The organism is Solitalea canadensis DSM 3403, from assembly GCF_000242635.2.
GTDB lineage: Bacteria > Bacteroidota > Bacteroidia > Sphingobacteriales > Sphingobacteriaceae > Solitalea > Solitalea canadensis.
Window position 1 is genome coordinate 3,806,317 of sequence record NC_017770.1, and the last position, 57,671, is coordinate 3,863,987.

Here is a 57,671-nt window from a genome sequence, read left to right on the forward strand (position 1 = left end):
CCATCGATATCAATAAGTGAAGTTTTATATTCGGTTTTCTTTACCAGAAAATCGGTTAACACACCCATGCCCGGACCAACCTCTAACACTTCTGAAAAGGCGTTTTCGGGTCGAAGACTCTCCACAATTTTTTGCGCAATATTTTTATCGGTCAAAAAATGCTGACCTAAATGTTTCTTAGCTCTAACCAGACTCATGTATTTTGGATTAAATGTACCCTGTTACCGCATATAATTTTTTATCTTGCCGAGAGTTTTATTCGGCCTATATGCTGATAACTGATAACTTTGCACTTTAAAAATCAAAAATCGTAATAAATGTCGAACGTATCGCAGAAAAAAATAAAAGTCGGCATCTCTATCGGTGATATCAATGGTATTGGCATCGAAGTGATTCTGAAAACCTTAATGGATAACCGTATACTTGAGCACTGTACGCCAATTGTTTACGGTTCAGTAAAAATCACTTCTTTTCACCGCAAAGCCTTAAATATTCAAGATTTCAGCTTTAATATAATTCAAAATACTGAACAAGCCAATCCTAAACGAGCAAACCTGATCAATTGCTGGGATGAGGAGGTAAAAATTGATCTTGGTCAGCAAACTGAAAATGGTGGAAAATATGCTTTTAAATCTTTAGAAGCTGCTACCAATGATTTATTAGAAGGTAAGATTGATGCTCTTTTAACAGCCCCAATTAATAAGCATAACATTCAGCAGCCAGGTTTTGATTTCCCTGGTCATACTGAATATTTACAACAACGCGCCGGAAGCGCGGAATCATTAATGTTTTTAGTTAGTGACGACCTACGTGTAGGTGTTGTAACCGGCCATATTCCATTAAAAGATGTAGCTACTTCAATTACTCCTGAAAAAATATTAGCTAAACTTCGCTTAATGAATAAAAGTCTGAAGCAAGATTTTTGGATCGAAAAACCGAAAATTGCTGTTTTAGGATTAAACCCTCATGCAGGCGATAATGGATTAATTGGTGAAGAAGATCAAACAATCATTCTACCTACGCTAGAAGAAGCAAGAAAAGAAAAGATCTTAGCGTTTGGACCATATGCAGCTGACGGGTTCTTTGGAAATGGCTCTTATAAACAATTTGACGCCGTTTTAGCCATGTATCACGATCAGGGTTTAGTTCCTTTCAAAACATTGGCATTCGGCGCCGGAGTTAACTTTACTGCTGGATTAGATGTTGTACGCACTTCTCCTGATCATGGAACAGGCTATGACATTGCAGGTAAAAACCAAGCCAATGAGTCTTCTTTCCGCGAAGCACTTTACATGGCGTTGGATGTAGTGAGAAACAGAAGAGAACAAGATGAATTACTAGAAAATCCTTTAAAAGTTGGTCAACTAAAAATGAAAGTTACCAACGAAGACAGCGAGGAATAAGAAAACAAATTTGTAAATCATTAAAGTATTATGGACTTCCGTCGGGCAATGGCGGAAGTTTTTTATTTTTAGGTTATGGATGAATTGCAAAATGAATTTATGAAAGAAGCCATCCGCTTATCGATGGAAGGACCGGTAAAAGGTGAAGGTGGCCCTTTCGGGTGTGTTATTGTAAAGGATGGAAAAATTGTAGGTCGGGGAAATAATCAGGTTACTGCCAATATTGATCCAACAGCACATGCGGAGATTGTTGCAATAAGAGATGCATGTAGAAATTTAGGAACTTTTCAATTAGACGGATGCGAAATTTACACTTCATGTGAGCCATGCCCTATGTGTCTTGGAGCAATTTATTGGGCCCGTCCAGACAGGGTGTATTATGCTAATACTCGGGAAGATGCTGCTAATATTGGATTCGATGATGATTTTATTTATCGGGAAATCCCCTTGAGTTTAAATGAACGCCAGATTCCGATGTTGCCTTTAGGTCGCGAAGCAGCACTTTTGGTATTTAAGTATTGGGAAGAAAAAGGAGATAAAAATCTTTATTAAAAAATATTTCCAAACCTGATAAATATCATATTATCTACCTGATAGCTATACTACATTTGTATCGCAACAGAACAGAAACTAACACACGTTAGCTTCATCAATTATTATTTAAGTATCGACAACAAAGGCGCTGATCTGGGATCAGCGCTTTTTGTATTTAGTGTTTTTGATAACTTCCGAACAACTTAAGGAACAGGAACAAAAGTTGTGGAGTTTAGGCTAAAAGCTGATTTTTGTGGATCAAAAAAAGAATAATGCACGATTCCTTTCAAGCCCTTCTTCACTTGGTTATTCCCGAAGGTGTTTCAGATTATTTCAAAGTGGTTGACCATAAAACGCAGGCCAACTCCATTCATATTTACCTGGAAGAACTCAATAGTATTCCCCTGGAGTACCAGTCCAACCGGCTGCAATCCAAAGGTTTTTTCGATGAAGTGATTTTACAGGATTTTCCCCTCCGTGGCCGGGAGGTGTTCTTGCACGTGAAGCGTCGCCGATGGCTGAATTTAGATAGCAATAAAGTGGTTTTCCGTAACTGGGAGGTAGTGGCCAAGGGAACGCGAATCACCCAGGATTTTGCCGCTTTTTTAAAAGCTATCAGCCGATACCAAGGCACATAGCCTGCAAACGATCGGTTCATTTTACGGCATTAGGGTAAAAAACTGCAACGCTATTATCGGGATAAACTCAGTGACTACTCCCTTTGGGAACACAAAGAGAATGCTCGCAAGGGACTTGTCTTTGAACAGAATATGGGACCTTTTCTATCGATTGATGAAACCTCGCTCTCTCACGGAGAGCTCTATACGGTGGTGACTAACAAACAGGCAAAAGGGAAGGCAGGAACTTTAGTGGCCATTATGGAAGGCACTAAATCGGAAACGATCATCCCTTTGTTGCAAAAGCTATCGCCGAAACAACGCAATAAGGTACAGGAAATAACCCTGGACCTGGCGGGCAACATGAGCCTGATTGTCAAGAAGTGTTTTCCCAATGCCACCCGGGTGATCGATCGGTTTCATGTGCAGCAGTTGGCCACAGAAGCCTTGCAGGAGATGAGAATTAAATACCGCTGGCAAGCAATCGATGCAGAAAATCAAGCAATAGAAGATGCTAAAACAGCCCAAGTAACCTACTGCCCTCCGGTTCTCTCCAATGGAGATACGCTCAAGCAACTGTTGGCCAGAAGCAGGTACCTCTTGTATAAAAAAGAGGATAACTGGACTGCCGAACAGGCCCAGAGGGCCAGCCTGTTATTTGAAAAATACCCCGATCTAAGAAAAGCCTATGAACTCACTCAAAAATTATCCTGGATCTTTAGTACTACCACAGATAAATTATATGCTTTTGTAAGATTGGCCAAATGGAACGAACTGGTGGAACAATCGGGATTCAAGTCGTTCAATACCCTCTCCAGAACAATTATTAATCACCACCAACACATACTCAACTACTTCGACAACAAAAGTACCAATGCTTCGGCCGAATCGTTCAATGCCAAGATCAAAGCGTTCAGAGCTCAATACAGAGGGGTGGGAAATGTGAATTTTTTCCTTTTCAGGCTGGCTAAATTATATGCTTAGTCCACAGATTTTGGACCTGATCCCAACTTAATTGCTCTGTCGGGATAATCTGTGATAATTCCATCCACACCCATTTTTGAAATACGTTCCATATCTTCTACTTGGTTGATTGTCCATGGAATTAATTCCATTTTCTTTGCATGAACTGCTGTTACTAATGACTCATCTATCAGTTCAAAGTCAGGACTATAAATATCGGGGTTAAATCCTAATCGGCTGATATTACTCTCAAAGCTATCCTTGTTTTCGACAAGTAAGGCCGTTTTAAACTCAGGATATTTTTTATGAATAATTTGCAAGGTTCTAACATCAAACGACTGAATAATTACCCTCTTTTCAATCCCTTTAGACTTAATAACCTTTATCAAAAGTTCAACAAATTCATCAGGTTCAGGGTGAAAAACATTATCACCTTCAGGCATAAACTTGGTTTCGATATTATAAAAAAGAGGTTTTAATTTCTTCGTTCTAACATAGTTCTCAACGCTATCTATTAAAGTAGAAAGTAAAGGTTTTTCAATAGTAAATTTACGTTGCTGAGGAAACCTTGGATGAGCTTTAATTCCTACATCATATTTCCGGATGTTATCGTAATCCATTTGATACAGATTAAACGATTGCTCATTTGCTTCGGTAATCTGTTCTCCATTTGGTTGTAGAACAAACTCATGCGACATATAATTATCATGCGACACAACTGCCTTTTTATCCTTAGAGATCACACAATCCATTTCCAGGGTTCTGACGCCTAAGTCAATGGCCATTATCATCGCTGGTATGGTGTTCTCTGGCATTAACCCCCGACAACCTCTATGTCCTTGAACGTCAATCATTGTTTTCTTCTGGGCAGATAATAACAAGGGTAAATTTAATAAAACGAAAAGTGCTGTTTTCTTCATGCAGACAAAGTAAGAAACTAAGATTAAGAGAATATTAAGATATAACCGCAATTCGCCAAGGCACAAAGAAACAAGGCTTGAGGTTTTGCTTATCTGTTATTTAGCTCCTCCGAATTTATAGGTAAAACCAGCACCGAATATTTCCTTAAATTGTAATTGAGGCCGATAAGCTGTTTCTCCTGCATTGTTTGTGTAAGGGAATGTAGTATCGTCGTCATAAATCAACTGAATCCCAAAGTTTGCTGATATATAGCTATTTACTTTCATAAAAAGATTCAATGTATAATTAATATCGACATTCTGCGGATTATCAAGATAGTTGGAATATAACATCAAGATATGCTCTAAATTAATATTCTTCATGATTTCATCTTTACGATAAGCATTTAAGTTGAAACCGAACTCATAACGACTTTTCTTTCCGGGATCAACTCCAAATGCGCCAATAGAAGATAAATAGTCATCATTAACCAACGTAATTCTTGATGCAAGCGGCGAAATATTAATTTTCCAGTTATCCGATTTTTTATAGGTTATGCCAGGACCAAATCCAACATAAGCAGGTGCAAATGGCCCCGAAATCAATGTTTCCGTTCCATCAGAATTATATTCAAATCCATTCGCAAACTGACTTTGCAAACTGGCAAAGAATGATGCATACCAATAACCTTTCAATTTGTACCCCAAATTAGAATAAAGCAGGTAGCGGTCGTCGGTCTTACGAAGTCCTACATCTTTTTGTTTGCTAAATCCATACCCTACCAAAACATGATTATCCCAATTCCACCTTTCCTTAGTATAATTAAAATTATAATCCAGCAATAAAGTTCCTGCAACAGAATTTATTCCCCCAGAAGCCCAATTAGAAAAAGAACTTTGATTTAGCAGAAGAGAATTAACTCCTGATATTGCCCACTTTTTTACTGTATCTGGTCTATTAGGATCTTCCGGGGCTTTTGAAACATTTACTTGAGCAGATGATGCGCCGGCAAGTAACCATAAAGAGAGAATGAGAGTAGTAAACTTATTCATAAGAGGTAAATTATGAATAACAAGATAATTAATTTCTTACAGATTTATAAAAAGAAAGAATCCCTGTACTTAGCAGTACAGGGATTCTTATCAATTGATTATTGTTTTTTGAACTAAAAACTCAATAACCGTTGAATACTTTCATCCATTCTTGATTTTGCAAGAAAGTTATCTTCCAGAGCCCTACTCATCGGAATTGCAGTATCTAAACTTGCACAACGTACAACCGGACCATCTAAATGGTTAAACAAATTCTCAGCAATATAAGCTGCAATTTCAGCCCCAACCCCACAAGTCAATGTGTCTTCGTGTAAAATTAACACCTTTCCATTTTTCTTGACCGTGGTTTCTACCGCTTCAATGTCCCAAGGCAACAATGTTCTTAAATCAAGCACATCAGCTGATACTTCAGGGTGTTTTTCAAGATATTCTAAAGCCCAGTGCACCCCTAAACCATAGGTAAGGATCGATAACTGTTCACCTTCCTTAACCAACTTAGCTTTACCAATAGGTGTGGTATAATAATCATCCGGAATGTGTTCTGAAATGCCTCTGTAAAGATATTTATGTTCAAAGAATATCACCGGATTTGGATCTTCAATGGATGCAGCCAACAATCCTTTTGCATCCGAAGGAAATGCAGGATAAACCACCTTAAGGCCAGGTGTTTTTACAAACCAAGCTTCATTACTTTGAGAGTGAAACGGTCCGGCACCCGTTCCTGCTCCAGTTGGCATTCGCACAACTACATCTGCATTTTGCCCCCAACGATAATAACTTTTCGCTAAGTTATTAACGATTTGATTAAAACCACAGGTTGCAAAATCGGCAAACTGCATTTCCATAATAGCTTTATAACCATTTATTGAAAGTCCGAATGCAGTACCAACAATTGCCGACTCACAAATCGGCGTATTTCTCACTCTTCCTTTTCCAAACTCTTCTACAAATCCTTGTGTAATTTTAAACGCTCCTCCATATTCAGCAACATCCTGCCCCATAATGACAAGGTTCTGATGTCGCTGCATTGCCTGACGCATTGCATCAGTTATTGCATCTAAATAACGCTTCTCCGTTTTATTGGCTTGTTCGTCTACTTCAATGTTTATATCTCCAACAGGAGCATACATCTCCTCCAGTTCCACTGCTAAATCAGCAATAACATCGGGCTCAGAGAAAGCTAAATCTACTGCACTATCTATTTCAATTTTGAGTCTTAATTTCAACTCGTCAATATAATCCTGATTGATCACGCCCTCCTGAATGAGGTAATTCTCAAAGTTTTGAACCGGATCTTTAGGGGCCCATTCATCAAATAGCTCTTTTGGAACATACTTAGTTCCCGAAGCTTCCTCATGGCCACGCATCCTAAAAGTCATACACTCTATTAATACAGGCTGTGGATTATGCCTCATTTCATCTGCAATTTTTCGGATCGTATCGTAGACTGTTAAAATATTATTTCCATCAATCTGATACCCTTTCATTCCATACCCATTTGCTCTATCTACCAAATTCTTACACTTATATTGCTCATTGGTTGGAGTTGAAAGCCCATAACCATTATTTTCAATGATAAAGATTACTGGCAGGTTCCAGACAGCCGCTACGTTTAATGCCTCATGAAAATCGCCTTCACTTGTAGCGCCTTCCCCTGTAAATACTAAAGTTGCTTTATTCTTATTTTCCAATAGATCTGCCAAAGCGATACCATCTGCCAAGGCCATTTGTGGGCCCAGGTGAGAAATCATGCCGACAATCTTGTATTCCTGTGTTCCGAAATGGAAAGATCTGTCGCGGCCTTTGGTAAATCCACTCATTTTACCCTGCCATTGTGCAATAAGTTTGCTTAAAGGAATATTCCGGCTGGTAAATACCCCCAAATTCCTGTGCATAGGTAAAATGTATTCATCGCTGTTCATCGCCATTGTTGCTCCTACGGCAATGGCTTCCTGTCCTATTCCTGAGAACCATTTTCCCACTTTACCCTGACGGAGAAGAATTAACATTTTTTCTTCGATCATGCGTGGGCGGACAAGATTCTTATAAAGGTCGATTAAGGTTTCATTTGAATAATGTTTACGGTCAAAGTTCATATAAACATTATTGGATAAGGTTTCGATTGGTTGTTCCATAGCGGAACTAAGATGAATAATATTTTTTGATTTTTCATAAGATATACACAGGGTGCTAAAGTTTTTTTTCGGCTTTTAATATGATGATTACGAGTTAATTCGTTTATTTATAATATTAAAATGAAAAAGCCCCTTATCGTCCGTACATGAAACTTAAACATCTGTTCTTATCAGTCTGCTTATTGAGTGGTTTATACGCTTTTGCAGACGATCCCATTGTTGAGCTATTAAAAAAGAAACTTCTCACCCCCTACACCAATTACTTTGAGAAAAAAAGAGAAAGAGTATATGTTCATTTAAGCAGATCAGAATACATTGCCGGAGATAACATTTGGTTTAAGGTGTATGTTTATGATCCGGCCGAAAGACTATTAACGCCTGAAGCAAATAAATTATATGCTGAGCTATTTGACCAAAACGGAAAACTGGTTGAACGCAAAGTATTATTTCTTGAAAACGGTGTTGCCAGTAGCTTTTTTAAGTTAAAAAATGAAGCGCGGGCCGGTAATTACACATTAAGGGCCTACACCAACTGGATGCGTAATTTTCAAGATCAGCCGTTTAGTAGCTCCATTATACAGGTAACAGCGTTAGGCGAACAAAAAACAACACCATTTCCATCAGATTCAACAAAAGCAACTATTGACTTACAGGTTTTCCCTGAAGGTGGATTATTTGTTGAAGGCGTGGATAATCATTTTGGCGTAAAAACAACATTGCCAAGTGGGCATGGAACTATTGCATATGGTTATGTTCTTTCACCAACTAATGATACCATTCAACTATTTAAAACCAATAAAGTCGGAATTTCATCATTCACTCTTTTTGATGCAAAGGCTGTAAACTATAAAGTTGGAGTTATCTATAATAACAATCAAAAGAAAGAAATTGAAATGGCAAGTCCTGTTCAGAAAGGTATTGCTGTTTTTGTCAACAATCTTTTACCTAATAAGCTATTAATTTCGCTGAAAACCAACCAACAAACATTTACAGAAATCAGAGACAAACCAATTCATGTGCTTATACATAACAACGGGACAGTTCATCAATCGTTGTACGTAAAATTCACTGAGTTGGAAAAAATGTTTTCGGTAAATCGTTCACTGTTGGGACCCGGAGTAAACTATATCACCATTTTCAATGAGCAGTTTAAGCCCTTGGCAGAACGCGTCATCTTTAATAATTCAAAAATTCCGAAAGGGGCGTTAACAGTAAGTCAACATTTACAAAGCGACTCATTAACGCTAGAAGTTAGTACGCTTGATACTGCTTCTAACACAATCGCTGCAAACCTGAGCTTCTCTGTTCTACCAGGAAACACTACAGGAAATAATTTTAGTAGCTCATTATTTGCAGATGTAATACTTAATGCTTCAGTAAAAGGAAGTGTGGAGGATCCTAATTATTACTTTGAAAAAAGTGATTATCAGCACCAACTTGATCTTGATAATTTGTTATTAACACAGGCATGGCGCAAATATCAATGGCCGGATATTTTAGTGGAGAAAGTTCCGGGAATTAAGTATCCGTATGAAAATGGTTTTACCGTCAATGCCACGGCAGAAAACCGTTTCAAGGGTGGAAAACCGGAGAAAAACTCAATGTTTTCATTATTTTCTCCAGATAATAACCTTATGCTAAGTGCACAGGCGGATGAAAACGGTAGCATCTCATTTAAAAACCTCTATTTAAATGATTCTACTAAAGTAATTGTTTCTGCTGCTGGATTAAAAGGTGGAGGTTGGAACAGGAATATAAAAGCTAACATTGTTTATCACCGGTTAGACACTGCTATTTCCGTAAATAAGTTTAATGACGAATATACGCCAGCACCTATAGCAACCAACTTTGTAAAGCCACTGACCGAAAAATTATACGAGTTAAAAGAAGTGGTTGTTCGTGCTGAAAAAAAGAAAAATCCATTTGAAGGCAATCTTTATAGTAATATGGGAGATAGAGTTTTTGAGATCAATAAAGATAACTATGCTCGTTACACCACTATTGAGGATTTATTAAGAAATGAGTTTTTCTTAAGAGTAAGCAGAACCGCTATGGGCGACTTATATATTGATATGGGTAGAGGACCTACCAGTATGATGGGTAGCAATCAACCTTCATTAATTATTGATGGGATGGTAATGAGTGATCTTAGTTATTTATCTATCATCTCTGTTCAGGACATTCAGGCTGTTGCTGTTAACAAATCGGCAAATGCCATGTTGGGAATGCGAGGAGGAAATGGTTCTATTAACATTGTTACCAGAAGGACAGGGATCGATTGGGGGCCAGACGGCATTAGCAATACCCGAACATTAGCTGTAAAAGGCTATGCAAAACCGGTAGCATTCTTTACTCCAAAATACGTACTGAAACCAGAAACCGAAACATTTCAGAAATATGCCACCATCTTCTGGAAGCCTGATATTCAAACTGATTCGACCGGCAAAACCAAGTTCAAGTTCTTCGTTCCTAAAGATATTGATGATTTAATCATTCGTGCTGAAGGTATCTCTGAAAACGGTTCAATCTATTATTACAATGAAAAGTTAGTATTGAGCAAGGGATTATAAATCTGAAGATATTCATCAAACAAAAGACTAATCAATTACAGGTTAGTCTTTTTTGATTTTTGATTACTATCTTCATGATAATCAATCCGATTCAACACGATGAAAAACTCTATCCGTTTACTTTGGGCAACCTGTGTTACTTTTGCCATTATTAATCCGGCAAAAGCCCAAACAAGTCAGTCAACATTGATGAATACCAATTTACCCCCGGCACCTTCTGCCAAAAAAGAAGAACATAAATTAGAAAAGCATGGCGATATCCGCATCGACAACTATTATTGGATGAAGCTTACAGATGATCAGAAAAATGCTAAAACACCCGACGCCCAAACAAAGGCTGTTCTGGATTATTTAAATGCAGAAAATGCCTATACCAAATCGGCAATGGCTGCTACCGAAGAACTTCAAAAAAAGCTTTTTGAAGAAATGAAAGGTCGAATAAAGCAGGACGATCAGAGTGTGCCATTTAAAGACAAGGGGTTTTGGTATTATACCCGCTTTGAAAAGGGAAAAGATTATGCTTATTACTGCCGGAACATAGAAACCGGAATGAACCCCACCTCCGAAGAAATTCTTGTAAACGGTCCAGAATTAGCAACAGGGCACGATTATTGGGCTCTTGGAGGATATTCTGTAAGTGACGACAATAAATTATTAGCCTTCGGAATTGACACGGTAAGCCGTCGTATCTATACCGTTTATTTTAAAGACATTGCCTCCGGTGCTATTTTGCAAGATAAACTAGAGGGTACTAGTGGTGGAGTAACCTGGGCAAACGATAATAAGACTGTTTTTTATACCAAAAAAGATCCGGTAACACTTCGCGATAATACTGTTTGGAAACATAAGCTTGGTACGCCTCAAAGTGCAGATGTGATGGTCTTTGACGAAAAAGATGACACCTTTTCTACAGGGGTTTTCAAAACAAAATCTGACAAATACCTTATGATCGGTAGCTGGCAAACGCTAAGTACTGAGTATCGTGTGCTTGATGCAAACAATCCGGATGGAGAATGGAGAGTTATACAACCTCGTGAGCGCAATCATGAGTATAATGTGGAGCATTATGGTGATAAATTCTACATCATTACCAATCTTGATGCTAAGAACTTTCGCTTAATGGAGTGTCCGGTTGATAAAACAACCAAGGAAAACTGGAAAGAGGTAATTCCTCACCGCTCAGACGTTTTATTGGAAAACATCGACATCTTTAAGAACTACTATGTGGTAAGTGAACGTAAGAATGGGTTAACTCAACTCCGTATCATCAAATGGGCTGATAAAAGTGAGTACTATTTACCATTTCAAGACCAAGCTTATTTAGCCTACACCAGCGTAAACCGAGAATTTGATACAGATGTTCTGCGCTATGGTTACACTTCCTTAACCACTCCCAATAGCATCTATGATTATAATATGGCTACAAAAGAGCGTATCCTGTTAAAACAGCAGGAAGTTGTTGGAGGATATAATCCGGATGATTATGTAAGTGAACGTTTATACGCTACCGCAAAAGATGGCACAAAGATTCCGATCTCATTAGTTTATAAAAAAGGTTGGAAGAAGGATGGCAAAGCACCATTACTTTTATATGCTTATGGTTCTTACGGTAACAGCATGGATCCAGGGTTTAGTTCGAACCGATTATCATTGCTTGATCGTGGTTTTGCTTATGCGCTCGCACATATTCGTGGTGGACAAGAGCTTGGTCGCGATTGGTATGAGAATGGTAAACTGTTAAAAAAGAAGAATACGTTCACCGATTTTATTGATTGCGGAGATTTTTTAGTCGCTCAGAAGTATACTTCAAAAGAAAAACTATTTGCAATGGGCGGTAGCGCAGGAGGACTATTAATGGGAGCAGTTACCAATATGCGCCCGGATCTTTGGAAAGGTGTTGTTGCTGCAGTTCCTTTTGTTGATGTGGTTACTACTATGTTGGATGAAAGTATTCCGCTAACTACAGGAGAATTTGATGAATGGGGAAACCCTAATGATAAAGTGTATTACGATTACATGAAGAGTTATTCTCCCTATGATAATGTTGAAAAGAAAAATTATCCAAATATGATAGTGACAACCGGCTATTGGGATAGCCAGGTACAGTATTGGGAACCAGCAAAATGGGTGGCCAAACTGCGCGAACTCAAAACAGATAAAAACCTTTTATTGCTACACACAAATATGGAAGCAGGACATGGAGGTAAATCTGGTCGGTTTGAAGCACTGAAAGAAATAGCATTGGAATATGCATTTATGCTAAATTTGGCAGGAATTACAAACTAGATTTGAGATCTGAGATATTAGATTTGAGATTGATTATTTTAGCTCACTTCTCAAATCTAATATTTCAAACTTAACCGGATGCCTGTTTACGAACTCAGTACCGAAATCATTTTCCCACATCCTCTATTGGCTGATGATAGTGGCCTGCTAGCTTATGGCGGCGATCTTTCACCTGAAAGATTGTTAGTTGCTTACAGACACGGCATTTTCCCCTGGTACTCTGAAGAAGACCCTATTTTGTGGCATGCTCCCAATCCACGTTTCGTGTTATTTCCTGAAAAAATAAAAGTTTCAAAAAGCATGAAACAAGTGCTGAGATCTGGGAAATTCTCAATTACAGTTAATAAAGATTTTAAAAGCGTAATATCCAATTGCCAGCAGATCTGCCGGGAGGGAGAACCCGGAACATGGATAACCAATGAAATGTTGGATGCCTATGTACACATGCATAAGCTCGGTTTTGCCCATTCAATTGAAGTTTGGGAAGATGGAGGTCTTGTCGGTGGGCTGTATGGCATCAATCTAGGAACTGTTTTTTATGGCGAATCCATGTTTCATAAAGTAAGCAATGCTTCAAAAGTTGCATTTATTTACCTGGCTCAAACATTTCCTTTCTCGATTATTGACTGCCAAATGGAAACACCTCACCTGGAGAGTTTAGGTGCAGAATGTATTCCTATTGAAGAGTTTCTTGAAATCCTTGACAAGGAAGCTGATAAAGAAAATGTGATTCCAGCTATAAGATGACATACACTATTGTGATGTATGGTCACTAGTGTGTATTCTTATAAGGAGAAAATCTTTTCTACCAAATTTTACCCCACTTGGAGTTAACCTTCCAAATACATTCATCACTGCTCAAATCAGTCGAACATTCCTTTAGTCTTATTACTAATATACCTTGAAGATTATTTGCTTAACTAATTCCAAATACATATCATTGTAATATCAAAATGATATCAAATATTTACCACAATGAACGAAAAAATTATTAAACCTATTCCGGGTTTTGCCATGCTAGGTTTTGCAGTACTATGTTTAATTGGATCTGCTTTTTCATTTTATTCAGCATACGTCTTCATTGGCGTTGTCCTGATAATTGTTGCCCTTATTTCTTTTATGGGTATCATCATCATCAACCCAAATGAATCAAGAGTATTAACCTTTTTCGGGATTTACTCGGGCACTGTTAAAGCTAATGGGCTGTTCTTTGTTAACCCCTTGTATAAAAAACAATCCATTTCACTTCGTGCCAGAAACCTAAATGGACAGTCGCTGAAGGTAAACGACAAAATGGGTAATCCAATTGAGATTGCCGCAGTAATCGTTTGGCAGGTAGAAGACACAGCTAAGGCTGCGTTTGCAGTAGACAATTACACCTTATATGTAAATATTCAAAGTGAGGCTGCCGTAAGACATTTGGCGGGGAGTTGTCCATACGATAATTTAGAGGATGAAAATGCAACAATTACACTTCGCGACGGTGCTGACAAAGTGAACGACATGTTAGAACATGAATTAAATGAACGTTTACGACCGGCCGGCATCACTGTACTGGAGGCTCGCATCAGCCACTTAGCATATGCACCTGAAATTGCAGGAGCCATGCTACAACGTCAACAAGCAACAGCTGTAGTTGCTGCTCGCAAGCAGATTGTTGAAGGTGCTGTTGGCATGGTTGAAATGGCTTTAGCTCGCTTATCAGAAAGAGAAATTGTACATTTAGATGAAGAGCGTAAGGCTGCTATGGTAAGTAACCTATTGGTTGTCCTTTGTGCTGAAAAAGCAGTTAGTCCGATCGTAAACACCGGTACTCTTTACAATTAAGACTATGTTTTTTGAAGAAAAGCAGCGATTCAATCAATGGTGGATTTGGTTACTCACTTTAAGTGCCACGATTGTGCCATTTGTGCTCTTTCTAAATGAATGGATAACGAATGAAAGGATTGAGAAAGTCTTATTATTCATTATTGTAGCTGAAATATTGTTCGTTTTGCTTTTTAAGTTTGCATTAGTTCTTAAAACTCGCGTAGATTCTTCAGGCGTTCATTTTCAGTTTTTTCCTTTCCATTTAAAGTTCAGAACAATACTTTGGACTGCAATCAGCTCTGCTTATATTAGGAAATACGACCCAATCTCAGAATTTGGCGGCTGGGGAATTAAAGGCACCTGGCCATTTAAAAATGGAAGGGCCTATAATGTATCCGGTGACGAAGGATTGCAACTGGAATTAACAACAGGAAAGAAGGTATTAATCGGGACGAATAAAACTGCTGAATTAACAGAAGCACTGAATGCCCTGAAAGTTTATAACAAGATAAATGCGATTAGCATTTGAAAGATACATATAGAGTATGTCGGCAAAAAAAGCATTTGTATTGCGATTAGATCCGGAAATGTTAAAAGAACTGGAACGTTGGGCTGCTTCAGAGTTTCGAAGTATCAATGGCCAAGTTGAATATATCCTATTTGAAGCGCTTAAGAAACGAGATAAAAATTTTAAGCTGAAAAGCGGAGAAGGGGAAAAAGACGAATAAAGGAAGGGTTGCTAGCAAGCAACCCTTTCTTTATTTACTATGTTTAAGCATTATCATTCTTATGTAATTCTCGCCATTGTTCATTAAATGACTTTGGAGCCATAGCAGGAAGTTCTCTGCGTTTCCCCCACGTTTTAGCAGCAAATTTTTTCAAGAAGAAAGCTTTCCATTTACCACCCAACATATTCATGAAATTTCGTTTAAGCATTCCTTTCTTCCAGAAATACCAAGTCCACATTTCAGCCTTTGTCGCCAGATTCTCATTCACCGCATCTCTTCTGTTCAATAATAGCATTTTATGAATATCAATATGAACAGGACACACCTCTGAGCATTTACCACACAAGCTCGATGCATAACTTAAATGTTTAAATTCCTGCATTCCACTTAAGTGCGGAGTAATTATCGAACCTATTGGGCCACTATAAGTAGTTTCATAAGTATGACCACCGATATTTTTATAAACCGGACAGCCATTTAAACATGCCCCGCAACGAATACAGTATAAACCTTGTCTCTGTTCTTTCTGTGCCAATAAATTTGTCCGGCCATTATCAAGCAATACCACATACATTTCTTCCGGACCATCCATTTCTTCGGCTTGCTTAGGACCGCTAATTATTGAATTATAAACTGTTAAATTTTGTCCAGTTCCATGGGTTGCCAAGAGCGGCCAGAAAAGATCAAGATCATAAATACTTGGAATTATCTTTTCAATACCAACAATGGCAATATGAACTTTAGGAAAGGTTGTTGACAAACGAGCATTTCCTTCATTCTCTGTTAAGCAAATACTTCCGGTATCGGCCAAAAGGAAATTCCCTCCTGTTATCCCAATATCAGCAGTTACATATTTATTTCTAAGCAGCTCACGGGCCTTTTGAGTCAATTGCTCAGGAGTTGAATCTATCGGAGTACCAAATTTTTCATGAAACAGCTTTGCAATATCTTCCTTTGATAAGTGCATTGCAGGTGTAACAATATGATAAGGTTTTTGACCTAACAATTGAACAATATATTCACCCAAATCAGTTTCAAGCGCTTCAATTCCATGATGTTCCAGAAATTCATTTAATTCAATTTCCTCTGTAGTCATTGATTTTGACTTCACCATGGTTTTGGCATTATACTTTTCGAAAATGCCCAGCACTTCTTTCCTGGCTTCTTCCGCATCGTTAGCCCAAATTACTTTCCCCCCTCTACGGGTAAAGTTAGCTTCAAATTCAACCAGGTATTTTTCGAGATTTTCTATTGTGCGCCATTTGGCGATATTGGCTTTCTTACGGGAATTCTCAAGATCAAAAAAGCGAGATACACCACGCGAAACGGCGGCATCATATTTTCCAATGTTAAAATTGATCTTACGTCGGTGTTCAAGATCAAAAGCCTTGATTTCGGCTTCAGAGAGGAACTGATCAGAATATTGACTCATGCAATCAAAAATAAATAAAATGCTTAATACTTGTTGGATATAAAACAAGCATTTTATGAACAAAAGTTAGTTTCTCTAAGCTTTCATCCTTAAACAAAGTTGTCTACCATTTGATATTATATAGGTAGTAAATAGAAGACCGGGTATAGCATCGTAATAACAAAGGCTGCATTATTGCAGCCTTCTAATTTTTATCTATTTGCAGGAAAATCATTTTTAACGTCAACCACTGGACGCTTATCTCTATTTGCCAAATCCCAGGCTGTGTTAAATACCAATTGTGCACGTTTTGCCATTAGCTCAAAATGGATTTTCTCCACTTTATCACCCGGTTGGTGGTAGTCTGCATGTACACCATTAAAGTAGAAAACAACCGGAATACCGTGCTTGGCAAAGTTGTAATGATCGGAACGATAATAAAAACGGTTCGGGTCTTTCGGATCATTGTATTTATAATCCAGTTTTAAATTAACACTATTTTTATTGGCTTCTTCACTGATTTTATGCAAATCTGTACTTAATTTATCAGAGCCTATTAAGTAAACATAGTTTGTGTCTGTTAAATGGGCGTCGTCAATACGACCCACCATATCGATATTTAAATCGGCGATCGTGTTATTAAATGCAAAAACAGGATGGTCTGAATACCATTGCGACCCTAATAACCCCTTTTCTTCACCTGTAAAAGTCATAAATAAAATACTGCGCCGAGGCCCTTTTCCGGCTTTCTGAGCGGTGGTGAATGCCTGAGCCATCGCAAGCACTGAAGTTGTACCAGAACCATCATCATCCGCACCATTATTAATTTTACCATTAATAATACCGATATGATCGTAATGAGAAGATATCACTAATACTTCCTCTTTAAGATCTGTTCCGGGCAAAAAGCCCAGTACATTCATCGCTTTAACAGGGGCCTCTTTAGTTTGAAATTTTACGGCAAATGGCTGCTTTACAACTGCAGATTGTGGTTTCGCAGTATTCTGCATTTTCGCCACCAACTGAGCTATGTTTTTTCCTGTAGGTTTTAGTAATTCTGTGGCCAATTCTTCCGAAATATATACCACAGGTGCTGTTGGATTTTCTTCTTGTTTTTCAGGAAACTCAATGCTTTTTGCTCTCAACTGTGTCGCATAGCCGGCCATTGAAGTTCTTAGGTTTGGATAAACGGCAAGAATAAGTTTGGGATGTTTAAGCTGTAACTCCCGAAATTTCTTACGAGTATCTAACGTGTAATCAGAGTAGTTTTCCTGCCCAGTGATCATACTCTTTCCGCTTTTATCAAAAGGCTCACCACTAATGATCATTACTGCTTTGCCTTTCACCTCAATGTTGGCAAAATCATTCCAGTTTCCGGCTCCTATTCCATAACCAGCAAACACCCATTGACTTTCCTTTGCGTCAATAGATGCAGGTAAATTCCTTCCTACTAATAAAAAGTCTTCAGCAAATTTAAAATCAGTACTGTTAACTGTAATTGTTGCATCACCAATTGAACGTTCAATTAGAGGCACAGTTTGAAAATAAGAACCATTTACAGGAGCCTGCAGTCCAAGTTGTTTAAAATGAGCCTGAATATAGTCAGCCGCTAGTAAAGATCCCTTTTGTCCTGTTTCCCTACCTTCAAACGCATCAGAAGCTAAAACAGATAGATGTTTTTTCAGATACGATGCGTTAATTTCTCCAGCAAATGTCTCAGCACTTTGCGCTAAGCTGCTTTCTGTCATTGCCAGTACTAACAGAAAAGGAACAATTACATTCTTCATTGGATTAAATTGAGAGCTAAATGTAGCAAAATGTTGGTTGAAGCAGCAGCGTTATACGTGACAATTTTGTAGCAATAAAAAAAGGATTATGTATATGTACATAATCCTTTTTCTGTTTACTCGAACTATTATCGTTATACGCAATCAATTTTATTTACGCGATTGGCATGACGACCACCTTCAAAAGGAGCGGTAATAAATCGTTGGGTAATTTCTTTTGCATCTTCCAATGAAACAAAACGAGCAGGAATACATACAATATTTGCATTGTTATGACCTCTTGCTAACTCTGCTAACTCCGGCAACCAACAAATCGCCGCACGAATACCAGCATGTTTGTTTGCCGTAATTGCAACACCATTAGCGCTTCCACAAATCAACACACCTAAGTCATATTCATTGGCTAATACTGATTCAGCCACAGGGTGCACATAATCAGGATAATCAACTGAGTCGGTTGAATACGGACCAAAATCCTTTGTTTCAATACCTTGAGCCTCTAAAACTTCAATTAAAGCTTTTTTGTACTCAAAACCGGCGTGATCGCCTCCTAATGCTATTTTCATTTTATTATTATTTACACGTTCAACACAAGTCAGCAAACTATTTTTGCTCCGACTTACGAATTATAAAATTCGGCTTCTTTCTTAGCTTTATTACGTGCTACCGCTGCCGACACAAAAATACTGATTTCAAACAAAAGAAACAGTGGTATTGCAACGATGGTTTGCGTCATCATATCTGGACTAGGCGTGATAAATGCCGAAACCAATAATATTAATACAATCGCAAATCTACGGTTACTACGCAACAGCTTAGGTGTAACAATACCCATCTTTGAAAGGAAATAGATAATGATTGGCAATTCAAAGGTAAGTCCACAGCCTAATGATAATGTTCCAACGGTAGATAAATAGGAATCCAGAGAAACCTGATTCAGGATCTCTGCACTTACTGTATATGAACCCAGAAAGTTAATTGTAAGTGGGACAATTATGAAATACCCGAATAACACACCAATTCCAAACAACACAGATGTAAAGAAGATCAAACCGTTTGCATACTGACGCTCCTTAATTTCCAGGGCTGGTTTAATAAACCTCCAAAGCTCCCAAATAAAATATGGAAAGGCTAGTGCAATACCCACCAGAAAAGAGGATGTTAAGTGAATCATGAACTGACCGGCTAATTCGGTATTCATAATCACAAAATTGATCTTATCCACACAAAAATCTGCAATATTATATTTTGCAGCTATCTGGCACATCATACGATAGGTCCAAAAGTCTGGATTTTTAGGCCCTAAAATAATCTGATCAAAGATGATTTCTTTATAGCTAAAAGCAAGACCAGTAAAAATTGCAATGGCAATAACGGAACGAATCAAATGCCATCTTAGCTCTTCCAGATGATCGAAGAATGACATCTCTGATTCAATGGTATGCTTATCTTTTAATACGTATTTGGTTATTAGATTACTTCTACGGCTATTATTATCAGACATGTGCGTTAAATGAGTTGCAAAAATACTTAAATGAATGAATATTGAATGAAGTTATTTAACTCAAGTTGTCCGTTCAATAAGATCCCCTATCTGGACAATAGATCGGTAACAATATCTTGTTTACATTATGCCTATAATCCTGTTAAGGCCTTAACAATTTGCTAAGGTTTTGCACTTGACTGCACAAAGCTACTTTTATAATCTCTGCACACTTTTACTCCATGGAGTATTCATTCAAAAACAAAAAACGCATGATTTATGACGATCATGCGTTTTTGTGTATTACAGAAACATTACTGTTTCTATTTTTCCATATCAAAAGTCTCCATAAACTTAGTGGTAAAGTTACCAGCTCTGAAGTTAGGGTCTTTCATTAATTTCAAATGGAAAGGAATTGTCGTTTTAATACCTTCAATTACAAATTCACTTAATGCACGCTCCATTGTACAAATAGCTTCCTCGCGGGTTTGTGCTACAGTAATCAGTTTAGCGATCATTGAATCATAATTAGGAGGGATCACATAACCTGCATATACGTGTGTATCTACACGAACACCATGACCACCCGGAGAGTGGAAATTAGTGATCCTACCTGGTGAAGGACGGAAGCCATTCATTGGATCTTCAGCATTGATACGGCATTCGATTGCGCACATATCAGGGAAATATGAACGACCAGAGATCGGAACACCTCCGGCAACTTTGATTTGTTCTTTGATCAAATCGTAGTTAATAACTTCTTCCGTAACTGGATGCTCTACCTGGATACGAGTGTTCATTTCCATGAAGTAGAAGTTGCGGTGTTTATCAACTAAGAATTCAATTGTTCCTGCACCTTCATAATTAACAGCAGAAGCTCCGGCAATTGCTGCCTCTCCCATTTTCTGACGAAGTTCTTCAGTCATAAATGGTGAAGGAGATTCTTCTACTAATTTTTGGTGACGACGCTGGATTGAACAATCGCGCTCAGAAAGGTGACATACTTTTCCATATTGGTCACCAACAATTTGAATCTCAATGTGACGAGGATCTTCAACGAATTTCTCCAAATAGATACCATCATTACCAAATGCAGCACCTGCTTCCTGACGAGCTGAATCCCAAGCTGGTTCAAAATCTTCGTCTTTCCACACAATACGCATTCCACGGCCACCACCACCGGCAGTAGCTTTCAGAATTACCGGATAACCGATTTCATTGGCAACTTTAATACCTTCTTTTACATCACTTAATAAACCATCTGATCCCGGAATAGTGGGTACACCGGCATTTTTCATGGTTTCTTTAGCAGATGCTTTATCTCCCATTGCATTGATCATCTCAGGAGAAGCACCAATAAATTTGATACCATTTTCTCGGCAAATTGATGAAAACTTAGCATTTTCAGACAAAAAGCCGTAACCTGGGTGAATTGCATCTGCATTTGTAATTTCTGCAGCCGCAATGATATTAGGAATATTTAAATAAGAATCTTTACTTGGAGCTGGCCCTATACAAACTGCTTCATCAGCAAAACGTACATGCAAGCTTTCACGATCTGCTGTTGAATAAACAGCAACCGTTTTTATGCCCATCTCTTTACACGTACGAATAATTCGTAACGCGATTTCTCCACGATTGGCAATAAGTATTTTTTTAAACATGAAATTAAAATTGGTGAATTGGTGAATTTGTGAATTTGCGAATCTAAAAACTCAATATTTCCAAATCTTCAAATACTCAAACCCGCAAATAAAAATTACATTGGCTCAACCAAGAATAATGGTTGATCGTATTCTACCGGACTAGCATTTTCTACTAATACTTTAACAATACGTCCAGAGATTTCGGATTCAATTTCGTTGAACAATTTCATTGCTTCAATAATGCAAAGAACTTGTCCCGGACGAATTTCATCACCAACATTTACAAATGAAGGTTTTTCAGGGCTAGCCTGGCGATAGAAAGTACCAATCATTGGAGATTTGATGGTAATAAGATTTGCATCGCTAGGTGCTTCTGCCGAAGCAGCAGGCGTTGTTGCTGGTGCAGGTGCTGTTGCTACCGGAGCTGCTGCTTGAGCAGGAATAGCTGCAACAGGAGCCGCTACAGGAACAGTAGCTTGAACTACAGTTTGAACTGCTTGCTGTGAAGTAGTTTTTATAGTTATTTTAAAATCTTTTCGTTCAATCGAAACTTCATTTACGCCTGACTTAGAGACGAATTTGATCAGTTCCTGAATTTCTTTGATTTCCATTAGTTTGCTAGTTTGTTTTAAGTTGTTTGTAAAGTAACCTTTTCAAGTGTAAGTTAATGATTTGTCATTCAATAACCTACATATTGTATTTAAACCGGATTGCTCCGAATAAATTGCTTTATTAGTAGGCCCACTTGAGGTAAACAGCACCCCATGTAAAACCACCGCCAAACGCGGCAAGAATAAGATTATCGCCTTTTTTAAGCCTATCTTCCCACTCCCATAAACATAACGGAATTGTGCCATTGGTGGTATTTCCGTAACGCTCAATGTTAACCATTACTTTTTCAGCAGGCATGCCGCAACGATCAGCTGTTGCATCAATAATACGTTTGTTTGCCTGATGAGGTACTAACCAAGCTATATCATCAGCTGTTAAGTTATTACGTTCCATAACTTCAGCTGCTGTTTCAGCCATATTGGTCACAGCAAACTTGAATACTGTTTTTCCCTCTTGATACACATAATGCTCACGGTTTTCAACCGTTTCTCTTGATGCAGGTTTTGCAGAACCTCCTGCTTTCATTACCAGGAACTGGCGACCGGCACCATCACTTCTCAGAATGGCGTCCTGGAATCCTAAGCCTTCGTTGTTTGGCTCAAGCAATACCGCACCACCACCATCACCAAAAATAATACAAGTAGCACGGTCCTGATAATCGATAATAGACGACATTTTGTCGATACCAATTACCACCACTTTCTTGTACATTCCGGTTTGAATGAACTGAGCACCTGTAGTTAAACCATAGATAAAACCAGAACAAGCAGCGCTAAGGTCGTAACCCCAGGCATTCTTAGCTCCTATTTTATCACAGATAACATTAGCTGTAGCAGGAAATACGTAATCGGGAGTAGCAGTTGTGCAAATTACAAGGTCGATTTCTTCAGGGCTGATACCGCGTTTAGCAAGTAATCCTTCCATGATTTTAACACCCATATCAGATGTTGCGCCCTCTTTTTGTATTCTTCTTTCTTTGATACCTGTGCGTGAAAGAATCCACTCATCATTAGTATCAACCATTTTTTCCAGGTCTTGGTTAGTCAGTTTGTCTTCCGGAGCATAACCAAAAACCGAAGTTATTGCAGCACTAATTTGTGACATAGTTTCGAAAATAATAATCGCAATTTCTTTAAAGAGCGCGGCAATAATAGGAAATTATTATGAAAATCTTGAGATTTTCACGAAAAGAGAAACCCAACATCCTGATTATTTGGTAGAAATCAAGCTGTTGGGTCTCTGTAAATAATTTCTTATTGAAATGCTTGTTTGATCTTATCGATCAGGCCTGAAGTTATCAGATCGCGCGATAATAGCAACATGTTCTTAATAGCCTCAGGACTAGAAATACCGTGTCCGATGACCACAGGAGCGTTTACACCTAAAATAGGGCTCCCTCCATATTGCTCATAATTAAACCGGTCAAAAAACTCGTCCTTCATGCCTTTCTTACGAGTAAGCACGTAAAACGATTCGGCCAGCTTTAATACAATGTTACCAGTAAATCCATCACACACAATTACATCGGCTTTGTCGTTAAACAAATCACGACCTTCAACATTTCCAATAAAGTTGAATAATTCTGTGTCTTTCATCAAAGGATAGGTAGCCAGACTAAGCAAGTTCCCTTTTTCCTCTTCTTCTCCAATGTTCATCAATCCTACTTTAGGATTTTCAACATTGTAGATGTTCTCGGCAAATAACTTACCTAAAACACCGAACTGAAGTAACACATCAGGTTTACAATCAGCGTTTGCACCTACATCTAATATTACACCTACACCACCGGTTAACTTAGGAACCATTGTTGGCATACACGGACGAATTACTCCAGGAATAGCTTTCACTGTAAACATTGAACCTACTAACATAGCACCGGTATTACCAGCACTTGAGAAAGCATCAATTTTACCTTCCTTAAGTAATCCGAATCCTACTGCAATACTTGAATTCGGTTTTTTAACGATAGCCTTGGTTGGGTGTTCGCCCATACCAATAACATCTTCGGTGTGAACCAACTCAAAGTTGTTCGCATCAAAGCCTACCTCTTCACAAATCGCTTTTACCTGATTACTGTCGCCTATTAAGACCAGATGTTGGTCGGACGGCAGCGCTTTAAAGGTTTCAATTGCTCCTAAAACAGCAGCTTTAGGCGCAAAATCGCCACCCATCACATCTAAACCAATACGCATGGTAAGATAGTGCTAAAGTTATTAAGCTTGTGCAGTGTTTTCAACAATCAGTTTACCACGGTAGTATAAGTTACCGTCAACTGTATAAGCGCGGTGAGGCAAGTGTACAGCACCGGTAGTTTTACATACGAATAACGGAGTAGCCGCTGCTTTGTAGTGAGTTCTACGCTTATCTCTTCTCGATTTCGAAAATTTACGCTTAGGATTTGGCATTTTATTACAATTTTATATATCCAAAAATATTACTTCTTAATTATCTCCAAAATTTTTCAGAGCATCCCAACGAGGGTCTGTTTTAGTCTCTGAATCATCTTCAATCCGGAGTTTGTTTAGTTTATCCAACATTGCTTGGTCACAAAAATTTTGTTTCCCATCGCAAGTGGTAATGATTGGTGCTTGCAAATTGATATACTCATAAATCAGCGGAGCTATATCATACTCGTAAGCGCCGCGACTGATAAGGATAATGTCACCGTTATCATCTTCAAACTCTGCATCTGATAGTTTAATGATCTGTTGTTCGGTTGTATCAATTTCATGTGAAAATGGAGCCAAACAACGATCACAAGTTACTTCAATGGTGCCCTCAATATGAAAATCAAGAACAAACATTGTTTCATGTTTATTGAACGTTAAGTGTACTTTGATATCCCCGTTTTTAACCAATGAATATTCGTATTCGTCAAAGAACTTTCTGTCTATGGAATATTCAAACTCATTGTTACCAAGGTTTAAGCCTACAAAGGGGATAATATACTCTCTATTCGCTTTCAATGTACGTAACTATAAATTAGCCCGCAAAAGTAGGTATTATAAATTAAATATGAAAGAAGAAATAAGAAATATGAAGACATTATCTACAATTAAAGCGCTCTGTCAAAAAATATTAGTGAAATAATTGATTACAACGCATCTCATTCACTCATCTCCTATTATTGAACCTTTACATCAAATGCGGCAGAAAGTACTTTACCGGCCCGTTTTACCTGAACCCATATTCTATAATCTCCAGCAAAAGGAAATACATATGGAAAATCAACCACGGCTCCTTCATGTGCCTTATGTGACGGATTAGCTCCACTCATATTCATTTCCTGCATAAGGTATTCATTTCGCACAGACTCACTCATATTATCTAACCGATTAACAAGCGCATCAATGCTGTCTTTAAAATGTTTAGCATCAGGTTGAGGGGTATACCCAGTTTTTTTTTCGATCCGATTTTCTATAAGCTGTGCAGATGCTGCTGAAAAAGTCCCGGTTGGATGCAAATGAATGTACACTTTAGCGTCATTTTTTACTACTACTGCATGTCCACCCATACCTAAGTAGGGTTCTAACTGAGCTGGATTACCTTCCGGATCTAACACCATAAAACTTAATTTTGAAATTTCACCGTTCTTAAATTTTAATCCGGATGTACTTTCTAAGGTCATGGAAGAACCATCAGCCAAAACTGTTTTTATTCCTGGTGTTCCACAAACAGTAAATGCGCTATCCATTAAAGCTTTTTTGCCTGCAACAGCATTCGAAAACAAATATGAATCATCACGACTTAACCCTATTGTAGTTCCTGAAAAAGGCTGTTCGACATCAATTGTATCAACAATAGTGCTTGCAAAACCACGTCTTACAATGTCGGCAAAGATAAGATAGCGACCTTTTGGCAAGGCAGGCAAGGGACTTTCAAACGTTATGGAATCAATTCTTTTTGGGTGCAAATGAGCAAATATATCTAAGCTTCCCTCTCTCACCAGAAACAGGTGCATTAATTTACCATGATCAGGAATCAGCAAACTCATCCACCTGCCTTCCAACGAAGCAGTATCAACTTTAAACTCTAATAGCTCATTACCTCTTATATTTTTAATAGAGGAAGATGCAGTAAAAGGCTTAAACATGTATCGTTTGTAATCCTGTGCCCAATTATTCCACCAACTGCTTCCACCAAATAAAATAAGTCCTAGCACAACTGTTGTAACAGCCATTGAAACCCAGCGTTTACGTCTTCTTAATCCCGACATTTCATTACCGGGAGCTGTAACGCCATCACTTACACTTGCTCCAATTATAGTAATCATTAAAATAACAAGAAATGACCCTAATCCAGCCAAAATCCAACCTAAGTTAGCGGGCATATCCTTTTGAGCTGTAGGAACTGCCATAATGGGAACAACAACCTCTCCTATCCCCTGATCTCCATATACGCTAACTCTAACACTTGCCACCCCATTTTCCATCAACCATATCAACCCTTGATAATTACCAGGAACATTTGGTGCCGGAATTGCTGTATCTGCATCAGGCGCACCCTCAGCTCCTGCATACAAGTAAATTGGCTGCACAGTAACCTTTGTTGTATTGCCAGATTCAACCAGCACACTTATCTGTGCTGTTCCAGGAATAACATCAGGAGGCATGACATTGACGATCACCTTGTATTTTCCGGCCATGCCCTCAAACAATATACCCGGACTTCCTATATGAGCAATAGCTGCAAAAGGGAAGATTAACAATATCCAAATGAATATTATATTCTTACAAAATTTCATCGCTGAACCCTCCTCATCCATTTACCCCAAAACAGTCCTATTCGTGATGATAAATAACCAAATGTAATTGCCTGTAAAAATCCTACAACCCATTGCTGAAGCGAATTTTTGGTCCATGGAGGAAACTGAAATCGATATTCCCAATTAGGATCATTTCCAAAATACCATGAAGACTGACCAAAGAACCATGTTCTACCTATCGGATCCATGAGTACTTGGCCCATTAACCATTGTACAGGAAATAATAAACACAAGAACATAGCGATAATAATGACCGCTTTTACCCAATCATTTTTGTCGTCATATTTAAACATTACCCAATCAATACCCATTGCTGGAATAATTAACAGCATTGGAAAATGAAATGCCTGGTAATGTGTTATATGATTAATTACCGGACCTAGTTTGGGTTCTGCATTAAACAATGGCAATACCCAAACCATTATGCACATAACCATTGTATAAATCAACGTGGCATTTGTAGCAGCCCATTTCATTTTTGAAGCTCTTGAAATTGCCACGAGAAAAAAGGGAAACAAAACAGCCGCTGTTTGATAATATGTTACAGAGTGCATATCCCATCTTGTAAAAGACTCTGAGAGCAACGTATACATCATTACAAGCATAAGGCCGGCTGCGGTTACAAACAACCATTTTAATAAAGTTGATCTTTTGTCGATTTCAGCAGTGGTTAATGTGGAGGATTGATAATCCCTGTTTTGTATAGCAAGTGTTCCTACCATCGCTCCAAACTGGACCATAATAATGCCTAATGCCAATACACTGTGAGGAGGAGAAAGAATAGTTACGTCAAGACCATAAGTATTGTGCCACCAATCATCAAATGGCGCTGAGGTTAGCATTGCAAAGGCGCCCCAAATACTAAAAAGCGCTCCTAATGAACCATAAAAAATGCCCCAAAATTTTACACTACTATTTCTTTCGTATGAGGTGCCTGCAAAAGAAATCTTTAGAACGGTATAACCAGAAAAAAGCCCCGAAACGACTGCACCAAGATAAATAACCAAATGAGGGGGAGAAAGTAAGCCGTCGCGTCCAATGGATGTATGCCATGAAATATCCCATATTAACCCTACAATCACACAAAGTGATGAAAACACCGTTGCGTAAATAAAGAAAGGAATATCCAAGAGCTTTTTTTTGAAACCACTGGTTTCATTAGTTACCGATAACTCTGGAAAACTGATAGTTGAATCCATAGATGTTTTTGTTTTTCGGGTAAAAGATGCGAAATCCGGTAAAAAAGTTGCATGTATAAATTCACAACCAATTGATTAATACAATTTCAGACAAATTAAGAATTAATGTCGATTCTTTAGTAACTAACAAGCATAAAAAAACCGCCCCAGATTTGAACCGGGACGGCTTACAAAATATACGTAATTAATTATTTATAAATTTCAACCACAACTTTTCCATCTTTAGTAATATACCCACGATACATGCCCTCAGTATTAAAAGTCATGGCAATATTTCCATTTCTATCCAATGCAATCAAGCCCCCGTCGCCTCCTAAGGCAGGAACTTTTTTCATGATTACTTCTTCGGCAGCCTCTTTTAAGCTTAAGCCTTTATATTCAACCAAAGCGGCAACATCATGAGCAACAACATTTCTGATAAAGAATTCGCCCCAGCCGGTACATGATACGGCACAACTATTATTATTTGCATACGTTCCCGCACCAATAATCGGAGAATCTCCCACCCTTCCAAAACGCTTGTTTGTCATTCCACCAGTAGAAGTGGCAGCGGCTAAGTTTCCATACACATCCAAAGCGCATGCACCTACTGTTCCGTACTTATAATCCTTATTTTCCTTTTGCTTTAATAATCCAGTTGTTTTTTTTGCAGAATCAGCATGATCTAGCTGAATTTTATCCTCCTCTTTAGCTTTTTGCAATTGCTTCCATCTATCTTCTGTATAAAAATAAGATGGATCAACGATGGTTAAGCCTTGCTCTTTAGCAAATTTTTCTGCTCCCGCTCCAATCATCATTACATGTGGTGATTTTAACATAACAGTTTTTGCGGCAGTAATCGGATTTTTAATTGTAGTAACAGATGCCACTGAACCAGCCATTAAGTTTTTTCCATCCATTATCGATGCATCCATTTCGTTTTTACCTTCATTAGTAAATACAGCACCCTTTCCTGCATTGAATAATGGAGAGTCTTCCATAATATTTACTGCTGCTTCTACCGCATCGATGCTCTTTCCTCCTTTTTCCAAAACAGCATAACCAGCTTTAAGCGCTTGCGTTAAAGCCGCTCTATAAGCTTCTTCTTTCTCCGGTGTCATATTCTTTTTCAATATGGTTCCGGCCCCTCCATGAATAACCAATGCAATATTTCCACTATCAGAACTCCCCGCTTGCATTTTAGTTTTAGTTGATTTTGTTGTACATGAAAAAATAATAACAAAGACGAACGCAAATAGAATAATTGACAATAAAAAACTTCGCATGGTTTATGATTTTTCTTTTTCTGATGTTTAATTCATTTTTAAAATGGCTTCTACTAGTTGGCAGTGCAAAACCGCTAACAAATGGTCAATCTACTAAATAAATTTAGATTTATTCATTTTTTGACGCCTACAAGGTAGAAGATTTTCAATAAAATCCTTGTATGTTTGATCACTTTTTAATGGAATAATCATGTCGGATTTAAAGTGGGAAAAATTATCTTCTGAATACATTCACAAAGATCAATGGGCAACTCTTCGCGCGGATGTATGCAAAATGCCCAACGGCAAAATCATCGAACCCTACTATGTTTTAGAGTATGCAAACTGGGTAAATGCTGTTGCATTAACGGAGAATAATGAGGCAATTATGGTTCGGCAATACCGTCATGGAGCTGAACGAACGTTACTTGAAATTGTGGGCGGAGTAATAGATGAAACTGACGGCTCTCCGGAAGAAACAATCAGGCGCGAATTATTGGAGGAAACTGGTTATGAATTTGATACCGTTGAACAAACTGCCGTTTTGTATCCTAATCCTTCAACTTCGGGTAATGTTACCTATAGTTTTTTAGCTAAAGGTGGAAGAAAAGTAGCAGAACAAGTGCTTGACCATTCGGAAGAACTGGAAGTAATCCTAATCTCAGTAGACGAACTTAAACAGCTTTTGCTTGACAATAAGCTAATGCAATCATTACATGCAAGCTCCGTCTTCTACGGCTTAAGGAAACTGGAAGTGCTATAAGGGTCACGCAAAATCGTTAGGAATCCGATTTCCTTAGCAATTTTGCGTGAGTTAGTTATTATTGAGTTTTAAGGAAGTTGACAAGTTTTTCAACTGCTCTACCTCTGTGACTTATGGCATTTTTTTCATCCATTCCCATTTCTGCAAAGGTTATCGTATACCCATCCGCTTGGAAGATTGGATCGTAGCCAAACCCGTCAGTACCAGAGCGTGCATGACGAATAGTTCCCTCAACTGTTCCTTCAAACAAGTGCTCTTTTCCACCTAAAACCAAAGAAATAACGGCTTTAAACCTAGCAGCTCGATTTTCTTTTCCTTCTAATTTCTTGAGCAATAAGTCAATGTTTTTATCATGATCACGTGTACCGCTATATCTTGCCGAATAAACTCCCGGCTCTCCGTTTAAAGCATCAACTACTAAACCGCTGTCATCGCCAAAGCAATTCATGTTATAGTTATTATAAACGTACCATGATTTTTGCCCGGCATTTTCTTCAAAAGTTTCTCCGGTTTCAGGAATATCTACATCACAGCCAATTTGCTCAAGAGTTAAAAGCTCAAAGGCACCATTTAACATGGCATTTACTTCTTCTAATTTATGGAGGTTATTAGTAGCAAAAACAAGCTTACTTGACATTAAATAATAATTTTAAGGCGTTCCAAAGTACAATTTTCTTATTCTTATCGCTTTCGATGATTCGCAGTGTATCCGAGGCCGGTAAAAGAGAAATTCCATATACATTGGTAACCGAGTAATCCTGCATGTTTACATTCCGGAAAACAGCTGATGATTGTGGCACTCCAAATGTTATAATTCTACTACAGCTAAAGTACTCTTTCAAAGCATTGATATCTGTAGATGCATAATGAGCATAATTTAAAACGGCCACATCCTCTATTGTCAGCTTCAATGCAGAGATCACTTTGAGGAAAAATTCTTTATCCTTATCTGTAATATGTTTTGAATCAGGATAATTTACCAGCACCAATACATATTTATTATTCTCGCCCAAATAATCAAAATAGGTTGGTGTTGATGCTTGTTCCTGAACAACCTGAGTTGAATTTCCTGCAGGTGTAGATATATTTTCCGGCTCTGAAACTACGACAACCGACTGTTTATCAGTATCGTTATTGCCAGAATCTGTATTCCAGTTATCTACTTTATAAAGTGTTTCTGTAAGCAATGTTACCAAAGCAGTTGCCTCATTTGTTACCTTCAGATTTTCCATGTTGCAAAAATACATTAATTAAGAACTCATTACCGATAAAAACAATTTACACACAAGTAAAATAAAAATGTATTTTTGGCAGTTATCTTATCAAGTAAAAAAGAATACGGCGCTTGTAATAGCCGGAAAATTGCAATGAAGAAACTTTTAACCTTAGGTTTATTACTGGCAAGTGTTTTTGGAGCCTTTGCTCAACAAAAGTCGATTGATAAAGTAGTTGGTGTGGTTGGCAACAAGATTGTTCTGCAATCTGATGTGGAGTCACAATATCTTGAATATCTACGTCAACAAAACCCGCCAAACGAAAAAGTAAAATGCACCATTTTAAATGAGCTTTTACTTCAGAAATTATTACTTAACCAAGCTGAGCTTGACAGTTTACAGGTTGATGAGAACCAGGTAGAGCAAACTATCGATCAACGTATCCAGTATTTCACGCAACAAGTTGGGTCAATAGAAAAGCTTGAGAAAGAACTATTAGGAAAATCTGTTTTACAATTTAAAGAAGATATTCGTCCACAGGTTCACGAACAATTACTTGCTCGTCAGATGCAAGGAAAAGTAACGGAAGGGACTACCATTTCTCCTGCAGAAGTAAAGGCGTTTTACGAAAAAATCCCTCTTGACAGCTTGCCGCTATACAGTACAGAAGTTGAAATTGGCCAGATTGTAAAATTTCCAAGCTTCAGTAAAGACCAAAAAGATTTGGCGAAAGCTAAACTTGAAGCTTTACGTGCCCGTGTTAGAGCAGGTGAAGATTTCGGAACTTTAGCAGCACTTTATTCGCAAGATCCGGGATCTGCAGCACATAACGGTGAGTTAGGTTATTTCAGCCGCGGACAAATGGTTACTCCTTTTGAAGCAGTGGCGTTCAAACTGAAACCCGGAGAGGTTTCACCAATTGTTGAGACAAAATTTGGTTACCATATCTTACAGTCAATTGATCGTCGTGGCGACCAAGTGAACGTTCGCCATATTTTAGTCAAGCCAGAATTTGGACAAAAAGAACTAACAAAGGCCCGCAATGACCTTGATAGTGCGGTTTACTACATCAAAGAAAAGAAATTAAACTTTGCAGAAGCTGCATTATTGTATTCTGATGATGTTGAAACTCGCTCAAGTGGAGGCATGATGCACAGCCCTGAAAATCAACGCTCAACCCTTATTCCATTAAACTTAGTGGGTCAGATGGATCAAGAGTTGCCAGCAATGATTGATACAATGAAAGTTGGTGAATTTAGCCGAATTGTTCCATTTATCAATCAACGGGAAGGTAAACAAGGCTTCAGGGTGATTTATTTTAAATCGCAGGCTGAACCACACAGAGCGAATCTGGATTTAGACTATTCTCGTATACAGGAAGCAGCCTTACAAGATAAACAGCACCGAATCTTTGATCAATGGGTTGCTAAAAAACGCGCTGAGAAATATGTCAGAATATCTTCTGAATATGAAAATTGTGCAGAAGTTCAACCATGGCTGAAAAAAGATCAGCAGAAGGCATCCAACTAATCGAATAAAAGACGATAAAACTCCCGTTCATTACCTGAACGGGAGTTTTTTTTAGTGCAAAAAAATCATTACCTCATCAAATCATTTTGTAGTGCGCTTTGGTATTTGTACATTCAAGGCATTGTAAAAAGTGGAATCTAACTTATGTCGTTATACAGTTCAGAAGTTGAAGCAGTTGAAGCGCTAACAGCGTCATATAAAGAAATACAAACGGAAGTTTCAAAGGTTATTATTGGGCAGGAAGATGTTATCAAATCTGTTCTGATTGCCATATTTAGCAACGGACATTGTTTATTGGTAGGTGTTCCTGGATTGGCTAAAACATTACTGGTGCAAACGGTTTCGAGAGTTTTAGACTTAAGCTACAACAGGATACAGTTTACTCCTGACCTGATGCCTTCTGACATTACCGGTTCAGAAATATTAAGCGAAGACCGCTCTTTTAAATTTATCAGAGGTCCTGTGTTTGCCAATATCATTTTGGCAGACGAGATTAACCGTACGCCACCTAAAACACAGGCGGCGTTGCTTGAAGCCATGCAGGAACGTACCGTTACTACAAGCGGAGTAAATCATAAACTGCCAAAACCATTCTTCGTACTGGCCACACAAAATCCGATTGAACAGGAAGGTACCTATCCGTTGCCAGAAGCACAACTGGATCGTTTTATGTTTAATGTAAAACTTGATTATCCATCGTTTGAAGAGGAATTATTAGTGGTACGTAATACTACTTCTAATTTAAAGCCCGACTTAACAAAGATCATTTCAGCAGAACAGATTGAGTATTTCCAGCACTTGGTAAGGAATATACCGGTTACTGATAATGTACTAAACTATGCTGTTAAAATGGTAAGTAAAACCCGACCGGGAACTTCCCATGCAACAGATAAAATAAACCAATATTTAACCTGGGGAGCTGGACCAAGAGCTTCACAGTTTTTAGTATTAGGAGCTAAATGCCATGCCGCGTTAATGGGCAAATACTCTCCGGATATTGAAGACGTACAGGCCATTGCGACTGAAGTTTTACGCCACCGTATTGTCCGCAATTATAAAGCAGAAGCAGAAGGCATCAGCGTTGAGTCAATTATAAAAAGCTTATTCTAGTAATTCCGGATATAAAAAAAGCCCTTCTGATAACCAGAAGGGGTCTGTAAAATAAACTGTGTCAACCATTATTATTGTTATTGTTGAGGAGTTGGAATGTGGTAAACTCTTTTCGAGTTTTCCATATTTCAACACCTTTGTTTGTTAGTTCAAATCTAACTTCATTCTTCCATCAAACCAAATGGCCAGGTGAGAGGCGGTTTGGGCCCAGTTGGTCAGCGGCATGGTCCATTTCTGGCTGATGTTGCCATGGGCCAGATAAATCAATTTGATCAGGGCCGTGTCCGAGGTGAAGGCGCCTTTGGTTTTGGTCACTTTGCGTACCTGCCGATGAAAGCCTTCAATGGTATTGGTCGTATAGATCAAACGTCGGATAGCCACATCGTATTTGAAATACGTACTAAGCTTTTCCCAGTTATGGCGCCAGGACTGCAAGACCACCGGATACTTCCTGCCCCATTTCTCCTCCAGTTCCTCCAGCCGTAATTCGGCCAGATCTTTGTTTACAGCCTGGTAAACAGGCTTCAGGTCTTTCATGAACTCTTTTTGATCTTTAGAGGCCACGTATTTCAGACTGTTGCGGATTTGATGAACGATGCAGGTTTGTACTTCTGTTTCGGTAAAAACAGCGTTAATGGCTTCTGCAAAGCCTTTTAAGTTATCAATGCAGGCGATCAGGATGTCGCTGACTCCACGGTTCTTTAAATCGGTCAGTACGCCCAGCCAGAAATTGGCGCCTTCACTTTGCGAAACGTACATGCCCAATAGCTCTTTTTTACCATAACGATTGATGCCCAGAATGTTGTAAACAGCCCGCGATACCACCCGGTTATCTTCTTTCACCTTATAATGCATGGCATCCAGCCAAACGATAGTGTACAGTTCTTCCAAAGGACGGCTTTGCCATTCTTTTATCTGCGGGAGGATCTTGTCGGTAATGGCGCTCAGGGTGGCGTGGGAGATGTCCGTGTCATACATATCCTTGATGTGTTTGGAGATGTCCCGGAAGCTCATCCCCAGGCCGTACATCCCCAGTATCTTAGACTCTAGGCTTTCGGCCAGGATGGTTTCCCGTTTTCGGATCAGTTCGGGTTCAAAGGTGCCGGTTCGGTCGCGGGGAGTCTCGATGGTCAGCGTTCCATCGGACGTTTTGAGTTGCTTTTGGCCTTTGCCATTCTTCCGATTGCCCGAGTTGCGTTCCTCCTCATCCAAATGGCCCTCTAACTCTGCTTGCAAGGCGGCTTCTAAAAAATGTTTCAGCAATGGTGCGAATGCCCCTTCTTTGCCGTACAGAGACTTACCTGAGCGAAACTGCTCCAAGGCTTTCTTCTTAATAAACTCTAAATCAAATTCTGGTGTTTCCATAAAAAACTGTGTTAAAGGTCTTAATTCTTTCTAACCTTTGACACAGTTTATTTTCCACCCTCACCAGAAGGGCTTTTTGTGGTATTGATGGTAATACTATTTTGCCTTTTTTCCTGAATTTTTCTTAGTCTTCATCTCTTCTGCCATTTTCACTGCATTGTATGCATTTACAATCCCTCCAGTTATGCAAAGTTTATCAAATGTAACTTTAACCCTTCTATTACCCGGAAGTGATGTTTCCTTGGTTATTACGGTAACTGATTTTAATAGAATATCCTTTAACTGCACCATCGTTAATTCAGGATAATAAGACCAAACCAATGCAGCTACACCCGAAACCACAGGAGCTGCCATACTGGTTCCTTGTGATTCCGCATATTTATTATCCGGCATGGTTGAAAGGATATTAGCGCCTGGGGCAAAAATGTCTACCTGTGTTTTCCCATAATTTGAAAAACCTGTGGCAATTCCGCTTGATGCAGAAGCTCCTACATTTATGAAATTATTTAACGCTCCTCCTTTTATTAAATTTTTAGTTGGATAAGATGGTATGCTGTCCGAGTTCTTACTGTCATTTCCCGCAGCATGGACAAGTAGTACCCCTTTGGATTCTGCATATTTAAATGCATCATCCACCCACTCTTTGTGCGCAGAAACTCCTTTTCCAAAACTCATGTTGATGATCTTCGCCCCATTATCAACTGCATATCGAATCCCGCAAGCAATGTCTTTATCATATTCATCTCCCTGTGGAACTACACGCACGGTCATTATCTCCACATTGTCTGCTATTCCATTGGCATTATTTCCATTGTTACGCTGAGCGCCAATTATTCCGGAAACATGCGTTCCGTGTCCGGAAGGTTTAAACAAAAGCAAGTTATTACCATAGAACCGGTCATTTATATCGTCCGGATCATCACCTACAACTACGCGTTCGTCAACTTTCAAGTTCCTGGCATCATTCAGGTTTTCCTTTACTCTTTCATAAATAGCCTTTCTGAATTCTATTGCCGCCTTCACTGACCGTGGTCCTTTCTGATTGTACATCTCGGTTCGTAATCTCCCAGCGGCTATCATTAATTGAGGATCATCGGTTTTAAACTGAGTTACCTGTTCATATGAAACCGAATCAGTTTTATAATAGTCTCTTAAAACCGAATCAACCTTTAACATACCAAAGTATATCTCCTTCATACTCTCAAGATGATTTCTTAACGAAACCACTTTTAGCTTAGGTAATAAAAAGTGTAAATAGGCCTTTTCTTTAGGGTCAGTAATTTTAGTTGTGTCATTATTGTATTTTTTCAGGATGCGCACATATTCACGATCTGCCTCACTACTTCCGTTTTCCACATTTTGCTTTCCATCCTTACTTCCTAAAAAGCTCCAACCGTGAATATCATCAACATAACCGTTCTTATCATCATCAATTCCGTTACCAGCTATTTCTTTTTTGTTAGTCCAGAGCACATTCTTAAGATCCTCGTGCAGTGTATCAATTCCCGTATCAAGTACAGCTACAATTATCTTATTGCTTTTCTTACCTTGAAGCAACTCTGCATAAGCCTTTTGAACACCAACACCGTATACACTATCTGCATCATACGATAATAAGTGCCAATTAAGAGGATGCTTTGTTTGGGCTTGTTGAGCAACCACGCTTCCGTACGCAAATAATATCGAGGTAAAAAGAATTAATTTCTTCATCTTGCTATTATAACTCATTATATAAGAATTACGATTTATTCAGCCATTCTAAAATGGTTTCTTTCAATTTAGGTTCGCTCGGACGTGGTGCATCCACATTTATGATATTGCCTTTTTTGTCGAACAACATAAAACGGGGAATGCCTTTAATTTGATAATTTGTCATAATATCAGGTGAAGCGCCTGCAAACAACTGAACACCAACCAAATTTTCTGCAGACACAAAGTCCTTCCATTTTTCTTTATCTTTTAATTGATCAACAGAAACACTCATAAACACTACATCCTTACCGCGAAGCTCCTCTTCTAATTTTTTCAATGCCGGTATTTCCTTTTTGCACGGTCCGCACCAGGTGGCCCAAACATCAACTAAAACCAATTTTCCTTTAAAATCAGTTAACGAGACCTGTTTTTCATTAATATCAGGATAAGTAAAATTAATAGCTTTTTCCGTAGGTTTAAATGAAGCTAATTTTGCTCCTATTGCCTGAGAGCGACGTTTTTGATCTTCTGTTAAGAAATATTTCCCGTATTTATCTACTAATTCCAGGTAATTGGTAAATGATCTTGCATAACCAGCATTTTCCAAAGCAAACTCACCTTTTAACTGATCATTAGGTATTGCATTAATTACTTTATCAACTGTTACGTCTTTATCATCTCTCCTATTAAAATATGCGAGCTGTCCCAGAACTCTTGTACCGTAAGGATATTTCAAAAGTTCGAGGTTTGAAAGATAATCAGCAGGATGAAAATTCTTTAGATAATCATTATAGTCTTCTTTAGATGGGTGGATGGTACGAGGCGTTTTCAAAAAGCCCATTGCATAAAAAGCTACATCATAATTTATTGTTTGTGCTAACAACCGATCAAACTCTTTATTGCCTGATGACTTTCCTTTCATCCAGGTTGCAGACTGATCGGCAACTTTCGTTAATATAGGAAAAAACTCTTTATAGCTCTGTCTGAAAACATTGATCGCATTATATTCAACCGGCTGTACCACATTATGCCAATCGGTAAGGAGTTTATTTTCTTTAGAATTTTCACCTGCTAATGTATAAGTTGAATCATTTAATATAAGACTTAACTTGTCATTTCCCTGAAAGTAAAACTTGTATTTATTTTTCATTCCGGATATAGCCTCTCCTACTCCTACCACATAAAAACCTTTGTACTCAGGTTGAAAGATAAACCCAAAGTATCCATTTTTTGATGGGTTAGAAATGGCTACTTCTTCCATACGTCCTTCCATAACCTTAAACAATTTTACAGGCTCCGGTCTGTTCATATCGAGCTTACCTTTAATCTCACTAAGATTTTGTGCCTTTACGCCGCTCATTGTTGTTAATAAGAACAATGAAGCTGCTAAACATTTCTTTACATTCATATATCACTGGATTTATTTCAACTAATACACGATTAAACTACTTTTTACCCCAGTTTCATCTTTAACATTTTTGCTACAAAAAAAGAGCGGTATTTGGGGACCGCTCTTTCATTATTAAATAATGTCTCTTTTATTTCCAATAAAAATTCTGAATCATCTTTTTATTGTTATTCAATTCATCAATAGGAATTGGAGTAGAATAAAACTTCTGCGGGAAAGGACGAGTTTCTACTAATTTCTTTGTGAAGGTTTTCTTTCCTGTTGTAGCATCTAATGTAACGGTGATTCCATAAATACTCAATTGGTCTGCCTGATCAGCAATTCTCCAACGACGCACATCCCAGAACCTGAAATCTTCAAACGCTAATTCTATTTTTCGTTCCTGACGAATACGCTGACGCATTTCATCTTGAGATAAGCCTGTTGGCAAATTGGGTTGTCCGGCTCTTGCTCTAATAGCATTAATTGCATTGTATACACTTTCATCCGGACCAATGGATTCATTTTGAGCCTCAGCATAATTTAACATTACCTCCCCCAAGCGAATTACGATCCAATTTTGATCGCTACCAGTTAGGGTATTCGTCATATCTGTATAACTTTCAGCAGCAAACTTGCGCAAATAATAATTCGTTTGCGACTTAAATAACCCTCCGTTATTAATATCAAATCCTCCTGTATACAACTGCATTACTTTACCCCGATAAGTAGAACCATCGTACACAATTGTTGCATAAAAACGCTTATCACGGTTTAAATAAGGATTCTGAGGATCATACAATGCAGATGCAGAAGGCTGTTTTCCATCTGTAAGTTCATAGGAATCAACAAGGTTTTGTGTTGGGTTCCAACGCGCATAACCACCCTGAGATCCCGGACTTAAATAATAATCGATTCGGTGTCCTCTTTCCAACAATACATTATTATGTTGTACAGACAGAATAATTTCCGGGTTATTTTTTACGGTAAACAGTTTTGAATAATCGGGATATAAAGTATAACCCATGTCCATTACCTCTTTATTTACTGTTGCAGATTCCTGGTAACGACCAACATGTAACAACATACGGCCTTTCAATGCCAAAGCTGCTCCTTTTGTAATACGCCCAACTTGCGAAGTATAGGAAGTAGGTAATTCGCCTAAATCTTTAGCTGTCTGATCAAGCTCTGCGACAACATAGTCTATACATTCTTTTTGGGTACTACGCGGTATGTTAATTGAATCCTGACCAAAAACCAACGCTTTCTCGATTATGGGAACTCCAAGAGGGTCTGCATTTACTCCTGGATCATCACTAAACGTTCTGGTCAATTCAAAATAATACATGGCTCGAAAAAAACGAATCTCAGCCTTCATACGTTTTTTCAGATTCTCATCACCTCTTACACCATCAATACGACTTAAAAAATCATTTGCTCTGCGTACATTTTGGTATAAGGTAGTCCACCGCTCATAGAAAGCTACTTTATCTGCAGAGGTCCAATTTGCCTGCAACGCATTGCTATATTTTTCAGTTTTGTAGATATCATTTGCTAATCCATTATCACCAATATCTGTAGCAACATCCCAATTTGTTGCTGTCGGAAAATCACTTGAAATGGTTGAGTAGAAATAATTAACATATTTATCTACCAATGTAATATCATTCCAAACAGTGCCTTCAGATGTACGGGACAGGTCATCCTTATCTAAAACATCTTTTTCACAAGAAGTTAACACGGTAAGGCAAACTGCAAACCCTATTATATATTTTATAATTTTCATTATCTGCTCTCCTTGATTTTTAAAACTTAAGATTTAAACCCATGGCAAATGTTTTTTGCGGACCGTAATAACTAGTGGCAATTGTTTCAGGATCCATAAATTTCACCTTTGAGAAGGTTAACAGGTTACCTCCCTGCACATAAACAGAAAACGCATCAATACCTAAGCGACTAATAAATTTTGCAGGAACTGAATAAGTTAATTGAGCACTTCTTAATCGCAAGTAGGAGCCATCCATCCCATAAAAATCAGATTTCAAGCTGTTGTTGGAAGAATTACTTAAGCGTGGCCATGAAGCATTAGGATTATCAACAGACCATCTGTCTAATTGACGTTCGTCAAAATTGGCCCAGGTTTGCTTTAGATTGTTATTAGTATAATCGGCTATACCCACAAAAGCCATATCTAATGACAATCTCTTATACGATAAGCCTAAATTAATACCATAGTTAACAATTGGAATATAGGTATTATCAACAACATACACATCCTTTGAATCTAAAACACCATCACCATTTAAGTCGGCGTACTTTACATCTCCAGGCTTAATTGTTTTATTTTTTTGTCCATCCTGATCTAATGTCCATACATCAATTTCTGCCTGTGATTGAAATAAGCCCAAAGATTTATAAAATCTGTCTATGTTTGGACCAAGCCCATTGTATCTGTTTACATCCCATTCAGGCAATCCCAGAGCTTCCCCCGAAAAATCAATTATGGTTTTTGCCTTTGAAATATTACCGCTTACATAATAACTCAGGCTCTTATTAACCTGATTTCTATGCGTTAAGGTAAGCTCTATACCATTGGTATGATTTTTTCCCTCATTTTGTTTAGGAGCAGTAGCCCCAAACGATAATGGAGCAGTAGCGCTAGTGCTAAACATTGGCGTTAATAAATCATATGCTTCTTTATGGTACACATCCACCACCCCACTTAACATACCCTTCCACAAGTCAAAGTCTAAACCCAAGTTGTATGAACGTACTTTGGCCCAGGTAAAATTTGGATTGATAGAAGATATACCGGCATAAACGGACGAGGTATAAGAATTATTCCAGATATAGCCATTGGCTCCTGTGTTGCTATTTGTTGCATTGCTGGAAACCGAATAAGCCGCCAGGTAAGAAGCAAAACCGGCTCCATTCTCATCACCTGCCATCCCGTAAGAGGCGCGTAGTTTTAAGTCATTCAGGAATGAAAGCTTATTCTTAATAAATCCTTCTTCCGAAATTCTCCATGCTCCTGATACAGACGGAAAGAAACCCCACCGATGGTCAATAGGAAAATTAGTAGAAGCCTCATACCGGAAACTTCCTTCCAGGTAATACTTACCAGAATAACTATAATTTAAGCGTCCCACATAACCAACACGGCCCGACTCACTAGCAGTTCCATTATTAGTAATAGACGCATCGCCTGCAAACAATTGATCGGAGTTATTGGAGAAAATATTCGTTCTCCCAGCAGACATAGCATCTGTTTTGGTTTCTGTTGATTCATACAAAAACAAACCACCCAAATTATGCTTACCAAAGGCCCGAGCATAATTCAAACTGAAGTTCATGGTGATGTAGTTAGCTTTTGTAATCGATTCATTCAGGGTTGGTTTTAGGTCATTACCTTTAGAATCGACACCTGTTACAGGGTTATAATTTCCGTTCGCATCTGCCCTGTATAATTTGTAAGGTGTAGAGAAATCTTTTCCGAACAAGTTAGAACGATCAATAGATGCCAAACCTTCTGCTGATAAACCCTTTACAAACGGAATGATCAGCTTTGCCTTAAAACGTCCGGTAAAGTAATTATTCTCAGCAAGTCGGTAACCTCCATTTTGTGCCTGATAAATTGGGTTAGAAGCCGATGTAAGAAATGCAGCAGGCAGGCCATTGCTGAAAGTAACCGGTTGCAATGGACTTTGGTTAAACAACGATGAATACAACGAAGTGTAGCCTGCATAAGGAGCATTAGAATTTTCGGACCGATAGTTAATATCTGCCGAAACATTCAGGTTTTTGGCGATTTTAGCATCCAGATTAGAGATGAAAGTATATCGCTTAAAGTCATTATCGATTTTAAGAATTGATTTTTGTTGGTTTAATCCGCCGGCTAAATAATACTTAACCTTATCTGTACCACCGGAAACATTTAGGTTATAGTTTTGGCCATTTGAAAATTCTTTTAACCCTTGTTCTGCCCAATTGGTTTGTCCATATCTGTCAGGGTTTGAGTTATTTTTAATGATTTCAAGATCAGCATCGGAATAAGGAACGGCTGAACCACTGTTTGTAGCCCGCTCATTTTCCAGCAAAGCCTGCATATACCCATTTACAAACTTCGGATACATTGTCGGCTTTGAGAATGTAGCCGCAGTGCTAAAATTGAATTTTGTCGGACTCTCTTTACCTCGTTTGGTAGTAATTAGTATAACTCCGTTAGCCCCGCGCGCACCATATACAGCAGTAGAAGCAATATCTTTAAGCACAGTAACACTTTCAACATCACTGGGATCAATATTGTCAAGGCCGACCTGGTTGCTGGAAGTAGCAGAGGTTCTTGGAATACCGTCAACTACAATTAACGGATATCCTGAAGCTGATGTGGTTCTTATTAAAACCGTACTGGTTTCGTTTTTACTATCAGGCGTTCCGTTTCGCTGTCTAACAATTAATCCCGGTGTGTTTCCCGTTAAGGCTGTACTAAGATTGATGCTTGGCATTTGCTGTACCTGTTTATTAGAAATAGTGGCTACCGAGCCTGCAACAGCTTCTTTCTTCTGAGTTCCATAACCCACCTCTACCACTTGCACCTCATTTAACACATGAGAATCCATTTCAAGGGCAAGATTGATCGTGCTGCTTTGACCAACGGTCACTTCCTTTGATTTGAATCCCAAAAAAGAAAACACCAGAATGCTTCGTTCACTTGGAATATTAATCGCATAATCACCATTTGTATCAGTCATTGCTCCTTTGGATGAACCTTTTAATTGAATGGTTACACCTGGTAAAGGTTCTGAGGTTGAAGCATCTAAGATGCGCCCTTTTACCTGCAAATGGGTTGAATCACTTACTATTTCTGATTTAATTGATAACTCAGAAAACACTTCAACTTTTTTACCTTTTTGTTTGATAATAAAGTTTTTATCATCAATTTTTTTGTAAACCAAATTTAAAGGTTTAACAATTTGCGCTAATGCTTCATCAATTGTAAGTTGCTTAAGGTCATTCATCTCAACAAAGGTAAATTGCCCCTTTATGGAGTTGTCTTCGAAGATGATATTGACCTTAAAGTAATTCTCTAATTCTTTAAAAACAGTTTGCAATGGCTCTCGTTGTACCTGAGTTGAAGCAGTTTCAGATACACCTTTAGATGTGAATGATTTACTCATTGCATCTTGTGCTAAGCCTGGCTCCCAGACCAGGCTCAGCGAAGCAAGAACTAATGATAGTTTAGGTAATTTTCGTTTCATTCTTTTCTTCAATTGGATAGGTTACTTTTTCTCTTGGATTAGGATTATTTTATTTTGTGGATCTTTTTTAATGTCAACATTTAGCAGATCAGCTAAAACTTTGAATAATACATCTTCATTGCTAGTGGCAACCGAACCGGAGATGGTTCTGTTATTAAGAGACGGTGCATTGATTTTTACAGTGTAGCCTAAATTATCTTCAATCTGTTCGGCTATTTCCTTGATATTGCTTTGTACAAATATCAAGCGGTGCTCTTTCCAGGCTGATGAAACAGACGGATTTAGGACACTCTTATTTTTAACAATTGCTTTTTGTTGTTGAGAATAGGTAATGGCATCTCCAGGTACCATTACAATTGGCGCCTTGCTGTTATCTTTTAAACTAAGCTGAATTTTACCAGCCGACAAAACAACTTTGGTTTTGTTTCGTCGTGTATTTACATTGAATGATGTCCCTAAAACCTGAATATTCAGGTCGGAAGTGTGAACAATAAAACGTTCACTGTTCTTAATGTGAGTCTGGTCTTTATTAATATGCCTGATATTGAAGAACCCTTCTCCTTCGATCCATAATTCTCGGGGTTCGTTCTCATTCCACTTACGCTCATACTTAACTTTTGTATTTGCATTCAGGATAACTTCCGAACTGTCAGGCAAAAGTATCCTGACAATTTCACCGTTTCCGGTAGTAATATGTTTAAAGCTGTAGTAATTAAGTGCCCAATAAGCTGCCAGCAAACTCACAATTGCTCCCGTTAATGTTGCCGCTATGCGTAACCATTGAGGAATCATTCTACGAACATTGATTGCTTGGGTATTATCTATTGAAGCACGAAGTCGTTGATAAAAAGCTATTTCTTCAGAATTTTCCGGTACAGCAGACTCAAACCCCATTTCCAATATCCACAAACGAGCTTCAGCAAAAACATTTTTCAAATCAGGTTGCTGAACTAATGCATTTTCCCATTTACGATTATCTTCCGGTAACCCAAACTTCACCCAACGGATAAATGATTCATCAAGAATTAATTCCTCAGCCTTGTTCTTAAAACTATTTGATTTACTACTACTCATTTTATTCCAAACACCTTTTTTAGCTGTACACACAAACACAGCGATTCACCCCATGCGATGATGAATATTTTTTATTTTTTAGAAATAGCTTAATAGAGACTCACAAGCATTCACAGAATGCGATCTCTAAAAGCCCCCTCAGGTGTTTTTTGGGTAATAGTAAAAAGTGCGGTTACTCCCTCACACAATAATCCTTCTGAACATAGCAAGGAACAATATTACTGGCCGGTTGCCGGCATGTTCACGAAGTGCAGTTATTGCGCGTGCTATTAATTTATAAGCGGCTTTAACGCTTAGTCCCATAATCTCTGCGATTTCAGGGTATGAAAATCCTTCGTAATATTTTAAATAAATGGCTTCTCGCTGACGATCTGTTAACTGGCCAATCGCATTGCTGATAAGTCGGTTGACATGATGAGCTTTTTCACGTGCAATCAAATCTGCTTCAGGACTGGGTTTTACTTCTAATGTAAATACATTAAGTGATTCCAGCTCTTCTGCAGTTCCGGACGCATGATCTTTTGTATCACGGAGGTGATTAAACAAATGGCTTCGAAAAGATTTAAATAGATAGTTCTTTACGGAAGGAGGATTACCAAGTGATAATTTATTGCTCCAGATTTTAATAAAAAGGTCATGGATTAAATCATTGATCAACTCCTTGTCGGAGCTATATTTATGAGCATAATTATATAGTTGACGATAATATATAGTGTAAATTTGTTCATAGGCGTTAACATCACCTTCTTTAAAGGCAGCCCATAAATCGGTTTCATTTATACCTACTTTTTTAATATTATCAGCAACAGCCATCTAATCTACTGGAAAACAAGAACTAACGGCAAATATAAAATTTAATCCAAGGAATCATATGCCTTCACGCTATTGATCTACGGCGTTCAACGATCAATTTAAAATCTATAGAGATTAGGGATTACTTGTCTAATCGGCTTTAAATGAAGCCTTATCTAGGCTTTTTCAGAAATGCATTAAAAAAAATATTTTGAACAAAATATGCGTCGGAAATAGTATATTATTTTATTAAACCATTAGCGAACACCACATTAACAAACTGAATTACAATTATTTATTAAATAAAAATTGTTTTTTTCATTTATTAACTCCACCTTTGCTGAGCCTCATAGATGTTGAGGCAAAAAAAATATTCTATAATTCCATCCGAACTTTTATTTTTTCCGGAAATATTTAGTAATATTAACTTTTCATGTCAACCCCTGGTTTGCATGATTTAAGCAGAATTTTTTAATTTAATACAATAAATAAATGCAAACAGGAGTAGTAAAATTCTTTAATTCAACCATAGGTTTTGGTTTCATTAAACACGACGACTCAAACAATGAGACCTTTGTTCACGTAAGTGGCCTTATCGATGAAATTAAAGAAAACGACCGCGTTCAATTTGAACTGGAAAGAGGTAAAAAAGGCATGAATGCAGTTAACGTAAAAGTTATCTAATTCATACATAATATTTATTTCGCAGGCCTGTGGTTTAACAATCACAGGCTTTTTTTATTGAGTCTGTTGAACACTCATTTATAAAAAAGGTTGATGTTTTAAGCATCAACCTTTTTTGTTATAATTTCTTCTTTTGTGCTGGTTGTTTCTTAGGCAATCCAGGAGACTTTGGTACAACTGTTTTTTCTGGTGGATTAGCGTGCTGAACTTTTCGTCCTCCTTTAGATTGTTCATCCTGAGGAATCGTTTTTATAGCAACCTTCCTATAAATATCTTCCTTAGAAACAGGACGTTCTTCTGCCCTCCAATTAAATCCCTTTAATTTATCCTCCCCTTCAGGAATTTTATCAAGCGGATGTAAAGCGCCTTCAACATCCTTATCCATCCGCACCGTACCGATTTTGTTATCTTTAAATGTTAACAACATATTACTGCAGAGTGCTCGGTTCATTCCTGTGTAAGAAACAGAATCTTCTTTTGGATAATAAATACTCTCTCCATTACCTAAAACCGTTAAACGCGAAAGCTTATTGTCTTTAAATAACCCCACCATATTTCTGCCACTGATCTGATTGAATAAAGTTGAATCTCCTTCAGTACTAGCAATAAATGCCGAAGCATTCAGCTTCATTCTGTCGATCTTCTTATTTTTCAGCTCAATATCGATCTGATTTGCCGTCATTTGCGAGCCTTGTGTCCATACAGCAGGCGACTTATAACAACGCATGGTTGAATCGGCATATGTATATACTAATGAGTCGGCGACAGCTTGCAGGTCAGATTTAAAAATTCGCACATTTCGGTATGCATATAAAATCCGTCGCGGAATTGAATCAACTTTAACAATTTTCAGGCTGTCGGGTTTAAGATTAATAATGCTATCGGGTTCAGCTGTTAGCAGTTCTTGTTTAGTAGTGTCCTGCACTGGCTTAACAGTTCGCATAGGTTCTGTTATACCTGGTCCTGTTGGAGGCAGGTTATTTTTTGCGGTTTTAATTTTTATGCTATCTACTACTCCGTTAACTACTCCTGAATCTTTTTTCAAGGGAGCACTTGCCAGCCTTTTATTCAAGGGCTGGGGCATTATTGTCTTGAGTGTATCGGCAGTCATGTATAATGAATCCTTTTCCTGTACGACAGTTAAAAGAGCTCTTCCAGTAACAAATGTGGTTTCCGTAGGCTTGTTATGTTGACCATAATCGCCGGTAAGGATTATCTTCTCCGCAGTATCAACAAACACCACATGGCGTACTGCCTTGCCATAACCCAACCTCCTGTCGTAATAAAGACTATCTCCTTTTAGTGTTTTTGAACCCGATTCGTAATAAGAATTCTTACTGAATTGAGCCTGGTCAGTAGCGGTATTATACCATCCATTTTCAGTATAAAGGAAATCATCTTTTCCTTTTATCCTTGTCGGACCAAAAAAGTAAGCAAAACGGGTATTAGTGTTATACTTAAGTGTATCACTTGTTATTTCTGCCTGAGGTGTATTCACTTTGACATTATAGCGAAAAAAAGCATCCTTAGAGCCTACATAATAATAGCCGGTTTTACTGGTAAGAATGTTTTCCTTATTGGTAATCTTTCCACCATTGGGATACATACCAACACGGGTAACCATATCATAATTTAAATAGTCGGTAGTAAGTACAGCCTTTCCATCAGTAAGGGTCACGTTTTCAAAAAGTTCAGCTCTACGAGAATTTCCATCATATTTTAAGCTTTTAGAGGTTACCGTAATAGTATCTGCCTGCACAATACGAACATTACCAAAAGCATTTAAACGATTTTCTTTTTCAAAGTAGTCGGCGCTATCACAAAACATGACTGCATTTTCATGTCTGAATTTACAGTTACCAACAAAATGAGAAACACCTGTATTCACGAAAAACTGAGCATCATCTGAGTTCTCAATCTGAACTTTAGTAGTTTTCTTTTGTGCAAAAACGCTTAACCCGCTTAAAATAAATATGATAAATAGAAATAGTCGTCTGGATTTCATCAACGCAAAAATAACTTTTTTTAGCTTATTAGTTTACCTATCACATTTTACTTACACGTATTAAAAAACGGACAAGGCAACTTTTCATAAATTTGTTTAAACATACATTTTATGTTTGCGTTTAATGTAAGAATGACGTAGGTTTAGGCCCGATGTATAAAATTTCGGACTTCCTACTACCGTTCAAAAACTTTGTGAATGTTCAGCAACTTTTTGGCGCTGACAACAGAATTTTACTTGCTGTTAGTGGTGGTATAGATTCTGTGGTGATGGCACATTTATTTTCCGCAGCAGGTTTCAATATCGGAATCGCACACTGCAACTTTCAGTTAAGAGAAAATGATGCTGATCTGGATTCGGCATTTGTCTCTGAACTTGCATCTCATTTGAAAGTTCCTTTTCACCATGTAAAATTTAAAACAACCACTTATGCTGAGGAAAAGAAAATTTCGATTCAGATGGCGGCTAGGGACTTACGTTATAGATGGCTTCGAAAAATTAAAGAGGAATTTGGTTATGATCAGATTGCAGTTGCTCACCATAAAAGTGATACAGTTGAAACAGTTTTGATCAATATGCTTCGTGGAACAGGTATTGCGGGTTTACATGGCATTTTGCCAAAACGAGATGATATTATAAGACCTTTATTATACCTTACACGTGAAGATATTGAACATATCGCCAACATTTGTAAGATTACTTACAGGGAAGACCTTTCTAACCGTTCCTCCAAATACCTTAGAAACAAATTAAGAAATGAAGTTATTCCAATTCTAAAAGAAATTAATCCCGACCTGGAACAAACATTTGCTCAAACAATTGAGTATGTTAAAGAAAGTGAGGAGTTGGTAAATCAATACCTGGAAGAGAAAAAAGCCGAGTTGTTTCATGATAGACAATCAGAACAACTTATCAGTATAGAAAAGCTTAATGAACAAAAACATATGCAGGCTCTTTTGTACGGATTACTAAAATCATACAATTTTTCTGCCTCTACTGTTGCTGAAATTATTGGTGCATTGAATGCCCAACCCGGTAAACAGTTCTTATCTTCCACTCATAAAATTGTTAAAGACCGAAAGCATTTAATTTTATCGTCAATAACAAATCAGGAAGATGCCATTAGTATGGAAAGTTTGTTTATTGAACGAATTGAGCCCAATAAATCATTCGGGATACCTTTCAGTAATAAAATTGGCTGTTTTGATTACGAGAAATTAAAATTACCTCTCGAAGTAAGAACCTGGCAACCGGGAGATAGTTTTATCCCACTGGGAATGAAGAGCAAGAAAAAATTGAGTGATTTTTTAATTGATTTGAAAATTCCACTCAATGAAAAAGAAAAAGTGAAGGTTGTATTGTCGGGCTCCGAAATTATATGGGTTGCCGGATACAGAATAAACGACCGATATAAAATAACGCCCGAAACCAAAAAAATTTATATTTTGGAGTTCAAAAATTAGCGCACTTCTCTAATGAAGGAAAAACCAATATTCATTGAAAAACAATTTTTAGGATTAAACCGTAACTGGCTGCTTACCAGATTAGTTTTGGCTATTTTTTGTTTTATTATTTACACCATTGAGGAAAATCGTGATCGTAATGCCGACTTATTATTGGTTGTTGGTATTTCAATTTTGATCATTTCCGGATTGTTAACCTTTATTATCCACTATAAAACATCGGTTTATTCTCAATCGTTAATACTTGATGGCTTCTGGACCACCAGTAGAGTTAAAATTGATTTCGGCAGCATTAAAAGTGTTGAAAAGGTTCAGTATAGTAACTTTATGATGAATAATCCAGTTTATAATCTGCATAAAAAGGGGACGATCCGTTTCTATACCAGAGGAAAATATGCCATAAAACTTACCGATAAAGATGGATTGGTTTATTTAATAGGCAGCCAACATTGTGATGAATTGGTGAGAATAATAGCTGAGCAAATTAAATAAATAGGCAGGTTAGTTGTTAGTAATTACTTAAACAAATGCTGATGACTACCAACCTGATCGATAAAGACACGCTTAAATTATTGAGAATTCCCTTCTCGATCTTTTTAATGCCTGTATTTCTATTTGCGCTAAGCCAGGCTGAATCGATAAATTGGCAAAATACTCTTCTTTCCTTTATCATTTTGCATTTATTTATTTATCCGGCCAGCAATGGATACAATAGTTTTATGGACCAGGATGAAGGAAGCATTGGCGGTTTAAAACATCCACCTAAACCAACAAAAAAGCTTTTTTACATTTCCATTCTGCTCGATTTTATCGGTCTTTCACTAAGCTTTTTTATTAGCATCCCCTTCTCTATCTGCTTACTTATGTACATATTGGCGTCACGAGCTTATAGTTATAAAGGAATTCGTCTTAAAAAGTATCCTTACCTTGGATTTATTACAGTTATTTTTTCCCAGGGGGCATTTACGTTTTTAATTGCTTATCATGCAATAACCCTTCTTTCCTACCAGGAAATAATTAATCGGCAATTACTTGCTTTAATAGCTTGTAGCTTATTATTGGCAGGGGTTTATCCGCTTACCCAAATTTACCAGCATGAAGAAGATTATAAAAATGGAGACATCACTATTAGCTATAAATTAGGTTACAGGGGTACATTCGCTTTTTGTTGTTTTGCATTTCTAACCAGTATCATTTGCTTTTATTATTATTTCAGAGAAGTTGATTTATTAAACAACTTCATAATTCTTCAGTTGTGTTTTATTCCAGCTGTAGTATATTTCTTTCACTGGTTTTACAAAGTATGGCGCGATTCTTCAGCTGCTGATTTTGAACATACGATGAAAATGAACCTTATTGCGTCTGTTTGCTTAAACAATTGTTTCATTTTATTATTACTCATTAACCAACAAGTGATTAAATTTCAGTAAGTTGTATACTAATAATAGTATTTGGCAAGATTAGTGTATAAACTTTGGGATAACAATTTAATTATAACAGACCATGAGTAAAGTAATTTCTATTGCAACTGCTAATCCACCCTTTAAGCACAAACAAGAAGATGTTTTACAGTACATGACGGATGTATTGCGATCTTCATCCGATGAACGGAAATTACTCAATATGCTTTATCATCGCAGCGGAATCAAGTATCGATATTCTGTACTGCCTGAATTCTCTGAGCGTTATGCAAGTCACCATGTTTCTTTTTTTGACAATGTGGAAGAAGACCAGCCATTAGAAGCTCGTATGAAAATCTATCATGATAATGCTGGAAAACTTGGTTGTGAATCGGCCCTTAAATGTGTGGATCCTTTTTGTAAGCCCGAAAATATAACTCATCTTATAACAGTAAGTTGTACAGGTTTATCCGCACCGGGACTCGACCTAGAGGTGGTTGAAAAATTAGGCTTGAAAAATACGATTTATCGTACTTCCGTAAATTTTATGGGCTGTTATGCTGCTTTACATGCGATGAAACATGCAGATCTGATCTGTAAAGCTGATCCTGCTGCAATTGTATTAATTGTTTCCGTTGAAATATGTACGATCCATTTCCAGAACAAAAATGACATGGATAATCTCACTGCTAATTTGTTGTTTGCAGATGGTGCGGCCTCAGCATTAGTTTGTTCTGACGATATTGCAAGTAAAAATAAGTGGCGAGGCTTAACCATTAAGAATTATTATTCTGAAGTAAACTTTAGCGCTAAAAAGGATATGGCTTGGACTTTGTCAGGCACTGGCTTTCTCATGACATTAAGCAATTACATTCCTGATTTAGTGGAGAAAGGAATTAAGAATCTTGTAACTCAAACGCTATCATCCATTAATAAAAATGTCTCAGATATTGTGCATTGGGCCATCCACCCTGGAGGAAAACGCATTTTGGATGTAATCGCTAAAGAGCTTGAATTGGTAAACGGTGAGTTACAATCGGCTTATGCGGTTCTGGAGAACTTCGGAAATATGTCGTCTCCAACCATATTATATGTATTAAAAGACATCTTGGATAACAAAGTAAACCTTGACAAAGAGGAGTTGATCTTTTCTACAGGCTTTGGACCGGGTTTAACCATGGAAAGTATGGTTTTAAGTACATGACGATGATGAGATCTCGTTCTTTAGAAAAAGAATTATTAGATGCGGATGAAATTCCCAGCGATGACCTCCGTCAGAACCTTCGTGAACTTGATATTATCAATCATTATCTGGGTGGACATTCAATTACGATAAAAGGTATAAAGCAATTAATAAAAAATCAAAAACAATCCATTTCCATTCTGGATATTGGTAGCGGTGGAGGCGACACGCTAAAAGCCGTTGCCATATGGGGCCGGGAACAAAACCAAAAGCTCAAACTGATCGGCGTAGATTTAAAAAACGATTGTATTGAATTTGCCAAAGAGAATTGCATTGATTTCCCTGAGATTTCCTTTATCCAGTCTGACTATCGAACTATTGAGCATTCAGACCTCAAAATCGATATTATCATTTCCTCTTTGTTTTGCCATCATTTAACTAATGATGAGATTGTTGTTTTTTTAAGATGGATGCACAAAAACTCAAGAACTGGTTTTATTATTAATGATTTGCAACGACATCCGATAGCTTATCAAAGTATTAAATTATTGACAACCCTTTTTTCTAAATCTTATTTAGTAAAAAATGACGCTAAACTATCAGTAGCCAGAGGGTTTATTAAGTCGGACTGGGAGAATCTGATACATAAAGCTGGCATTAAGAATGCATATATAAAATGGCATTGGGCATTCAGACATTTAATTGTTGTTAACACCGAATGAAAGAGCACTTTGATATCGCCATAGCCGGAGGAGGCTTGGCAGGTTTATGCCTGTCTATACAGTTGGCACGTGCCGGATATAAAGTGTTATTGTGTGAGAAAGAAAGCTATCCATTTCACAAAGTGTGTGGCGAATACATTGCAATAGAGTCATGGGGTTTTCTAGAGGCTTTAGGCGTTCCATTAGTTGATCTTAGACTTCCAATTATATCGAAATTGCAAATCTCTGATTGTAATGGAAGACTACTAAAACATGACCTTTTCCCTGGTGGTTTTGGAATAAGCCGGTATACACTGGATGCTACTCTCGCTACTATTGCTAAAAACTCAAATGTAACACTGCTCGAAAAAAACAAGGTTATTGATATCACCTATGAATTAAACAAACACGCTTTTAAAACTGCTAACGGAAATTTTACCGCAACGGTTGTTTGCGGATCATGGGGTAAACGGTCTAATCTCGACCAAAAGCTAAACCGCCCTTTTGTACAGCTAAATCCCAATAAGAGTTCTCATTATATTGCGGTTAAATATCATATAGAGACAAGCTTTCCTGATGACTTGATAGAATTACATAATTTTAATAATGGTTATTGCGGTATTTCTAAAGTCGACAAAGACCGTTTTTGTTTATGTTACCTTACTACTGCGTTGAATTTGCAGCAGAACCATAATAATATTCAAAAGCTGGAAGAAAATATTTTAACCAAAAATCCACAGCTTCATAAGTATTTCAATTATTCACGCTTTTTATATGATAGCCCGCTAGCGATTTCACAATTAAATTTTGCTCCTAAAGAAATAATCAATGACCACATTTTTATGATTGGAGATGCCGGTGGATTAATAACACCTTTATGCGGCAATGGAATGAGCATGGCCATGCATGCATCCAAGTTTTTAGCTGAAATTGTGAATGAGTTTTTGAAAAAAAGAATCACCCGTGACCAGGCTGAACGACTGTACCAGGAAACATGGCATCATCATTTTAACAAACGACTCAAAGCAGGAAGAATGTTTCAGGGTTTATTCGGAAAGCCATCTGTCACCAATGCCGCAGTAGGAATTCTGAGAAAATTCCCCTCGCTAACCAATAAACTGGTACGCTTAACACATGGTAATACATTCTGACAGAAACAATAAAAGCGGTCTTGCGACCGCTTCTCCCAAATTATTGATGTTTAAGTGAATTTTTCTAATTGATTTCTAAAACCAAATCATCTGTATTTACTAAGGTTCCAGGAGCTAACACCAGGCTACCAATAGTAAAATCATGATTAGCCGTAATATTGGTTTCCATTTTCATGGCTTCTACTACAAATAATGGCTGATTCTTCTTTACTTTTTCTCCTTCTTTCACAAATATTTTCGAAAGCAAGCCTTGCAAAGGAGCTCCAATATGATTGTCGTTTCCTTTATCAACCTTACGATTCTCTTGTTTAAGAACCTTGATCGATTTATCCTGTACATCAATATTACGTGTTTGACCGTTTAATTTAAAAAATACTGTCCGCATTCCATTCTCATCTGCGGGACTAATACTTAACAATCGAACAAGTAACGTTTTTCCAGGAGCAATCTCAATCGTTGATTCTTCACCCTGTTTCATTCCGTACAAGAAATACTTGGTAGGAACAGTGGAAACATCTCCATATTCACGCCAAAATTTCAAACCATCTTCAAATACTTTCGGATAGAATTTATAAGAAAGAAAATCGGTAAACTGCAGATCATGCCCGAACTGATTCTTGAATGCCTCCAATTCTTTATCAAAGTTAATAGCTGGCAAATGTTTATTCGGCCGATCCGAATAAGGCTGTTTATCCTTTAAAACGATCTTTTGTAGTTGCGCTGGAAAACCACCTGCGGGCTGTCCGATTTCACCAAGAAAAAACTGCATCACCGATTCAGGGAATGAAATTGACTCTCCCTTTGTTAGTATATCATCCTTAGTGAGATTATTCGAAACCATGAATTGCGCCATATCGCCCACAACCTTTGAACTGGGCGTAACCTTTACGATATCACCGAACAATTCATTCACTTCAGCATAACGTTCTTTAATCATCTCAAAACGCTCGCCTAAACCCAACGCAATAGCCTGTCCTTTAAGGTTTGAATACTGTCCGCCCGGAATCTCATGTTGAAATACCTCCGCCGAACTAGCCTTCATTCCCGATTCAAACGGATAATAATATTCACGAACTGCTTCCCAATAAGTAGAATGCTGATTCAATGACTTAATATCGTATTCGTTTTCCCGTTCATGGAAACGCATCATCTCAACAATGGCATTAAAATTTGGTTGCGATGTTAATCCTGAAAGCGAACCCAAAGCACAATCTACAACATCCACTCCAGCCTCAATAGCCTTTAAATAAGTAGCAGGTTGCAATGACGAAGTATCATGCGTATGTAAATGGATCGGAATTTTTACTGTTTCTTTTAATGCAGTAACCAGTTCTTTTGCAGCATACGGTTTTAATAAACCAGACATATCTTTGATGGCAAGAATATGAGCTCCGGCATTTTCCAGATCTTTTGCTAACTGAAGGTAATAATTAAGCGTGTATTTTGTTTTTTTCGGGTCCAGAATATCACCAGTGTAACACAAAGCACCTTCAGCAATACCTCCGGTACGTTTGCGAACCATATCAATACATGGAGCAATGTTTTCCATCCAGTTTAAGGAGTCAAAAATGCGGAAGATATCTACCCCTTTTTCCCATGATTTTTCTACAAAGCTTTCGATCAGGTTGTCTGGATATGCGGAATAGCCCACACCGTTACAACCACGAATCAGCATTTGTAATAAAATGTTCGGGATAGCCGCACGCAATAATTCTAATCGTTTCCAAGGATCTTCGCGCAAGAAACGGATGCAAACATCAAACGTTGCTCCACCCCAAACCTCCATAGAGAATGTTTGTGGATGATTTTTAGCAAATGCCTCTGCCACTTTCAGCATATCATAGGTACGCATACGCGTAGCCAGCAACGACTGGTGACCGTCTCTGAAAGTTGTATCCGTATAATGAATTTTCTTTTCGCTCTTTAACCAATCTGCAAACTTCTCAGGACCAAGCTCTGTCAACAGATCTTTGGTTCCTTTCTGATATGGAGCATTCTGGTCATATGATGGAATAATCGGTTTATCAAAACGAGCATTGGGATTTACCATTGTTACATCCGGGTTTCCGTTTACAGAAACATCAGCCAGGTAATTCAGGATCCGAGTACCACGGTCGAGACGGGTTTTAAACTGAAATAATTCAGGATGTTCGTTGATAAACCCTACAGTCGCTTTCCCTTCAACAAATTCGGGAACCGAAATAAGGTTTTCAAGAAACTGAATATTGTTTTTTACACCACGAATACGGAACTCTCTAAGTGCACGATGCATTTTACGAGCTGCATCACTTAAATCATTACCAGAGGTGCTTACCTTAACCAACATGGAGTCAAAGAATGGACTGATTTTCATTCCTGGATAGGTAGATCCTTCGTCTAGACGAACACCAAAACCGGTAGCGTTACGATAAGTAATCAGTGTGCCATAATCCGGTTTGAATCCATTTGCAGGATCCTCAGTGGTAATACGGCATTGCATTGCATAACCATTGCACTTGATATTACGTTGATCACCAAGACCAATTTCCGGATCAGAAAGCTTATAGCCATCCGCTATGTATAGCTGTGTTTTAATAATATCCACTCCAGTAACCATTTCGGTTACTGTATGTTCAACCTGCACACGCGGATTTACCTCAATGAAAAAAATGTTCTCTTTACCATCAACCAAAAACTCAACTGTACCTACGTTATTATAATTTACAGTTGAACATATTTTGATAGCATATTCATAAAGCTTATTCCTGGTTTCTTCTTTAAGACCAACAGAAGGAGCAACCTCAACCACCTTCTGGAAACGACGTTGAACAGAACAATCCCTTTCAAATAGATGGCGAATAGTCCCATGGCTATCTGCTACTATCTGTATCTCGATGTGTTTTGGATTTTCGATGTATTTTTCAAGGAAAACGGTATCATCACCAAAAGCGTTTTTTGCTTCACTTCTTGCCTCGCGAAACCCCTTCTCCAATTCTTCATCATTCCTGATCACACGCATACCTCTACCTCCGCCCCCAGCAGCGGCTTTCAACATAAGCGGGTAACCAATTCTATTTGCTTCTTCAAGCGCAACGCTAAAGTCGGTCAACTCTTTCTCATTATCATCAATGATAGGAATTTGCGCTTTACGGGCATTTTCTTTAGCAATAACCTTATCTCCTAAGGCCTCCATAACATCCGGACGCGGACCAACGAAAATAATACCATTGTCTGCACACTTTTGTGCGAGGTCCTTATTTTCTGAAAGGAATCCGTAACCGGGATGAATAGCATCAGCTTTGCTTTGCTTCGCAATGCGGATAATCTCATCAATGTTAAGGTAAGGTTTTAGGGGATCATTATCTTCACCGATCTGATAAGCTTCGTCAGCTTTATATCGATGCAGCGAATAGCGGTCTTCGTAGGTATAAACCGCAACAGTTTGAATGTTGAGTTCATTACAAGCCCGCGCAATGCGAATGGCAATCTCGCCTCTGTTAGCAATGAGTACTTTCCTGATCTTCATTATTTAGGTTGAATTTTTGCAATCTCACTCCGGAAAATTCATAGGAATTACCGGCATCATCATTTGTATATCGATAACTTAAAATAATAAATGTTTAACAGATTGTATTCAATTAAACAGATTTACATTTTAACCTAACGGCATTAATTCATTAATCAGGAGCTCATAGTCGACAGGCTCTGCGCCAAAAATAGAAAAATATTGTGATTTAAAAAGATTTGATCTTGCAGTTGAGTTCAAATTCAGACAA

At 38.0% G+C, this 57,671-nt stretch carries 48 protein-coding genes (1 of these 48 running past the window's edge); 20 read left to right on the forward strand and 28 right to left on the reverse strand.

Translation table 11 applies throughout. From position 1 onward, the window contains the following. Positions 1-197, reverse strand: the 5' end (the start) of a protein-coding gene (rsmA, locus tag SOLCA_RS15820; RefSeq protein ID WP_014681467.1) for a 16S rRNA (adenine(1518)-N(6)/adenine(1519)-N(6))-dimethyltransferase RsmA. Its footprint begins 577 nt before the window's first position; 197 of the gene's 774 nt are visible here — the first part of the coding sequence; its start codon is at positions 195-197; the stop codon falls past the left edge of the window. Positions 198-317: 120 nt separating this feature from the next. Here rsmA and pdxA point away from each other — a divergent pair, with 120 nt between their 5' ends. From pdxA to SOLCA_RS23655, 4 genes are all read left to right on the forward strand, one after another. Further along, the gene (pdxA, locus tag SOLCA_RS15825) at positions 318-1,403 is read left to right on the forward strand and encodes a 4-hydroxythreonine-4-phosphate dehydrogenase PdxA (RefSeq protein ID WP_014681468.1); all 1,086 of its coding nucleotides are present in this window, start codon (positions 318-320) and stop codon (positions 1,401-1,403) included. A gap of 75 nt (positions 1,404-1,478) precedes the next feature. Further along, positions 1,479-1,955, forward strand: coding sequence for a nucleoside deaminase (locus tag SOLCA_RS15830; RefSeq protein WP_014681469.1), 477 nt, complete (start codon positions 1,479-1,481; stop codon positions 1,953-1,955). A 254-nt stretch (positions 1,956-2,209) separates the two neighbouring features. Then, positions 2,210-2,575: an ISAon1 family transposase N-terminal region protein gene (locus SOLCA_RS23650; RefSeq protein ID WP_042479920.1), complete on the forward strand. Its 366-nt coding sequence runs from the start codon at positions 2,210-2,212 to the stop codon at positions 2,573-2,575. 42 nt (positions 2,576-2,617) lie between these two features. Then, positions 2,618-3,538 carry an ISAon1 family transposase gene (locus tag SOLCA_RS23655; RefSeq protein ID WP_042479917.1) on the forward strand — a complete coding sequence of 307 codons (921 nt, stop codon included), beginning with the start codon at positions 2,618-2,620 and terminating at the stop codon, positions 3,536-3,538. Here the strand turns inward: SOLCA_RS23655 and SOLCA_RS15845 are convergent. The 3 genes from SOLCA_RS15845 to SOLCA_RS15855 form a co-directional block, all read right to left on the reverse strand. After that, positions 3,535-4,437 (reverse strand): glycerophosphodiester phosphodiesterase family protein, encoded by a 903-nt coding sequence (locus SOLCA_RS15845; protein ID WP_014681470.1) that lies wholly within the window; start codon positions 4,435-4,437, stop codon positions 3,535-3,537. The genes SOLCA_RS23655 and SOLCA_RS15845 overlap by 4 nt on opposite strands. 96 nt (positions 4,438-4,533) lie before the next feature. After that, the gene (locus SOLCA_RS15850; RefSeq protein WP_014681471.1) at positions 4,534-5,469 is read right to left on the reverse strand and encodes a DUF3078 domain-containing protein; all 936 of its coding nucleotides are present in this window, start codon (positions 5,467-5,469) and stop codon (positions 4,534-4,536) included. Positions 5,470-5,582: 113 nt separating this feature from the next. Then, positions 5,583-7,604, reverse strand: a complete 2,022-nt coding sequence (locus tag SOLCA_RS15855) for an alpha-ketoacid dehydrogenase subunit alpha/beta (RefSeq protein ID WP_014681472.1) — start codon at positions 7,602-7,604, stop codon at positions 5,583-5,585. Between the two features lie 146 nt (positions 7,605-7,750). Here SOLCA_RS15855 and SOLCA_RS15860 point away from each other — a divergent pair, with 146 nt between their 5' ends. From SOLCA_RS15860 to SOLCA_RS15885, 6 genes are all read left to right on the forward strand, one after another. After that, on the forward strand, positions 7,751-10,174 hold the full coding sequence (locus SOLCA_RS15860) for a TonB-dependent receptor (RefSeq protein WP_014681473.1): 2,424 nt from the start codon (positions 7,751-7,753) through the stop codon (positions 10,172-10,174). Between the two features lie 99 nt (positions 10,175-10,273). Then, on the forward strand, positions 10,274-12,460 hold the full coding sequence (locus SOLCA_RS15865; protein ID WP_014681474.1) for a S9 family peptidase: 2,187 nt from the start codon (positions 10,274-10,276) through the stop codon (positions 12,458-12,460). A gap of 78 nt (positions 12,461-12,538) precedes the next feature. Further along, the gene (aat, locus tag SOLCA_RS15870) at positions 12,539-13,207 is read left to right on the forward strand and encodes a leucyl/phenylalanyl-tRNA--protein transferase (RefSeq protein WP_014681475.1); all 669 of its coding nucleotides are present in this window, start codon (positions 12,539-12,541) and stop codon (positions 13,205-13,207) included. Positions 13,208-13,435: 228 nt separating this feature from the next. Then, positions 13,436-14,287, forward strand: coding sequence for an SPFH domain-containing protein (locus SOLCA_RS15875; protein ID WP_014681476.1), 852 nt, complete (start codon positions 13,436-13,438; stop codon positions 14,285-14,287). A gap of 4 nt (positions 14,288-14,291) precedes the next feature. Further along, entirely contained in the window at positions 14,292-14,798 is a 507-nt protein-coding gene (locus SOLCA_RS15880; protein ID WP_014681477.1) for a hypothetical protein, read from the forward strand. A 16-nt stretch (positions 14,799-14,814) separates the two neighbouring features. Further along, a complete protein-coding gene (locus SOLCA_RS15885; RefSeq protein WP_014681478.1) occupies positions 14,815-14,997 on the forward strand; it encodes an Arc family DNA-binding protein in 183 nt (60 codons plus the stop codon). Positions 14,998-15,040: 43 nt separating this feature from the next. Here SOLCA_RS15885 and SOLCA_RS15890 read toward each other — a convergent pair whose 3' ends face one another. The 13 genes from SOLCA_RS15890 to SOLCA_RS15950 all read right to left on the reverse strand — a co-directional run bounded on the left by SOLCA_RS15890 (position 15,041) and on the right by SOLCA_RS15950 (position 29,078). Continuing rightward, positions 15,041-16,429, reverse strand: coding sequence for a LutB/LldF family L-lactate oxidation iron-sulfur protein (locus tag SOLCA_RS15890; RefSeq protein WP_014681479.1), 1,389 nt, complete (start codon positions 16,427-16,429; stop codon positions 15,041-15,043). Positions 16,430-16,620: 191 nt separating this feature from the next. Then, entirely contained in the window at positions 16,621-18,195 is a 1,575-nt protein-coding gene (locus tag SOLCA_RS15895; RefSeq protein WP_014681480.1) for a M28 family peptidase, read from the reverse strand. A gap of 134 nt (positions 18,196-18,329) precedes the next feature. Next, entirely contained in the window at positions 18,330-18,761 is a 432-nt protein-coding gene (gene rpiB / locus SOLCA_RS15900; protein WP_014681481.1) for a ribose 5-phosphate isomerase B, read from the reverse strand. Between the two features lie 53 nt (positions 18,762-18,814). After that, the gene (gene tatC, locus SOLCA_RS15905; RefSeq protein WP_014681482.1) at positions 18,815-19,699 is read right to left on the reverse strand and encodes a twin-arginine translocase subunit TatC; all 885 of its coding nucleotides are present in this window, start codon (positions 19,697-19,699) and stop codon (positions 18,815-18,817) included. A gap of 302 nt (positions 19,700-20,001) precedes the next feature. Continuing rightward, positions 20,002-21,342 carry an acetyl-CoA carboxylase biotin carboxylase subunit gene (gene accC, locus SOLCA_RS15910; RefSeq protein WP_014681483.1) on the reverse strand — a complete coding sequence of 447 codons (1,341 nt, stop codon included), beginning with the start codon at positions 21,340-21,342 and terminating at the stop codon, positions 20,002-20,004. 95 nt (positions 21,343-21,437) lie between these two features. Next, on the reverse strand, positions 21,438-21,935 hold the full coding sequence (gene accB, locus SOLCA_RS15915; RefSeq protein ID WP_014681484.1) for an acetyl-CoA carboxylase biotin carboxyl carrier protein: 498 nt from the start codon (positions 21,933-21,935) through the stop codon (positions 21,438-21,440). Positions 21,936-22,056: 121 nt separating this feature from the next. Next, positions 22,057-23,040, reverse strand: a complete 984-nt coding sequence (locus SOLCA_RS15920) for a beta-ketoacyl-ACP synthase III (RefSeq protein ID WP_014681485.1) — start codon at positions 23,038-23,040, stop codon at positions 22,057-22,059. A gap of 149 nt (positions 23,041-23,189) precedes the next feature. Beyond that, complete coding sequence (gene plsX, locus SOLCA_RS15925) at positions 23,190-24,128, reverse strand: phosphate acyltransferase PlsX (RefSeq protein ID WP_014681486.1); 939 nt, start codon at positions 24,126-24,128, stop codon at positions 23,190-23,192. Between the two features lie 21 nt (positions 24,129-24,149). Continuing rightward, complete coding sequence (rpmF, locus tag SOLCA_RS15930) at positions 24,150-24,341, reverse strand: 50S ribosomal protein L32 (RefSeq protein WP_014681487.1); 192 nt, start codon at positions 24,339-24,341, stop codon at positions 24,150-24,152. Between the two features lie 36 nt (positions 24,342-24,377). Then, the gene (locus SOLCA_RS15935; RefSeq protein WP_014681488.1) at positions 24,378-24,902 is read right to left on the reverse strand and encodes a YceD family protein; all 525 of its coding nucleotides are present in this window, start codon (positions 24,900-24,902) and stop codon (positions 24,378-24,380) included. Positions 24,903-25,060: 158 nt separating this feature from the next. Continuing rightward, positions 25,061-26,680 (reverse strand): hypothetical protein, encoded by a 1,620-nt coding sequence (locus tag SOLCA_RS15940; RefSeq protein WP_042479970.1) that lies wholly within the window; start codon positions 26,678-26,680, stop codon positions 25,061-25,063. Beyond that, positions 26,677-27,900, reverse strand: coding sequence for a hypothetical protein (locus SOLCA_RS15945; RefSeq protein WP_014681490.1), 1,224 nt, complete (start codon positions 27,898-27,900; stop codon positions 26,677-26,679). Before SOLCA_RS15945 ends, SOLCA_RS15940 begins: the two co-directional genes overlap by 4 nt. 188 nt (positions 27,901-28,088) lie before the next feature. After that, positions 28,089-29,078: an isoaspartyl peptidase/L-asparaginase family protein gene (locus SOLCA_RS15950; RefSeq protein WP_014681491.1), complete on the reverse strand. Its 990-nt coding sequence runs from the start codon at positions 29,076-29,078 to the stop codon at positions 28,089-28,091. Between the two features lie 277 nt (positions 29,079-29,355). Between SOLCA_RS15950 and SOLCA_RS15955 the strand changes: the two genes are divergently transcribed. Continuing rightward, complete coding sequence (locus SOLCA_RS15955) at positions 29,356-29,907, forward strand: NUDIX hydrolase (protein ID WP_014681492.1); 552 nt, start codon at positions 29,356-29,358, stop codon at positions 29,905-29,907. Positions 29,908-29,965: 58 nt separating this feature from the next. On the opposite strand, the gene rdgB is transcribed toward SOLCA_RS15955, so the two are convergent. Continuing rightward, complete coding sequence (gene rdgB, locus SOLCA_RS15960) at positions 29,966-30,544, reverse strand: RdgB/HAM1 family non-canonical purine NTP pyrophosphatase (RefSeq protein WP_014681493.1); 579 nt, start codon at positions 30,542-30,544, stop codon at positions 29,966-29,968. After that, a complete protein-coding gene (locus SOLCA_RS15965; RefSeq protein ID WP_042479971.1) occupies positions 30,534-31,139 on the reverse strand; it encodes a hypothetical protein in 606 nt (201 codons plus the stop codon). Before SOLCA_RS15965 ends, rdgB begins: the two co-directional genes overlap by 11 nt. A gap of 135 nt (positions 31,140-31,274) precedes the next feature. On the opposite strand from SOLCA_RS15965, the gene SOLCA_RS15970 reads away from it, so the two are divergent. Beyond that, complete coding sequence (locus tag SOLCA_RS15970) at positions 31,275-32,651, forward strand: peptidylprolyl isomerase (RefSeq protein ID WP_042481473.1); 1,377 nt, start codon at positions 31,275-31,277, stop codon at positions 32,649-32,651. A 144-nt stretch (positions 32,652-32,795) separates the two neighbouring features. Further along, the gene (locus SOLCA_RS15975) at positions 32,796-33,761 is read left to right on the forward strand and encodes an AAA family ATPase (protein ID WP_014681496.1); all 966 of its coding nucleotides are present in this window, start codon (positions 32,796-32,798) and stop codon (positions 33,759-33,761) included. A 144-nt stretch (positions 33,762-33,905) separates the two neighbouring features. Here the strand turns inward: SOLCA_RS15975 and SOLCA_RS15980 are convergent, their stop codons facing one another. From SOLCA_RS15980 to SOLCA_RS16010, 7 genes are all read right to left on the reverse strand, one after another. After that, positions 33,906-35,126, reverse strand: coding sequence for an IS256 family transposase (locus SOLCA_RS15980; RefSeq protein WP_014681035.1), 1,221 nt, complete (start codon positions 35,124-35,126; stop codon positions 33,906-33,908). A 96-nt stretch (positions 35,127-35,222) separates the two neighbouring features. Further along, positions 35,223-36,854, reverse strand: a complete 1,632-nt coding sequence (locus SOLCA_RS15985; protein ID WP_014681497.1) for a S8 family peptidase — start codon at positions 36,852-36,854, stop codon at positions 35,223-35,225. A gap of 10 nt (positions 36,855-36,864) precedes the next feature. Next, positions 36,865-38,226 carry a TlpA family protein disulfide reductase gene (locus tag SOLCA_RS15990; protein WP_014681498.1) on the reverse strand — a complete coding sequence of 454 codons (1,362 nt, stop codon included), beginning with the start codon at positions 38,224-38,226 and terminating at the stop codon, positions 36,865-36,867. A 130-nt stretch (positions 38,227-38,356) separates the two neighbouring features. Continuing rightward, positions 38,357-39,991: a RagB/SusD family nutrient uptake outer membrane protein gene (locus tag SOLCA_RS15995; protein ID WP_014681499.1), complete on the reverse strand. Its 1,635-nt coding sequence runs from the start codon at positions 39,989-39,991 to the stop codon at positions 38,357-38,359. A 19-nt stretch (positions 39,992-40,010) separates the two neighbouring features. Further along, positions 40,011-43,463: a SusC/RagA family TonB-linked outer membrane protein gene (locus tag SOLCA_RS16000; RefSeq protein WP_014681500.1), complete on the reverse strand. Its 3,453-nt coding sequence runs from the start codon at positions 43,461-43,463 to the stop codon at positions 40,011-40,013. A gap of 21 nt (positions 43,464-43,484) precedes the next feature. Beyond that, positions 43,485-44,537 carry a FecR family protein gene (locus tag SOLCA_RS16005; protein ID WP_042479974.1) on the reverse strand — a complete coding sequence of 351 codons (1,053 nt, stop codon included), beginning with the start codon at positions 44,535-44,537 and terminating at the stop codon, positions 43,485-43,487. A gap of 180 nt (positions 44,538-44,717) precedes the next feature. Further along, positions 44,718-45,350, reverse strand: coding sequence for an RNA polymerase sigma factor (locus tag SOLCA_RS16010; RefSeq protein ID WP_014681502.1), 633 nt, complete (start codon positions 45,348-45,350; stop codon positions 44,718-44,720). A 471-nt stretch (positions 45,351-45,821) separates the two neighbouring features. On the opposite strand from SOLCA_RS16010, the gene SOLCA_RS16015 reads away from it, so the two are divergent. Next, positions 45,822-46,013, forward strand: coding sequence for a cold-shock protein (locus SOLCA_RS16015; protein ID WP_014681503.1), 192 nt, complete (start codon positions 45,822-45,824; stop codon positions 46,011-46,013). 118 nt (positions 46,014-46,131) lie between these two features. On the opposite strand, the gene SOLCA_RS22490 is transcribed toward SOLCA_RS16015, so the two are convergent. Then, the gene (locus SOLCA_RS22490; RefSeq protein WP_014681504.1) at positions 46,132-48,018 is read right to left on the reverse strand and encodes an OstA-like protein; all 1,887 of its coding nucleotides are present in this window, start codon (positions 48,016-48,018) and stop codon (positions 46,132-46,134) included. Positions 48,019-48,170: 152 nt separating this feature from the next. On the opposite strand from SOLCA_RS22490, the gene tilS reads away from it, so the two are divergent. The 6 genes from tilS to SOLCA_RS16050 all read left to right on the forward strand — a co-directional run bounded on the left by tilS (position 48,171) and on the right by SOLCA_RS16050 (position 53,916). Further along, entirely contained in the window at positions 48,171-49,481 is a 1,311-nt protein-coding gene (tilS, locus tag SOLCA_RS16025; protein ID WP_014681505.1) for a tRNA lysidine(34) synthetase TilS, read from the forward strand. 12 nt (positions 49,482-49,493) lie between these two features. After that, complete coding sequence (locus tag SOLCA_RS16030) at positions 49,494-49,973, forward strand: hypothetical protein (protein WP_014681506.1); 480 nt, start codon at positions 49,494-49,496, stop codon at positions 49,971-49,973. A gap of 41 nt (positions 49,974-50,014) precedes the next feature. Further along, a complete protein-coding gene (locus SOLCA_RS16035) occupies positions 50,015-50,911 on the forward strand; it encodes a UbiA family prenyltransferase (RefSeq protein WP_157604592.1) in 897 nt (298 codons plus the stop codon). 73 nt (positions 50,912-50,984) lie between these two features. After that, positions 50,985-52,085, forward strand: coding sequence for a type III polyketide synthase (locus SOLCA_RS16040; RefSeq protein WP_014681508.1), 1,101 nt, complete (start codon positions 50,985-50,987; stop codon positions 52,083-52,085). Positions 52,086-52,087: 2 nt separating this feature from the next. Further along, positions 52,088-52,786, forward strand: coding sequence for a methyltransferase domain-containing protein (locus SOLCA_RS16045; protein WP_042479979.1), 699 nt, complete (start codon positions 52,088-52,090; stop codon positions 52,784-52,786). Then, on the forward strand, positions 52,783-53,916 hold the full coding sequence (locus tag SOLCA_RS16050; protein ID WP_014681510.1) for an NAD(P)/FAD-dependent oxidoreductase: 1,134 nt from the start codon (positions 52,783-52,785) through the stop codon (positions 53,914-53,916). Before SOLCA_RS16045 ends, SOLCA_RS16050 begins: the two co-directional genes overlap by 4 nt. Before the next feature lie 64 nt (positions 53,917-53,980). Here the strand turns inward: SOLCA_RS16050 and SOLCA_RS16055 are convergent, their stop codons facing one another. After that, positions 53,981-57,421, reverse strand: a complete 3,441-nt coding sequence (locus SOLCA_RS16055; RefSeq protein WP_014681511.1) for a pyruvate carboxylase — start codon at positions 57,419-57,421, stop codon at positions 53,981-53,983. Between the last annotated feature and the right edge of the window lie 250 nt (positions 57,422-57,671).

Bases quoted from the DNA above. Each gene is read 5' to 3' on its own strand.
- pdxA (WP_014681468.1), top strand. From the start codon at position 318: ATGTCGAACGTATCGCAGAAAAAAATAAAAGTCGGCATCTCTATCGGT.
- SOLCA_RS15830 (WP_014681469.1), top strand. From the start codon at position 1,479: ATGGATGAATTGCAAAATGAATTTATGAAAGAAGCCATCCGCTTATCG.
- SOLCA_RS23650 (WP_042479920.1), top strand. From the start codon at position 2,210: ATGCACGATTCCTTTCAAGCCCTTCTTCACTTGGTTATTCCCGAAGGT.
- SOLCA_RS15845 (WP_014681470.1), bottom strand. From the start codon at position 4,437: ATGAAGAAAACAGCACTTTTCGTTTTATTAAATTTACCCTTGTTATTA.
- SOLCA_RS15850 (WP_014681471.1), bottom strand. From the start codon at position 5,469: ATGAATAAGTTTACTACTCTCATTCTCTCTTTATGGTTACTTGCCGGC.
- SOLCA_RS15855 (WP_014681472.1), bottom strand. From the start codon at position 7,604: ATGGAACAACCAATCGAAACCTTATCCAATAATGTTTATATGAACTTT.
- SOLCA_RS15860 (WP_014681473.1), top strand. From the start codon at position 7,751: ATGAAACTTAAACATCTGTTCTTATCAGTCTGCTTATTGAGTGGTTTA.
- SOLCA_RS15865 (WP_014681474.1), top strand. From the start codon at position 10,274: ATGAAAAACTCTATCCGTTTACTTTGGGCAACCTGTGTTACTTTTGCC.
- aat (WP_014681475.1), top strand. From the start codon at position 12,539: ATGCCTGTTTACGAACTCAGTACCGAAATCATTTTCCCACATCCTCTA.
- SOLCA_RS15875 (WP_014681476.1), top strand. From the start codon at position 13,436: ATGAACGAAAAAATTATTAAACCTATTCCGGGTTTTGCCATGCTAGGT.
- SOLCA_RS15880 (WP_014681477.1), top strand. From the start codon at position 14,292: ATGTTTTTTGAAGAAAAGCAGCGATTCAATCAATGGTGGATTTGGTTA.
- SOLCA_RS15885 (WP_014681478.1), top strand. From the start codon at position 14,815: ATGTCGGCAAAAAAAGCATTTGTATTGCGATTAGATCCGGAAATGTTA.
- SOLCA_RS15890 (WP_014681479.1), bottom strand. From the start codon at position 16,429: ATGAGTCAATATTCTGATCAGTTCCTCTCTGAAGCCGAAATCAAGGCT.
- SOLCA_RS15895 (WP_014681480.1), bottom strand. From the start codon at position 18,195: ATGAAGAATGTAATTGTTCCTTTTCTGTTAGTACTGGCAATGACAGAA.
- rpiB (WP_014681481.1), bottom strand. From the start codon at position 18,761: ATGAAAATAGCATTAGGAGGCGATCACGCCGGTTTTGAGTACAAAAAA.
- tatC (WP_014681482.1), bottom strand. From the start codon at position 19,699: ATGTCTGATAATAATAGCCGTAGAAGTAATCTAATAACCAAATACGTA.
- accC (WP_014681483.1), bottom strand. From the start codon at position 21,342: ATGTTTAAAAAAATACTTATTGCCAATCGTGGAGAAATCGCGTTACGA.
- accB (WP_014681484.1), bottom strand. From the start codon at position 21,935: ATGGAAATCAAAGAAATTCAGGAACTGATCAAATTCGTCTCTAAGTCA.
- SOLCA_RS15920 (WP_014681485.1), bottom strand. From the start codon at position 23,040: ATGTCACAAATTAGTGCTGCAATAACTTCGGTTTTTGGTTATGCTCCG.
- plsX (WP_014681486.1), bottom strand. From the start codon at position 24,128: ATGCGTATTGGTTTAGATGTGATGGGTGGCGATTTTGCGCCTAAAGCT.
- rpmF (WP_014681487.1), bottom strand. From the start codon at position 24,341: ATGCCAAATCCTAAGCGTAAATTTTCGAAATCGAGAAGAGATAAGCGT.
- SOLCA_RS15940 (WP_042479970.1), bottom strand. From the start codon at position 26,680: ATGAAATTTTGTAAGAATATAATATTCATTTGGATATTGTTAATCTTC.
- SOLCA_RS15945 (WP_014681490.1), bottom strand. From the start codon at position 27,900: ATGGATTCAACTATCAGTTTTCCAGAGTTATCGGTAACTAATGAAACC.
- SOLCA_RS15950 (WP_014681491.1), bottom strand. From the start codon at position 29,078: ATGCAAGCGGGGAGTTCTGATAGTGGAAATATTGCATTGGTTATTCAT.
- SOLCA_RS15955 (WP_014681492.1), top strand. From the start codon at position 29,356: ATGTCGGATTTAAAGTGGGAAAAATTATCTTCTGAATACATTCACAAA.
- rdgB (WP_014681493.1), bottom strand. From the start codon at position 30,544: ATGTCAAGTAAGCTTGTTTTTGCTACTAATAACCTCCATAAATTAGAA.
- SOLCA_RS15965 (WP_042479971.1), bottom strand. From the start codon at position 31,139: ATGGAAAATCTGAAGGTAACAAATGAGGCAACTGCTTTGGTAACATTG.
- SOLCA_RS15970 (WP_042481473.1), top strand. From the start codon at position 31,275: ATGAAGAAACTTTTAACCTTAGGTTTATTACTGGCAAGTGTTTTTGGA.
- SOLCA_RS15975 (WP_014681496.1), top strand. From the start codon at position 32,796: ATGTCGTTATACAGTTCAGAAGTTGAAGCAGTTGAAGCGCTAACAGCG.
- SOLCA_RS15980 (WP_014681035.1), bottom strand. From the start codon at position 35,126: ATGGAAACACCAGAATTTGATTTAGAGTTTATTAAGAAGAAAGCCTTG.
- SOLCA_RS15985 (WP_014681497.1), bottom strand. From the start codon at position 36,854: ATGAGTTATAATAGCAAGATGAAGAAATTAATTCTTTTTACCTCGATA.
- SOLCA_RS15990 (WP_014681498.1), bottom strand. From the start codon at position 38,226: ATGAATGTAAAGAAATGTTTAGCAGCTTCATTGTTCTTATTAACAACA.
- SOLCA_RS15995 (WP_014681499.1), bottom strand. From the start codon at position 39,991: ATGAAAATTATAAAATATATAATAGGGTTTGCAGTTTGCCTTACCGTG.
- SOLCA_RS16000 (WP_014681500.1), bottom strand. From the start codon at position 43,463: ATGAAACGAAAATTACCTAAACTATCATTAGTTCTTGCTTCGCTGAGC.
- SOLCA_RS16005 (WP_042479974.1), bottom strand. From the start codon at position 44,537: ATGAGTAGTAGTAAATCAAATAGTTTTAAGAACAAGGCTGAGGAATTA.
- SOLCA_RS16010 (WP_014681502.1), bottom strand. From the start codon at position 45,350: ATGGCTGTTGCTGATAATATTAAAAAAGTAGGTATAAATGAAACCGAT.
- SOLCA_RS16015 (WP_014681503.1), top strand. From the start codon at position 45,822: ATGCAAACAGGAGTAGTAAAATTCTTTAATTCAACCATAGGTTTTGGT.
- SOLCA_RS22490 (WP_014681504.1), bottom strand. From the start codon at position 48,018: ATGAAATCCAGACGACTATTTCTATTTATCATATTTATTTTAAGCGGG.
- tilS (WP_014681505.1), top strand. From the start codon at position 48,171: ATGTATAAAATTTCGGACTTCCTACTACCGTTCAAAAACTTTGTGAAT.
- SOLCA_RS16030 (WP_014681506.1), top strand. From the start codon at position 49,494: ATGAAGGAAAAACCAATATTCATTGAAAAACAATTTTTAGGATTAAAC.
- SOLCA_RS16035 (WP_157604592.1), top strand. From the start codon at position 50,015: ATGACTACCAACCTGATCGATAAAGACACGCTTAAATTATTGAGAATT.
- SOLCA_RS16040 (WP_014681508.1), top strand. From the start codon at position 50,985: ATGAGTAAAGTAATTTCTATTGCAACTGCTAATCCACCCTTTAAGCAC.
- SOLCA_RS16045 (WP_042479979.1), top strand. From the start codon at position 52,088: ATGATGAGATCTCGTTCTTTAGAAAAAGAATTATTAGATGCGGATGAA.
- SOLCA_RS16050 (WP_014681510.1), top strand. From the start codon at position 52,783: ATGAAAGAGCACTTTGATATCGCCATAGCCGGAGGAGGCTTGGCAGGT.
- SOLCA_RS16055 (WP_014681511.1), bottom strand. From the start codon at position 57,421: ATGAAGATCAGGAAAGTACTCATTGCTAACAGAGGCGAGATTGCCATT.